Annotated in this window: 49 protein-coding genes, 1 tRNA gene and 6 pseudogenes (1 of these 56 running past the window's edge); 33 read left to right on the forward strand and 23 right to left on the reverse strand. The window is 57.0% G+C overall.

Going from position 1 to position 57,671, the window contains the following annotated elements; genetic code table 11:
- The 11 genes from GE543_RS09520 to GE543_RS09565 form a co-directional block, all read right to left on the reverse strand.
- Positions 1–737: STY4528 family pathogenicity island replication protein (locus tag GE543_RS09520; RefSeq protein WP_256664741.1), on the reverse strand; the 737-nt coding region annotated here is incomplete at its 3' end.
- Between the two features lie 5 nt (positions 738–742).
- Entirely contained in the window at positions 743–1,480 is a 738-nt protein-coding gene (locus GE543_RS09525) for a DUF2857 domain-containing protein (protein WP_003317582.1), read from the reverse strand.
- 36 nt (positions 1,481–1,516) lie between these two features.
- Entirely contained in the window at positions 1,517–3,268 is a 1,752-nt protein-coding gene (locus GE543_RS09530; RefSeq protein ID WP_003317583.1) for a ParB family protein, read from the reverse strand.
- A gap of 2 nt (positions 3,269–3,270) precedes the next feature.
- Positions 3,271–3,588, reverse strand: coding sequence for an Arc family DNA-binding protein (locus GE543_RS09535; RefSeq protein WP_003317584.1), 318 nt, complete (start codon positions 3,586–3,588; stop codon positions 3,271–3,273).
- A complete protein-coding gene (locus tag GE543_RS27370) occupies positions 3,524–3,769 on the reverse strand; it encodes a hypothetical protein (RefSeq protein ID WP_024661822.1) in 246 nt (81 codons plus the stop codon). The genes GE543_RS09535 and GE543_RS27370 overlap by 65 nt, the downstream gene beginning before the upstream one ends.
- Positions 3,766–4,173, reverse strand: a complete 408-nt coding sequence (locus GE543_RS09540; RefSeq protein WP_003424983.1) for a hypothetical protein — start codon at positions 4,171–4,173, stop codon at positions 3,766–3,768. Before GE543_RS09540 ends, GE543_RS27370 begins: the two co-directional genes overlap by 4 nt.
- 1 nt (position 4,174) lies before the next feature.
- Positions 4,175–4,516: a hypothetical protein gene (locus GE543_RS09545; RefSeq protein WP_153221298.1), complete on the reverse strand. Its 342-nt coding sequence runs from the start codon at positions 4,514–4,516 to the stop codon at positions 4,175–4,177.
- Positions 4,513–5,859 (reverse strand): replicative DNA helicase, encoded by a 1,347-nt coding sequence (gene dnaB, locus GE543_RS09550; RefSeq protein WP_153221299.1) that lies wholly within the window; start codon positions 5,857–5,859, stop codon positions 4,513–4,515. Before dnaB ends, GE543_RS09545 begins: the two co-directional genes overlap by 4 nt.
- Entirely contained in the window at positions 5,859–6,560 is a 702-nt protein-coding gene (locus GE543_RS09555) for a DUF2786 domain-containing protein (protein WP_153221300.1), read from the reverse strand. Before GE543_RS09555 ends, dnaB begins: the two co-directional genes overlap by 1 nt.
- Entirely contained in the window at positions 6,557–7,312 is a 756-nt protein-coding gene (locus tag GE543_RS09560; RefSeq protein ID WP_153221301.1) for a hypothetical protein, read from the reverse strand. Before GE543_RS09560 ends, GE543_RS09555 begins: the two co-directional genes overlap by 4 nt.
- Before the next feature lies 1 nt (position 7,313).
- Positions 7,314–8,174: a ParA family protein gene (locus GE543_RS09565; protein ID WP_153221302.1), complete on the reverse strand. Its 861-nt coding sequence runs from the start codon at positions 8,172–8,174 to the stop codon at positions 7,314–7,316.
- Positions 8,175–9,266: 1,092 nt separating this feature from the next.
- Between GE543_RS09565 and GE543_RS27810 the strand changes: the two are divergent.
- Both GE543_RS27810 and GE543_RS27815 read left to right on the forward strand, forming a co-directional pair.
- A pseudogene (locus tag GE543_RS27810) lies at positions 9,267–10,229 on the forward strand (methyl-accepting chemotaxis protein); the annotation flags it as partial.
- Between the two features lie 27 nt (positions 10,230–10,256).
- Positions 10,257–11,087: a methyl-accepting chemotaxis protein gene (locus GE543_RS27815; RefSeq protein WP_370737606.1), complete on the forward strand. Its 831-nt coding sequence runs from the start codon at positions 10,257–10,259 to the stop codon at positions 11,085–11,087.
- Positions 11,088–11,155: 68 nt separating this feature from the next.
- Here GE543_RS27815 and GE543_RS09575 read toward each other — a convergent pair whose 3' ends face one another.
- The gene (locus GE543_RS09575; RefSeq protein WP_153221303.1) at positions 11,156–11,839 is read right to left on the reverse strand and encodes a hypothetical protein; all 684 of its coding nucleotides are present in this window, start codon (positions 11,837–11,839) and stop codon (positions 11,156–11,158) included.
- Between the two features lie 93 nt (positions 11,840–11,932).
- On the opposite strand from GE543_RS09575, the gene GE543_RS09580 reads away from it, so the two are divergent.
- The 3 genes from GE543_RS09580 (at position 11,933) to GE543_RS09590 (ending at position 13,748) form a co-directional block, all read left to right on the forward strand.
- Positions 11,933–12,604, forward strand: a complete 672-nt coding sequence (locus tag GE543_RS09580) for a Crp/Fnr family transcriptional regulator (RefSeq protein ID WP_178118577.1) — start codon at positions 11,933–11,935, stop codon at positions 12,602–12,604.
- A gap of 241 nt (positions 12,605–12,845) precedes the next feature.
- Positions 12,846–13,112, forward strand: coding sequence for a cupin domain-containing protein (locus tag GE543_RS09585; RefSeq protein ID WP_032698102.1), 267 nt, complete (start codon positions 12,846–12,848; stop codon positions 13,110–13,112).
- Positions 13,113–13,166: 54 nt separating this feature from the next.
- Positions 13,167–13,748 (forward strand): DedA family protein, encoded by a 582-nt coding sequence (locus GE543_RS09590; RefSeq protein WP_153221305.1) that lies wholly within the window; start codon positions 13,167–13,169, stop codon positions 13,746–13,748.
- A gap of 63 nt (positions 13,749–13,811) precedes the next feature.
- Here GE543_RS09590 and GE543_RS09595 read toward each other — a convergent pair whose 3' ends face one another.
- A complete protein-coding gene (locus GE543_RS09595) occupies positions 13,812–14,666 on the reverse strand; it encodes an oxidoreductase (protein WP_153221306.1) in 855 nt (284 codons plus the stop codon).
- 324 nt (positions 14,667–14,990) lie between these two features.
- Here GE543_RS09595 and nadA point away from each other — a divergent pair, with 324 nt between their 5' ends.
- A complete protein-coding gene (nadA, locus tag GE543_RS09600) occupies positions 14,991–16,049 on the forward strand; it encodes a quinolinate synthase NadA (protein WP_046236775.1) in 1,059 nt (352 codons plus the stop codon).
- Between the two features lie 80 nt (positions 16,050–16,129).
- Here the strand turns inward: nadA and GE543_RS09605 are convergent, their stop codons facing one another.
- Positions 16,130–17,563, reverse strand: coding sequence for a M48 family metalloprotease (locus GE543_RS09605; RefSeq protein WP_003409438.1), 1,434 nt, complete (start codon positions 17,561–17,563; stop codon positions 16,130–16,132).
- A gap of 140 nt (positions 17,564–17,703) precedes the next feature.
- Between GE543_RS09605 and GE543_RS09610 the strand changes: the two genes are divergently transcribed.
- On the forward strand, positions 17,704–17,955 hold the full coding sequence (locus GE543_RS09610; protein WP_032658501.1) for a sulfurtransferase TusA family protein: 252 nt from the start codon (positions 17,704–17,706) through the stop codon (positions 17,953–17,955).
- Between the two features lie 35 nt (positions 17,956–17,990).
- Positions 17,991–19,061 (forward strand): AI-2E family transporter, encoded by a 1,071-nt coding sequence (locus GE543_RS09615; protein WP_003409439.1) that lies wholly within the window; start codon positions 17,991–17,993, stop codon positions 19,059–19,061.
- Positions 19,062–19,127: 66 nt separating this feature from the next.
- On the opposite strand, the gene GE543_RS09620 is transcribed toward GE543_RS09615, so the two are convergent.
- On the reverse strand, positions 19,128–19,601 hold the full coding sequence (locus GE543_RS09620) for a peroxiredoxin (protein ID WP_003317382.1): 474 nt from the start codon (positions 19,599–19,601) through the stop codon (positions 19,128–19,130).
- A gap of 9 nt (positions 19,602–19,610) precedes the next feature.
- Positions 19,611–20,174 carry a glycine cleavage system protein R gene (locus GE543_RS09625; RefSeq protein ID WP_153221307.1) on the reverse strand — a complete coding sequence of 188 codons (564 nt, stop codon included), beginning with the start codon at positions 20,172–20,174 and terminating at the stop codon, positions 19,611–19,613.
- Positions 20,175–20,499: 325 nt separating this feature from the next.
- Here GE543_RS09625 and dapA point away from each other — a divergent pair, with 325 nt between their 5' ends.
- From dapA to GE543_RS09650, 5 genes are all read left to right on the forward strand, one after another.
- On the forward strand, positions 20,500–21,378 hold the full coding sequence (gene dapA / locus GE543_RS09630) for a 4-hydroxy-tetrahydrodipicolinate synthase (protein ID WP_153221308.1): 879 nt from the start codon (positions 20,500–20,502) through the stop codon (positions 21,376–21,378).
- An 18-nt stretch (positions 21,379–21,396) separates the two neighbouring features.
- Positions 21,397–22,515, forward strand: a complete 1,119-nt coding sequence (gene bamC, locus GE543_RS09635; protein WP_153221309.1) for an outer membrane protein assembly factor BamC — start codon at positions 21,397–21,399, stop codon at positions 22,513–22,515.
- Entirely contained in the window at positions 22,516–23,274 is a 759-nt protein-coding gene (locus tag GE543_RS09640; protein ID WP_011267088.1) for an MBL fold metallo-hydrolase, read from the forward strand.
- Positions 23,275–23,302: 28 nt separating this feature from the next.
- Positions 23,303–24,013: a phosphoribosylaminoimidazolesuccinocarboxamide synthase gene (purC, locus tag GE543_RS09645; RefSeq protein WP_003430849.1), complete on the forward strand. Its 711-nt coding sequence runs from the start codon at positions 23,303–23,305 to the stop codon at positions 24,011–24,013.
- 91 nt (positions 24,014–24,104) lie between these two features.
- Positions 24,105–24,194 (forward strand) — tRNA-Ser (locus GE543_RS09650).
- Between the two features lie 100 nt (positions 24,195–24,294).
- Here the strand turns inward: GE543_RS09650 and GE543_RS09655 are convergent.
- Positions 24,295–24,477: a hypothetical protein gene (locus tag GE543_RS09655; RefSeq protein ID WP_153221310.1), complete on the reverse strand. Its 183-nt coding sequence runs from the start codon at positions 24,475–24,477 to the stop codon at positions 24,295–24,297.
- A 71-nt stretch (positions 24,478–24,548) separates the two neighbouring features.
- Positions 24,549–25,514 carry a DUF932 domain-containing protein gene (locus tag GE543_RS09660; RefSeq protein WP_153221311.1) on the reverse strand — a complete coding sequence of 322 codons (966 nt, stop codon included), beginning with the start codon at positions 25,512–25,514 and terminating at the stop codon, positions 24,549–24,551.
- A gap of 608 nt (positions 25,515–26,122) precedes the next feature.
- Between GE543_RS09660 and GE543_RS09665 the strand changes: the two genes are divergently transcribed.
- Positions 26,123–27,538, forward strand: coding sequence for a YfjI family protein (locus GE543_RS09665; protein ID WP_153221312.1), 1,416 nt, complete (start codon positions 26,123–26,125; stop codon positions 27,536–27,538).
- Between the two features lie 9 nt (positions 27,539–27,547).
- On the opposite strand, the gene GE543_RS09670 is transcribed toward GE543_RS09665, so the two are convergent.
- Entirely contained in the window at positions 27,548–28,687 is a 1,140-nt protein-coding gene (locus tag GE543_RS09670) for a hypothetical protein (protein WP_153221313.1), read from the reverse strand.
- Positions 28,688–29,017: 330 nt separating this feature from the next.
- Between GE543_RS09670 and GE543_RS09675 the strand changes: the two genes are divergently transcribed.
- The 5 genes and pseudogenes from GE543_RS09675 (at position 29,018) to GE543_RS09690 (ending at position 37,890) form a co-directional block, all read left to right on the forward strand.
- Positions 29,018–29,251 carry an AlpA family transcriptional regulator gene (locus tag GE543_RS09675; protein ID WP_153221314.1) on the forward strand — a complete coding sequence of 78 codons (234 nt, stop codon included), beginning with the start codon at positions 29,018–29,020 and terminating at the stop codon, positions 29,249–29,251.
- Positions 29,252–29,414: 163 nt separating this feature from the next.
- Entirely contained in the window at positions 29,415–30,074 is a 660-nt protein-coding gene (locus tag GE543_RS27820; protein ID WP_153221315.1) for an inovirus-type Gp2 protein, read from the forward strand.
- A 276-nt stretch (positions 30,075–30,350) separates the two neighbouring features.
- The gene (locus GE543_RS09685; protein WP_178118578.1) at positions 30,351–31,499 is read left to right on the forward strand and encodes an inovirus-type Gp2 protein; all 1,149 of its coding nucleotides are present in this window, start codon (positions 30,351–30,353) and stop codon (positions 31,497–31,499) included.
- A 73-nt stretch (positions 31,500–31,572) separates the two neighbouring features.
- Positions 31,573–31,833 (forward strand): annotated as a pseudogene (locus GE543_RS27375) (integrase); the annotation flags it as partial.
- A 474-nt stretch (positions 31,834–32,307) separates the two neighbouring features.
- Positions 32,308–37,890 (forward strand): DUF3320 domain-containing protein, encoded by a 5,583-nt coding sequence (locus GE543_RS09690; RefSeq protein WP_218571921.1) that lies wholly within the window; start codon positions 32,308–32,310, stop codon positions 37,888–37,890.
- A gap of 476 nt (positions 37,891–38,366) precedes the next feature.
- On the opposite strand, the pseudogene GE543_RS09695 reads toward GE543_RS09690, so the two are convergent.
- Positions 38,367–39,791: pseudogene (locus GE543_RS09695) on the reverse strand (IS1182 family transposase).
- Between the two features lie 254 nt (positions 39,792–40,045).
- Between GE543_RS09695 and GE543_RS27825 the strand changes: the two are divergent.
- A pseudogene (locus GE543_RS27825) lies at positions 40,046–40,192 on the forward strand (Arm DNA-binding domain-containing protein); the annotation flags it as partial.
- 3 nt (positions 40,193–40,195) lie between these two features.
- Positions 40,196–40,417: pseudogene (locus tag GE543_RS27830) on the forward strand (integrase); the annotation flags it as partial.
- On the opposite strand, the pseudogene istA reads toward GE543_RS27830, so the two are convergent.
- Together istA and GE543_RS09715 are read right to left on the reverse strand one after the other, a co-directional pair.
- A pseudogene (istA, locus tag GE543_RS09705) lies at positions 40,378–40,941 on the reverse strand (IS21 family transposase); the annotation flags it as partial. The pseudogenes GE543_RS27830 and istA sit on opposite strands and share 40 nt — an antisense overlap.
- Before the next feature lie 381 nt (positions 40,942–41,322).
- Positions 41,323–41,925, reverse strand: a complete 603-nt coding sequence (locus GE543_RS09715) for a TetR/AcrR family transcriptional regulator (protein WP_178118579.1) — start codon at positions 41,923–41,925, stop codon at positions 41,323–41,325.
- Positions 41,926–42,037: 112 nt separating this feature from the next.
- Here GE543_RS09715 and GE543_RS09720 point away from each other — a divergent pair, with 112 nt between their 5' ends.
- The 9 genes from GE543_RS09720 (at position 42,038) to GE543_RS09760 (ending at position 53,979) form a co-directional block, all read left to right on the forward strand.
- Positions 42,038–42,787, forward strand: coding sequence for an SDR family NAD(P)-dependent oxidoreductase (locus GE543_RS09720; protein WP_153221320.1), 750 nt, complete (start codon positions 42,038–42,040; stop codon positions 42,785–42,787).
- Positions 42,780–43,538 (forward strand): SDR family oxidoreductase, encoded by a 759-nt coding sequence (locus GE543_RS09725; RefSeq protein ID WP_153221321.1) that lies wholly within the window; start codon positions 42,780–42,782, stop codon positions 43,536–43,538. Before GE543_RS09720 ends, GE543_RS09725 begins: the two co-directional genes overlap by 8 nt.
- A gap of 155 nt (positions 43,539–43,693) precedes the next feature.
- The gene (locus tag GE543_RS09730; protein WP_153221322.1) at positions 43,694–45,769 is read left to right on the forward strand and encodes a hydantoinase/oxoprolinase family protein; all 2,076 of its coding nucleotides are present in this window, start codon (positions 43,694–43,696) and stop codon (positions 45,767–45,769) included.
- Between the two features lie 28 nt (positions 45,770–45,797).
- Positions 45,798–47,465, forward strand: a complete 1,668-nt coding sequence (locus GE543_RS09735; RefSeq protein WP_153221323.1) for a hydantoinase B/oxoprolinase family protein — start codon at positions 45,798–45,800, stop codon at positions 47,463–47,465.
- Positions 47,465–48,667 carry a pyridoxal phosphate-dependent aminotransferase gene (locus GE543_RS09740; RefSeq protein ID WP_153221324.1) on the forward strand — a complete coding sequence of 401 codons (1,203 nt, stop codon included), beginning with the start codon at positions 47,465–47,467 and terminating at the stop codon, positions 48,665–48,667. The genes GE543_RS09735 and GE543_RS09740 overlap by 1 nt, the downstream gene beginning before the upstream one ends.
- A 34-nt stretch (positions 48,668–48,701) precedes the next feature.
- Complete coding sequence (locus tag GE543_RS09745; protein ID WP_153221325.1) at positions 48,702–49,514, forward strand: NAD(P)-dependent oxidoreductase; 813 nt, start codon at positions 48,702–48,704, stop codon at positions 49,512–49,514.
- Between the two features lie 33 nt (positions 49,515–49,547).
- Positions 49,548–50,744 carry an FAD-binding oxidoreductase gene (locus GE543_RS09750; protein WP_153221326.1) on the forward strand — a complete coding sequence of 399 codons (1,197 nt, stop codon included), beginning with the start codon at positions 49,548–49,550 and terminating at the stop codon, positions 50,742–50,744.
- Positions 50,745–50,768: 24 nt separating this feature from the next.
- Positions 50,769–52,457 carry a thiamine pyrophosphate-binding protein gene (locus GE543_RS09755; RefSeq protein WP_153221327.1) on the forward strand — a complete coding sequence of 563 codons (1,689 nt, stop codon included), beginning with the start codon at positions 50,769–50,771 and terminating at the stop codon, positions 52,455–52,457.
- A gap of 70 nt (positions 52,458–52,527) precedes the next feature.
- Complete coding sequence (locus GE543_RS09760) at positions 52,528–53,979, forward strand: NAD-dependent succinate-semialdehyde dehydrogenase (RefSeq protein ID WP_153221328.1); 1,452 nt, start codon at positions 52,528–52,530, stop codon at positions 53,977–53,979.
- A gap of 18 nt (positions 53,980–53,997) precedes the next feature.
- On the opposite strand, the gene GE543_RS09765 is transcribed toward GE543_RS09760, so the two are convergent.
- On the reverse strand, positions 53,998–54,723 hold the full coding sequence (locus GE543_RS09765) for a FadR/GntR family transcriptional regulator (protein ID WP_058396134.1): 726 nt from the start codon (positions 54,721–54,723) through the stop codon (positions 53,998–54,000).
- 446 nt (positions 54,724–55,169) lie between these two features.
- Here GE543_RS09765 and GE543_RS09770 point away from each other — a divergent pair, with 446 nt between their 5' ends.
- From GE543_RS09770 to GE543_RS09780, 3 genes are all read left to right on the forward strand, one after another.
- Positions 55,170–56,318 carry a branched-chain amino acid ABC transporter substrate-binding protein gene (locus tag GE543_RS09770; protein WP_153221329.1) on the forward strand — a complete coding sequence of 383 codons (1,149 nt, stop codon included), beginning with the start codon at positions 55,170–55,172 and terminating at the stop codon, positions 56,316–56,318.
- 155 nt (positions 56,319–56,473) lie between these two features.
- Positions 56,474–57,400 carry a branched-chain amino acid ABC transporter permease gene (locus GE543_RS09775; protein ID WP_153221442.1) on the forward strand — a complete coding sequence of 309 codons (927 nt, stop codon included), beginning with the start codon at positions 56,474–56,476 and terminating at the stop codon, positions 57,398–57,400.
- Positions 57,401–57,411: 11 nt separating this feature from the next.
- Positions 57,412–57,671, forward strand: the 5' portion of a protein-coding gene (locus GE543_RS09780; protein ID WP_153221330.1) for an ABC transporter ATP-binding protein. Its footprint extends 1,018 nt past the window's final position; the window shows 260 of its 1,278 coding nt (coding positions 1–260); its start codon is at positions 57,412–57,414; its stop codon lies off the right edge, out of view.

Genomic DNA, 57,671 nt, shown 5'->3' on the forward strand with positions numbered 1-57,671 from the left:
TGAGTTCGGATTCCGAACTCAGGCTGGTTTTCTTCGCGATCCACGGCATTCGGTGCATCATGCCAACCCTGACTACGCCATCTACCCTCAATGACATCAAGTCGCGTGGGCAGCACACCTGTCGATTGATTAGGGTCGGCTGCGAATTCTTTGAATGCCAAATCTGCCACGGTCCTGACAGCTTTATTTGCATGCTCGAGGGAATGGCCTACAAGCAACAGGTAGTCGCGATCAAGCTCCATAGCCTCAACACACCCGACCGGTTCGTCATGCAGGATGTAGACGTTTCCCTGCATTCGACCGCTCAGAGAGTCTCTTACTCGGCGTCCAAGACTAAGCCAGCGCGTCAAGCGAAGCACTGTCAGAGCCTTCGCTACAGTCTCTCTGGATGCGAATTTTCCTGGGACGGAGCCAAGGTAGGGACGAAGTTGTTCATAAGTCGGAAAGGCTGTGATGCCATCTGCGTTAATAAGCAATCTGAAGACTTGCCAAGCATTGCGCTCAAGCGGTGAAAGTCGATCATCAAGCAGGAGGCTTCGCGGCACCGTCTCATGTGGATTTCCACTGAAAACGATACCGTCGAGTGTCTCCTCAGTATCTGAGCCAGCAACCGACTTTCTATTATCTGAGCCAGAGCTCTGCTGTTGGGCCAGCTTTAATTGCTGGAGCAGCAGATGATTTTGTAGAGCCCCGGCAGCGGCATTAATGGCTCCCCCCAGAGAAGGGCGCCGGTTCATCCTTATCACATCCGGTCGCCTTCTACCTTGCCCACGGGCTTGTTCGCCTGGCTTTGACCCGGCCGGCTCCGATTAGCGTTTGCTTTCGACTGTTGCCGAGACTCCCCCAGCATTACGAGGCTTGCCGATTTACGCTTCTTGCCAGTCGGGTATAGGTCCTGAGCCAGCCATCCTTGAATCTTGTTCCAGACGAGGCCCAGGGTGATCTGATCCGGAGGCACGATGTGGGGCTCTTCAGGAGGGACGTTTACCTCCTCCGTCAGCATCATCGCGATATCAAGTAATGCGACACCATCCGTATGATCCACGTTGTACTCTTCCATCAACTGCACAAACCTATGCCACAGAGGTGCGTCATCGGGAATGTCTCTGAATCGCCCAGGGCGTCCAGGAACACCTACCAGTACCCGTTGCAAGGAAACTTCTTGGGGGGACATGCCGAAGAACTCCTGCAGCATTGGGGTCGTCGCCCCCAAACGAAGCGCGCGCTGCACGATTCGGTTTTCCTGATCAGTGCGCTCCTTGTTCGCCAGCAGACGCTTCACCATGTCCGGATCAACTGCCACGCGGCACCAGATAACTGCAGAGTTCAGCAACACACTTTGTGATGAGGGATGCTGGAGCAGTGCCAGAATTTCTGGGTCCAGTCCCATATCAAGGCAACGCCTCACTTCACCGTTGCGCAAGTGATGCAGAATTTGCGCGACCATGGCTTCGTTGAGGGGGTTATGTTTTTTCGACATGACCAAACTCCTGTCTCACAACGTCGGAAAAAAACCTCATGGGGTCTGAACCACGCTGACGCTTCCCATCTCCAGCTCCACCAGCCGTCGGCCGAGGCGAATGAGTCGGAAAAGCTTCACGATGCAGGTATCGTCCAAGCGTCCCTGGAGAATTGCTTCACGGTCTTCGTATCTCGGGCTACCTAACAGCAACTGGGCCAGCGCTGCGGTGAACTGAAACTCGGACACATCCAGTGGTTGCTCGGGGGACTCTTTGATCAAGGCAATTGCGTATACGCCACTAATCGACTGGAGAAGGGTCAGTACGTTATTGGCCAGATCGCTGAGGTCTACATCCTCAGGAGGGTCTTGGCAGAGGAAGCCCAAACCACCTGGTACATCAATCACGCTGTCAGGATTGATGCCTGACAGGTGGGCGATTTCCCGGGCGAGCTGAGCGATTACCGGCCGCAATTCATCCGGCTGATCGAGGATACGTTCGATGTACCAGACGTCAGAGATAGGATGTAACCCACCCGCTTGGACGGGTATCGAAATCAGTGCATTTGTCTTGAAGTCGGGCAGATTTTCCCCATCGAGGGCTGCCAACTGCCGCTTTACATCCTGCACACGTTCAGTGGTGGATATCGGGCTAACGATATGCCCGGCAACCCTTGCTGCGCGCTCCTCCTCTGTGAGTTCAGGAGCCTGAGGCGGCTTGTCAGCTTCGTTTTTTGAGGACTTCGGTGAGACGTCCTGTTTGCCCTTGGTTTTGTCAGCCTCAGATGGGGGAGCCTGAATGCCTGGTTCCTGTTGCTGATCGATACCCGGAACGTCACCCTCAGGCGGAAGACCGTCAGGTCGAGGCTGTTGAGCTGGCGTCAAACTCACTGGCGTGTCGATCACAGATGAACGCCGTGCTTGGTTCTGATTTTCACTCAGTGTGAGCAGGAGCTGCTCGTAAGATAGCCCCGTTCCCGACTGCATGTGACTGATCAGCTCATCCTGAACCCGCTCGTATACAAACTCGCTTGCATCTCCATCGAACAGCGAAAGTACGTCCTGGAACAAACCTTCGAAGTCAGGGATGTGTTCTTTCCCCTCTGTATGCGTGAGCCAGGTCTGGCCAGCAGCCTTGCGTAGCGAAAGGAGACGCTCGATCTGAGGTTTTCCTAACCCTGAATAAAGCGCACTGGGTATTACTGGAAGAAGGCAGCGAACCGTATCCTGCATCTTGCTGATATGTGACTGGGAAACCGGATAGCCGTCGGCACTTAGCCTTCGAACCAGCTCCCTTTGAGATATGGACTCACCGGCTTCTTTCTCATAAATGGCGCGGGCACTTTCTATGCCCACAGCCCTTTCTATGAACATTAGAGAACCGCGAAGATCGTTCTCCGAAAGGTGACCTGTGAGAGCGATAATCTCCCCACGTGCTGAGTCCCAGGGCCGAAACAGAACATTGTGTCGATAGAAACGGTCTTCGCCGGTTTCGCTGTATAGCTCCCGGAGAATCTGCAGGCGTGTGTTGCCACCGTTGTTGATTGTGAATTTAATTTCGCCAGGTCGACGCGTAACTGTAGGGCGATGATCCAGGCCGCGCTGCCTGATGGAATCTTTGATCTCTTTGTACTTCGCATTGGTCACGGTGCGCGGGTTTTGCTCGAAAGCTTTCATCTCGTCCAGGGTGAGAACCATGGGCGTATCTACAATCGGATCCGGCAGCTGATCGACCGCGGGGCCAGATCGACTGAATGAGCCTTGTAACAACTTGCCCGAGATGTCATCTGCAGTCAGTTTGCTTGCCATGATTATTGGCCCGCCTCAGGAAGTTGGATGACGTTGCTGGTGGGTGTTCCGCCTTTGAGCAGCACATCGATCACAGCCGTAAGCCTCGCAATCTCCTGCTCGTGACGAAGCGTCGCTTCAATACGGCTTATGATTTCTGAGTTCATTGAGCGATGGTTTGCTTTTGCAGCCCCACGGACCCGGCCCCTCATTCCGGTAGGTAGGCGGATGACGAACTTCTCGTCTTTGTCGTCCTCACGAATATTCACAGCTTCGTTATTCAGCATGGCGATCTCCAATCTGGCTTTGGTTTTGTGCGCGGCGCAATTGAGCGCGAGCATTGAGGCCGGCCCTGTGGTCGCTGGGTGTGAAAGAAGTGAAGATGGGTGAACACCCACCTTTGGTGAACTTGATATGCCCACCATGAGTGCGATGCACTGCCCATCCCTGTGAGATGGCGAAGTCAGCCAAGTCCTGCAGGGACTTTTTCCTGCCTCGAAGAGACGTAGATGTATTGCTCATGACCGCGCCCTCGCTTTTGTAAAAGCAGCAGAGCGGAAGGGGATCTGATAGCGACGAGCTATGGCTTCACAACGCTTCCGCGTTTGATTGAGCGTCGCAGCGGCGGACGCCAGTGATGCCCCTGCTGTGCAGTGGGCTTTCAGCAGTCGCGCCAGCTCTGTGTCGGTCAGATCGTTTGTTTTTTTCCGCCCACGAGCGCTGGTATCCGCCTTCAACTGTGCGGTTTTTTCAGAGTTGATAATGAATGAGCTGTCATTCGAGCGCTGGCTCGCTTCAACCTGGTTGATAGCGCCCCCACGGCTTAAGTAATCAGCCATCGCCTTCTCGATATCGCTCCGTAGGCGCTCTTTTTCCCGGTCCGACTGGACCGGCAGATCTTCTTCAGTGGTGTGATATAGCTGCATGTCACTGGCCTCCCGATCCGCCGAGCTTGTCACCCGACTGGATCTCTAGGATTTCAACCTCGTGGTCGACAAAGGTGTCAGTGAGTTTTTTCATGAAGGCTTTTCTGGAAGTACCTGGGCTCATGCGGAACACGACGGTGTACTCCTTGCTGTCTGGTGCCTTACTGGAGGCCACAACGCTCCACTGTGGGTGCACCAGCTCCAGTTCTACGACTTCACCGCTATGGCACGAAGGGCACTCGGGCGCGCGTTTTCCTGTTGGCATGACCGCAGTGAAAGGGTGGTGGTGGCCGCACGTGCGGCACTCATGAGTTATGCAAAGAGGTTTATTGCGCGCGCTCATGATCGAGCTCCTTGCCATGCGGCGGCCGAGAGGTTTTCGAAACGAGTGTGTTGGGGGATGAAGGCCGTTCGGACGGTGCCTAGCGCGCCGTTTCGATGCTTGCTGAGAATGAGCTCGGCGATCCCTTTTTGCTCGCTGTCGGGGTTGTAAACTTCGTCCCGATACACGAACAGAATCAGGTCAGCGTCTTGCTCAAGCGCGCCCGACTCACGGAGGTCTGCATTGATAGGTCGCTTGTTCGGACGCCGCTCAAGTTCTCTGTTGAGCTGAGAGAGCGCCACGACAGGACAGTCGAACTCTTTGGCCAAAGCCTTGAGTGACCGAGATATCTCACTGATTTCATTGGTCCGATTTTCTTTACCTGGACATTTCATCATTTGCAGATAATCGAGCAATATCAGGGCTGGCTTACCGAAACGCCGTGCGCCTCTGCGAGCACGCGCACGGATTGCCGAAGGAGTGAGGTCAGCTTGATCATCAATTACAAGGCGGTTGCCATACGAGTTGATCTTTGCCACCGCCATCGCGAGCTTCGGCCAGTCCTCATCGTCCAATTGCCCGCGTATCAGCTTCTCCAGGTTCAGGTGTCCCAGGATCGAGATGAGCCTGTAAATAATCGCCTCTGCCGGCATCTCGAGGCTGTAGACCTGAACAGTGGACTGAGTATCTTTTTGAAGCGCAGCGTCTACTAAGTTGAGCGCCAAGCTGGTTTTGCCCATGGAGGGTCTGGCCGCAATGATGATCAGATCGGCTGGTTGTAGTCCGCCCGTCAACTCATCAAGATCGGAAAGCCCTGTGGGCAATCCAACCACCGACTCCCCAGCGTTGAAGCGAAGATCGATCTTGTCGACCACCTGCATAAGCATCTGGTTGACGTCCACAAAGTCGGAAGTCTGCCGTCCTTGCCCCAAGGCAAAAAGCTGCTGCTCGATGACGTCTTGAACCTCAGACGCATTCGCTTGAGGATCTGAAGCCTCCCGGGTACATGCATAGCCGTGTGAAATAATCCGGCGTAGATGAGCTCGGTTACTCACTGTTTCTGCATAAGCCTTGATGTTGGCCACAGAAGGGGTGTTTTTGGCGAGCTCACTGAGATAAGCCAAGCCCCCAGCAGCATCTATTGCTGCAATGGAGTCGGAAACCGTGACCACGTCAAATGGCCTGTTCGATTCAGCCAGCCCAGCAATGCTCTGGAATATCAGACGGTGCTCGGCCCGGTAGAAATCATCGGCTTTGATACGGTCTGCGATCAGGTCCCAAGACTCGTTATCAAGCATCAGTCCGCCAAGCACAGCTTGTTCGGCTTCCACGGAGTGGGGAGGTGCCATATGAGAAATTTCCATCAAGCCCTCCCGATTCTTGCCGGGGACGGAGAGTGCTGATCGACGCCTCTGTGCAATGCCGCTGTAGAACCTTGCATCCAGCCCTGATGTTGCGATCTCAGGTCGTGGCCCTTAACAGAGGTGGGCTCAAGATCTTTTTCGACCAAGGTAGGGTGGTGCAGGCTAAGGTAAGCGCTTATCGCTTGTTGAGTTTCAGCGTTTTGTCGCCCAGCGAACTTGTAAACGTTGCTGGCCACTGCATTGATCCATGCTTCGGCAAAAATCCGTCCACGTCTTCTTTTGGTGGTTGGATTGCAGCGTTTGAGCTGCGATACGTGCTGACGACGCGCCGAAACAAGCTGCAGATGAAGCGCGGAATAGGCATAGCACGCCAGATCGGGCGATACACCCAACCCGACAAACTTGAAATGCCGGTCTCCAGGTCGTGAGGGGAAAGCAAAACAATCGCAGTCGAAAGCGCTCGCGCACGTGCCTGCCAGGCTGTGCAGCCAACTCGCTGGCGCTCGCTTTGTGCCGGCAGATACTGACGCCTCACGTGCGAGGTGGGCGTCCACCTCAAGCTCTTCTAGCTGGTACTGCTCCATAAGCTTGCGGCCTTGCCGCAGGGCTGTCTCAGCTTCATTAGGAGAGGCACCCTCAGAACGTGCCAGTGCGAAGCATTTGATGACTTTGTCGATTATCCGTTGGCGGTCAATGCTCATGGCCGTACCTCCGGTACTGCCTCAACTGCCAGAGCCTCTTTCCAGAGTCTGAGGGTTTCATGTTCTTCAGCTGTGAGCGCGGCTTTGGCATTCGCATCACGGACTTTTGACTGCAGAGCGGCTAGCCGATCCTCGACCTCAGATCCATCGTCGTAAGAGATGTCATTAGTCAGTGCCTCAACGAGCCGGATACGAAGCGAGCCTAGGCAACTGAGTCGGTAAGCGGTCAGGCTTCCCCAACCTATCAGTCTGCTGAACGGCGTCAGTAAGGTGCTTCGGATCTCGCTATTAAGCTCGACTGCGGAGTAGAAACTGTCATATGCGCCGATGCGGTTGAATAACAGCGCCGTTTTCAGGAGCTCAAGTTTCTGGTCCAGGCTCTCAGTGGGCAGGGGATATGTAGCCGCAATCAGTAGTTTTGCTCTTGCGTTCCGAGCCTCCTGCCGACGGTTAGCCGCTTTCTCCTCGCGGACACGTTTTTCCTTGGCATGCTCGACATGAGAGTTCACTGATTCAAGGAGCTGCGCGGCCTGTGAGAGCAGTTCACGCTGTTCCACACTCAAGTAATCACCGAGTCGGCTAATCAAGCCGCTGCCCATCTTATGGCCGGAGCTTAGATTACGGAGCTCACGTGATGTGCTCGTAAGCTTCGTCTGAGCGGCACGCAATAGCGATGAGTTGTACTGCTCGTTGAGCTTGCGCATCAATTCTGGAGTAATGCCGGAAGCTTCCGTGAGATTTATCTTGCCCATCTCATCGATCCCCTTTGGCGAGGGCCTCTACGGCGGATTCAGTCATCGCCCCGAAACGGTCGGTCCACTGCGGAAAAAGCTCAATCACAAGCTCTCGAATGACCTGAAGCGCGCTCGGCGCGCGTCGATTGGAAGGTTTTTTGTATTCGAGCCGATGTGCCGACATGCCTGCTGTAGATCCCTCGCGGAAAATTACTGAAGCAGGAACTGTGCTGTTGAGGACATCGACTTCCATGTTGTCCGCGAAGGTCTTTCTGATGGCGTCATGAATCCCGCGAGCGTCAACGGTCTGGTCGAGGCAGTTGACTACAACCTTGATTGGAGGGACGTGCAGTCCAAGCCTCGAGTAAGGACGCAGTCCTTCAAGCATTTGCAACGTCCCACGGTTAAACTCGCGGGCGCTGAGCATGTTCGGTGGCAACGGGGATACAGCAAGATCTGACGCTAAAACCACCATCTCCAACATGACACTTCGTGCGCCCTGGGTGTCAATGAGAATCAGGTCGAATTGACCCTCGAAAGCTTTCAGCAGAGAAGCCAATCGCAGACGACCATCCGCTGCCTGAAGCAGGAGGTTGATCAACTGGTTGTTGGGGTCGTTCGACAAGATCAAGGACAGATTCGGGATGCTTGTCCTCGATATGATTCGTTCTGGATCAGTCAGGTTATGTGCGATGAGGTCGAATATGCCGCCGCTGACTTCCTGTGCCATTGGGTAATAGGAGGACAGTGAAGGCTGTACAGGGTCCATGTCGAGGAGGAGGACCCTCAAGCCGGCGTCGGCGCAGAAGCCGCCGATGTTGGCAGCGAGAGTGGTTTTACCGACACCACCTTTGGTGGAGACAAGCGAGGTTACGTACATGATTTAAAGCCTCTAATGGGGACATTAGAGACTGCGGTTTGGAATGCTGAGCGATCTCAAGCGGGGTCCTGCCTCAGCGTTTCGACCAATTGGCTTTTAACCAATTGGTCGTAGGTTCGAATCCCACACGACCCACCATTTCGAAAATCTGGAAGGCCCATGAAAATGCGGATTTCCAGGTTTTTTTTTGCGTTGCGGATTGTCATGTTCGGATAGCTACTCTGTGCTTCCGTCATGGGGTTGATGCAGCGATCTGTAAAGCGCCTGACAGGTCTTTCGAAGCGGAAGGCAGGTAAGGCCGTTCAAGCGTGAGACCCGTTAAGAAACGCAGCCACCTGTCGCGAAACATGCGCCGGCAAGCGGCGATGTCAATTGCCGTTTCTGATCCCTCCGATATCAAACTCAATGCCCGAGCTTTGGTGTCGTGGGCGCTGATAGTCTTGCCAAAGCCAACGGCGAGCGTGCCAAACGACAGCAGCGTTCATTACGTCTTTTCAAAATGAGTGCGCCAGCGATGGCAAATAATGCAAACGGTTTTTTTTTGATAATAAAGTTAATTGTCGCTGCCTCTCTGTGTAACTCATTATTATCATGAGCTGTAGCTTTCGGCACTGCAATGCATATGCCGAGGCGAATTTTATTCGTCCGTTCGTCGATATACGCTAAAAAAGTTATAGAAAATTAAAAGAGTGACGACATAATGGCTCATTGCCATGGATCGGCCTTTCAGCTTTAGCTCGAGATCCTCGATTATGAACAGGTTTATCCTGCCTCGGCACCGCTTTGTCCAGAATACACTTACAGTTCGAGTATTTACTCAAGTACTTCAATGGCCCTCCGGATGACGCCGCGGTGAGTTCAGATCTGTGACGTGACCCTTTTTATCGAGGGTTTCAGCAGGATTTACATTATCGATTCATCCTGATGCGTATTGGACCTTATGTTCAGATACCTGTCCGGCAGGCTTTTGTTTTCAAAAAAATCAATGAGTAAAGATATATGTCCAGCGCAACATCAGGTGTGTTAAGTAATATGACGGTTCGGGCGAAGCTACTGGTAGGTTTCGGACTGTTGATTTTGATGATTCTCTTAATGGCGTATACGGGAAAGGAAGCCACCGATACGTTGAAGCGTCGGGCTGAACTGTCTGGAGACATTGCTCAATTCAGTTCCATCGCGCGAGACATGCGTATCGAGCGGTTGGTTTATTTTTTAAAAGCGGATGATGCACAGGCTTCAAAGTGGTTGGAGGCACTCGAGCGAACGGAGCGCCAGTTGGTGAGTATCTCGCCACGTTTCAAAACAGCCAATAACATCGCGCTGCTCAAAGAAGCCCAGGCAACGATGCAGCTTTACCGTGGGTTCTATACTCGTTCAGTCGAGGCTACTCGAGAGCGTGAGCAGTTACGGACGCTGGCCGGCGCCTCCGGCGAAACGATTAACGGTTTATTGCTGAAGATCGCAGACGCTGCCAACGACGAGAGCGGGAACGCAGCGGATCGTCAGAAACTGCCGGCACTGTTTATCTCGGTCCAGAAGATGCGTACCGCGTTTCGCTCTTATACGGCATCCCCGAGTAAAAGCGGGGAAGACACTGTTCGTCAGGCGATAGCGCAGGTCGTGGCCAGTATCGACACGCTCAAAAATACCCGTTTGCCCAGTGCTGACGTTCAAGCGTTGGCGGCAGGAATGGCCACCTATAGCGGGCAACTGGAAACATTAGTCGCCGCTCAAGCCAAAGTTGATGAGGCTCAAGGCGGTATCACAACGTCGATCGCTACCATTCTTGGCATTACGGACAAGATGACCGCTATCCAGAACGAGCTTCGTGCCTCCGATGCAGAGAAAGCACAGGAGAAGATTTTGCTCTGGCTGGCCCTCTCTGCCCTGTTGGGTGTTCTTGCTGCCTGGTTGATCACCCGATCAATTGTTCATCCTCTCAAAGAGACTGTTGAAATCGTTGAAGTCGTTGCAGAGGGAGACTTTACGTACAGAACAGAAGTGACTCGAAACGATGAACTTGGCGCGTTGCAGGGCAGCATGTTGCGCATGACGTCCGGGCTTCGAAGCTTGATCGGGGAAATGAAAGACGGAATCGTGCAGGTAGCAAGCGCGGCAGAGCAGCTTTCAGCCGTAACGGAGCAGACCAGTGCGGGCGTGAACGCGCAGAAACTGGAGACTGAGCAGATTGCCACTGCGATGCAGCAGATGACAGCTACGACTCATGAGGTATCTCGTAATGCAGCTCAAGCCGTAAATACTGCGCAAATCGCCAGTCAGTTGGCCCAAAAAGGTGGGCAAGTCGTTGACAGGACTCGTTCCCAGATAGAGACCCTGGCGCGTGAGATGAACATGACCAGGACGGCGATGGCGGCGCTTAGAGGGAATACTCAGAGCATCGGTGGCGTACTGGATGTAATAAAGACGGTGGCTGATCAGACGAACCTTCTGGCGTTGAACGCGGCCATTGAAGCTGCGCGTGCCGGGGAGGCAGGACGTGGTTTCGCTGTCGTCGCGGACGAGGTAAGAGGCTTGGCCGTGCGCACCCGCACGTCGACAGACGAGATCGCGCTGCTTATAAACGAACTGCAAACCAGTACCGATCATATGGGCCAGGTTCTAGAGCAAAATCTGGCACTGACGGACAGCAGTGTCGAACTGTCCACGCAAGCCAGTGAGGTGCTGCAGAGTATTACCGCATCTGTTCATGAGATTGAGGTGATGAACGAACAGATCGCCGTTGCTACTGAGCAGCAAACTAACGTCGGTGAAGAAATAGGCAGGGGCGTCACAAATGTCAGGGACATTTCAGACCAAACGGCTTCCGCCAGTGAAGAGACAGCGACATCAAGCGTTGAATTGGCCAGAGTCAGCGCCAGGCTGCAGGAGATGACCAACCGATTTAAAGTCTAGCTTGAAGGTCTGGCCCAATGCGTTTGCAGCTTGGGTCAGGCCTCAAATTCAATGACCCAACGACCGCTTCATTGCCCCCGCTGTCCTCGTAAACGCTCACTTCTATTCAACAACCATGACATCAGCAGTCCTGGAATCAGGAAGCCTGACGAGACCAGAACCCCGTGAAGTATATGCGTCAGAGGTTCATCGAGAGTGGCAACAAACTTCATGGGCGAAGCGAACGGGGATAGCTGCAAGAACAAGACAAGCAGCACCACACAAGGCCAAGTCAAACTCACGCCACGTTGCCTACTTAGCCGCCATGCATAGGCTGCCAGCACGGCTGAAAAAGCGCCTTCGAGAATCCAGGAGGCAGTCCCCAGCTTGCCCCATAGGCCATAACCGTAATGCTCAACTGCGCGGGGATAAAGCGCCAGATCGCTGTTGTGCATCGGCCAGTCGGCGATGAAGTGAGAGAAAGCTGCCAACGCTGCCACAATGGCTACTGGTCGATGCTTTACGAAAAGCAGCCCCCAAAGCACTGACCAGAACACAGCGGCAAGCAATGAGTGATCCCAGTCGATAAAGGTCAGATCAAAGAACAGATACGGCCCGCTGTTTAAATTCGGGGTGACGGTGTTGAAGCCAAGAATGATGAATATCCCATCCAGCAGATCCAGGAAGCCGACTCCCATCATGATGGGTATCGCGGGGATCCTGGGATAGCGTGCCTTGATTGCCAGGCCTATGGCGAAGTGACCTACGTACATTCTACGTTCCTGATTCAGGTATGCCTGTCGTCTACAGGCCAGATGCGTCTGATACTATCCGAGCCTTCAAACCAAGATTGTCGGGTTTTGGCAATGTCTGAGTTGTCTGCTAAAGCTATTCCCTCATCCTTTTCCCTCCCCCCGGATGTGGACGCGATTTTGCTTGAGGCCTCGCGGGTCAGGACGTTGGTAAAGTCAGAGGCAGTCTTCCCTCAAGGCTCTGAACCACTGGGAATGTTTCGTCTGATTCAAGGCACTTTGCGAGTGAGTAGCCTGGGCGCTAATGGACGCCAACTCTTTCTTACTCAATTGGTGCCCGGAGATTGGTTCGGAGAAGTGCCACTTTTAGATGGCTTACCCAGGACGTATGACGTTCGAGCCGCGTCGCAAGCGCGTATTGCAGTTCTTCCGGCAAACGCATTCTGGCAAATCATTGAGCACCGACCGGATGTTCTGCTAGCCATTACTCGTTTGGTCTGTGGCAGATTTCGAATGGCGCTCGAATGGGCCGGGAACACGATCCTGAATCCTCTGCCTGTCAGATTGGCTAACCGACTCATTGCCTTGGTCAAACGTCCAGGTATCGAAGAAGCGGCCTACCTGAAGATAAGCCAGGAAAATATCGCCCAACAACTGGGTGTTTCTCGTCAGAGCGTCAACCGCCAGCTGAAAATGTGGGAAACCGAAGGCCTGTTGGTCGTTCGATACGGTGCCGTCACAATTCTCGATCTGCAAAAACTCAGCAATGCAGCACGAGGGGATTAGCCTGGCGGCAAAGACTAATTACCGGCGGGCTACCCCAGCGACGGGGCAGGTTGGGCTGATCTTAGGCACGCGTTCCAAGCGCTGGAAAACTTATTGAATGTTGCTCTCAAGGGGTGATCTATAGGGGCGGCGTTTTTGAATTGCGGGGCTGTCTTCATTGTTGTGATGGGTGGTTCAGGCACCGCCATTCCGGGTGCCAATTGGGTTCACCACCCCATCAAAAGATTCAGGAAAAGTGGAAATGGAAAAAGAGGCTTTTTTGCAAATGCTGGCTGCCGAAGGGTTTGGCACCGTTGTTGAAGTTGAGCGCGAAGCGTTTGGTACGCTCGATTCGCACGCCCATAACTTCGAGGCGATGGCGCTGGTTCTGCACGGTAGTTTGGTCATTCATAAATCCGATGGCGATTTCACCTACAACTCAGGAGATATTTTTCACCTGGAATGTAACCAACCCCATTCGGAAGTGTTTGGTGAACATGGCGTACGGTACCTAGTCGGAAGAAAGTGACGACGCTGGCATTTCAGCCTGGATTCAAGTGATGTCAGACGTACAGGAAAGACCATGTTCGAACATCTCGACCTAAACGCGCTGATCGCCGCCTACGGCTATTGGGTGATTTTCCTGGGCTGTTTGCTGGAAGGCGAAACAGTGTTGATCCTCGGCGGTATGGCGGCGCACCAAGGTACGCTGCAATTGCTGCAAGTGATCGGCTTGGCCACGTTGGGCGGTATGCTCGGCGATCAGTTGCTATTCTGGACCGGACGTTATTCCGGGGAGCGTCTGCTGCCCAAGCTCAAGCGTCACCAATCTGCCATCAAGCGGGTCGAGGGTCTTATCCAGCGTTACCCCACGACCTCGGTATTCGCTGTTCGCTTTCTCTACGGCATGCGCCTGGTGGGGCCAATGGTGATAGGTGCAAGTGGCCTGTCACCGTGGCGTTTCGCGCTGATCAATGTGCTGAGTGCGGCAGTCTGGGCGACCCTGTTCGTCTGCGCCGGCTATTGGGCGGGGGAAGCGTTACAGCATCTATTCGGCGACCTGAAGCCCTATCGACTGCCGATCTTCCTCGCGGTGGTAGCACTGGTGAGCCTTGCGGCGTTGGTCCGGTATGTGCGCCGCCGATCCAAGGCAACGCATGATTGAGGCGGTGGCGTCGGCATGCAAGGCTGTAGCGCGCCTGCGCACTGCCTTGCAGTGCTAAGCACCTCACTCTTTCGGAAAGTCCGCGCCGATGCTGATGTCACGAACCTGCTCGATCTGCTTCAAGCGTGCCTGACGATCAGCCACCACGGCGTCATATCCCCAGCTGCCTAATACAAGATGACGCGGCGCATCGGGTTTTTGGGTCAGGGCGATCATGGCCTCTGCGGCGCGTACGGGGTCCCCGGCCTGATTGCCGCTCGATTGCCTGGTCGACTCCAGACGCTTGGTGGCAGTGTCCTTGTAGTCGTCGATGCGCGATGGCGTCTGGCGCAATGAGCGTCCTGCCCAGTCGGTGCGAAACGGCCCCGGCTCTACGCACGTGACGGAAATCCCCAATGGCTTGACTTCCGCGAGCAGCGCGTCGGAAAAACCTTCGACGGCGTGCTTGGAGGCTGCGTAGTAGCCTGATCCCGGAAAGCCGATCAGGCCGGCAACCGAAGTGATATTGATGATGTGGCCGCTGCGTTGCGCGCGCATGATCGGCAGCAAGGCGCGGGTGATGGCGAACAGACCAAACACGTTGGCATCGAACTGGGCACGGATTTCAGCGTCTTCGCCTTCTTCGATCGAGCTCTGATAACCGTAACCTGCGTTGTTGACCAGCACGTCGATTCTGCCGAACTGTTGCTTTGCCGCAGCCACGGCGGCGTCTATCTGGTCTGCCTTGCCGACGTCGAGGTCGACAACCAGTACCTGGCCTTGCGTGCCCTCGGCCAGGTCTGCAACTCGAGATTTGTCCCTGGCCGTTGCCACGATGCGCCAGCCGCGAGCGATGACGAGTTTGGCCAGTTCGCGGCCGAAGCCGGTGGAGCAGCCGGTGATGAGCCACACCGGGGTATTGGTCGATTCGCTTGCCATGTCATTTTCTCCTTCACAAGGGGGGACTGATGTTTGTGACAGGGCATAACGGGTGTCGTTTCATTGAGGCGCCGGTTGGAATCACGCCTCGGCAAGCGGGTTTTCAGGAACGCTTCTCATCGCTGCCTGCTGAGCCAGAAACAGCTGTTAAATCAGTTTTTTGGCGCTAGAATCGGCGCGCCTTAAGAAGTCTGGCCGATATCCACCGGATATCAGCCATAAGCCTTCGTACAGATGGCGCAGCCTCTGTCAGGCTTTTTTTATTGCCTGTATTTCGGGTGTAAACTTGCCTTTCGCGCACTGGCGCTTTCAGGTCCCGTGAACATGACACAGATCTCCGAACGTTTCCTGGTGCAGGCGCATCTTGATGCCAAACAGCCCAGGACGTTGAGCCCGGCAGAGCAGGCGCGTTACCGTGCCGACATTGCTGAGGAACTCAAGAAGCAGGACGCCGTGCTGGTCGCTCACTATTACTGTGATCCGGTTATCCAGGCGCTGGCCGAGGAAACCGGTGGCTGCGTGGCCGACTCTCTTGAAATGGCGCGCTTCAGCAATAACCACGCGGCCAGCACTGTGCTGGTGGCGGGTGTACGTTTCATGGGCGAAACCGCGAAGATCCTCAATCCTGAAAAACGCGTGTTCATGCCGACGCTCGAAGCCACCTGCTCGCTCGATGTGGGGTGCCCGGTCGACGAGTTTTCCGCTTTTTGCGACCAGCACCCGGAACGTACGGTGGTGGTGTATGCCAACACCTCGGCAGCCGTCAAAGCCCGTGCGGACTGGGTGGTGACCTCTGGCTGCGCGCTGGAGATCGTCGAAAGCCTGATGGATAACGGTGAGAAAATCATCTGGGCGCCAGACAAGCACCTGGGCCGCTACATCCAGCGTGAGACCGGTGCCGACATGCTGCTGTGGGACGGTGCCTGCATCGTCCACGAAGAGTTCAAATCCAAGCAGCTCGAAGACATGAAAGCCCTGTATCCCGAGGCGGCGATTCTGGTTCACCCCGAGTCGCCGGAAGCGGTCATCGAGTTGGCTGACGTGGTCGGCTCCACCAGCCAGATGATTGCCGCAGCGCAACGCTTGCCCAACAAGACGTTCATCGTCGCCACTGACCGGGGCATCTTCTACAAGATGCAGCAGCTGTGCCCGGACAAGGTCTTCATCGAGGCGCCTACGGCCGGCAACGGCGCGGCGTGCCGGAGCTGTGCACATTGCCCGTGGATGGCGATGAATACGCTTGAGCGCACCTTGCAGTGCCTGCGCGAGGGCAGTAACGAGATAGTCGTCGACCCGGCGCTGATCCCCAATGCCGTGCGTCCATTGCAGCGCATGCTGGACTTCACCCAGGCAGCGCGCTTGCGACAGGCAGGCAACGCCTGACAGCGATGATGAAAGAGCCCGACTCAAGTGTCGGGCTTTTTCATTGCTGGTCGTATCGGGCGCCTTGCGACGCCGGACGATCAGTTCATCATGTCCTTGACCATCCGCTCCTGCTCGATCAGATCCTTTTGCCGCGCATCGATACGTGACGCCAGCTGAAAATTATTGGCCGCACGGCGTTTGGCGAAGTCCAGTTGCTGGATCGCCTGACGGAAATCACCGACCAGCGCAAAGTATTCAGCGCGCGCCTGATGCAGGCCGATGGTGTTGCCATTCAGGCCACGGGTTTCCGCCACGACGTACCAGATGTCCGGATCATCCGGGCGGGTCTTGAGCAGCGCTTCAAGGCTTTTCTCGGCTTCGGCGGTGCGGTTCTGCTTGAGCAGCACGTCGATACGCACGTCATTGAGCGGATAATTGCCGGGGTACAGCGTCAGCATGCGATCGACACGCTGCTGCGCATCGGCCAGCCGGTTATTGGTGATGTCCAGGTCGATCTGCGTCAGGTTATAGGTAATGTCGTTCGGCGCTTTTTCGAGCAGTGGCTTGAGGGTTTCCCTGGCCTCGTTCAGTTGTCCGCCCTTGATCTGCGCGATGGCCAGGCCATAGCGCGCCGGATCGGATTTCGGGTTTTCAACCAGTTGCGCACGGAAGCGCTTGGCGGCGATGCCTGGGGTTTCTTCGTAGATCAGTGCCACACGGGCGCGCATCAGTTGATACAGCAGGCTGTCTTCCTTGCCGCCCGGTTTGGCCTGCTCGGCACGGTTGCGTGTATCGGCGATCCGCGACTCGCTGACCGGGTGAGTCAGCAAAAACTCCGGAGGCCTGGCGTCGAATCGATATTGGCGCATGAGGCGTTCGAACATGGTCGGCATGTTGCGCGGGTCATAACCGGCCTTCTCCAGGTTGAGAATGCCGATGCGGTCGGCCTCCTGCTCGTTCTGGCGCGAAAAGCGCCGTTGTTCCTGGATCGCGGCAGCCTGTGAGCCGGCGATGGTGGCGATACCCGCATCACCGGCGCCTGCGGCTGCCATGACGATACCTGCCAGCATCGCGGCCATGACTGGCACCTGCATGCGTTGCTGCGCTTCTATGCCTCTGGCGAAGTGGCGCTGCGACAAGTGAGCCAGCTCGTGAGCCAGTACCGAAGCGTACTCGCCCTCGGTCTGCGCGTTGAGAAACAGGCCGCCGTTGACGCCGATGATGCCGCCGGGTGCGGCAAAGGCGTTGAGTTGCGGGCTGTTGATCAGGATGAATTCAAGCCGCCGGTCCTGAACCTGACTGGTCTCGGCAAGGCTGTAGACCGAAGTTTCGACGTAGTCCTTGAGTTGCGGGTCCGACAGCTGCGCCACCTGGCCGCGCAGCAACCCCAGCCACGCACGGCCCAGACGGTGCTCCTGTTCTGGGGAGACAATCGAGGAGCTGGCGTCACCAAGCGAGGGGAGGTCATCCGCCATGCCGTGTGTAGCGAACAGGCAGGCGAGGGTGAGCAGTGTAGGACGCAAAAAATTCATGCACGAAGCTCTGGTCAGAAGAACCTGTACTGTAGCTGGCTCGATGGCGTGCTGACCAGAGTGAGGTATTCTTGCCGCCTTGTTCGTACTGCCTTTTCGGACCTGCTTTGTAATCCGATGTGTCCGCCTGGAGATAAACGATGTCTGACGCTGTAGTGCGCCCCGAGGCCTGTGACGCTGAACTGGATGCCAGTGGTCTCAACTGTCCGCTGCCCCTGCTGAAGGCCAAGATGGAGCTCAACCGCCTGGCCAGCGGCGCGGTGCTGAAAGTGATTGCCACCGATGCCGGTTCGCAGCGCGATTTTCGAACTTTCGCCAGGCTTGCCGGGCACGAGTTGCTGCATGAAGAGTTCGATGCCGGCATTTATCGTTACTGGCTGCGCAAGGCCTGACCCACTGCAGCGTTTTTTTCCGAAAAGGATGTTTGATGTTCAATGTGCTTCGCAATTGGGTGCAACGCTACTTCTCTGACGAGGAGGCGGTGGTCCTGGCAGTTTTGCTGTTTCTGGCGTTCACCCTTGTCCTGACGCTGGGCGGCATGCTGGCGCCGGTCATAGCCGGTCTGGTGCTGGCGTTTCTGATGCACGGGCTGGTCAGTGCTCTGGAACGCCTGCGCATGCCTGAAATGGCCGCCGTCGGTCTGGTGTTTACCCTTTTCATCGGCGTATTGCTGGTGTTCCTGCTGGTATTGGTGCCACTGCTCTGGCACCAGTTGATCACCTTGTTCAACGAAGCCCCGGGCATGCTCGCCAAATGGCAGTCGGTGCTGTTGCTGCTGCCCGAGCGTTATCCGCATCTGGTGTCCGACGAGCAAGTGCTGCTGGCCATCGAGGTTGCCCGTGGTGAAGTGGGCAAGATCGGCCAGTTGGCGCTGACGTTCTCGATTTCCAGCCTGCCGTTGCTGGTCAACCTGATGATCTATCTGGTGCTGGTGCCGATTCTGGTGTTCTTCTTCCTCAAGGATCGGCACATGATCGGCCGCTGGGCGCGTGGCTATCTGCCCCGTGAGCGTGCCCTGATCAACCGGGTGGCGGATGAGATGAAGCGCCAGATTGCCAATTACATTCGCGGCAAAGTCATCGAGATATTCATCTGTGGTGGCGTGACCTACATCGCTTTCGCCGCGCTCGGGCTCAATTACGCGGCGCTGCTGGCAATGCTGGTCGGCATATCGGTGGTCGTGCCTTATGTCGGCGCAGTGGTGGTCACTGTGCCGGTGGCATTGATCGGTCTGTTCCAGTGGGGCTGGGGTGATCAGTTCATCTACCTGATGATCGCTCACGGCATCATTCAGGCGCTGGATGGCAACGTGCTGGTGCCGCTGCTGTTTTCCGAGGCCGTCAATCTGCACCCGGTCGCAATCATCTGCGCCGTGCTGCTGTTCGGGGGACTGTGGGGGTTCTGGGGGATTTTCTTTGCGATTCCGCTGGCCACGCTGTTCAAAGCCGTGCTCGACGCCTGGCCTCGCAATGAGCCTACGGTAGCTCCGCTGCTTTGACGCGATAGTCACAGCCGCAGCGCTGAATCGCTGCGGCACCTTGCGCGCCGCAGCGGGGCACGCGGATCAGCCTTTGTTCAGGGCTTCTGCCTGCGCCAATACTTCAGCCACATGGCCCGGCACTTTCACGCCGCGCCATTCCTGACGCAGTACGCCTTCCTTGTCGATCAGGAAGGTGCTGCGGTCGACGCCCAGGTATTCCTTGCCATAGAGCTTCTTGAGCTTGATGACGTCGAACAGCTGGCAGACCGCTTCGTCCTTGTCCGAAATCAGCTCGAACGGGAAAGACTGCTTGGCCTTGAAGTTTTCGTGGGTCTTCAGGCTGTCGCGCGAAACACCGAGCACAACCGTGTTGGCTGCCTGAAACTGCGCAATATGGTCACGAAAGTCCTGGCCCTGGGTGGTGCAGCCGGGCGTGTTGTCTTTCGGGTAAAAATAAATCACCACCTGCTGACCCTTTAGCGCAGACAGCTCGACAGTCTGTCCGCTGGTAGCGGGTGCCTGAAAATCGGGAACCGGATGATCTACTGTGACAGTCATGAGGACTCCTTACATTGGGGCTTGTGGGCGCCAGGGTTCGATCAGTGCGTCCAGATTCAACGCGTCGGCGAAATCGAGGAATTGATCGCGCAGCCAGCTGATCTGTGTCCCGGCAGGCAGTGTCACCGTGAACGTGGCGTTGAGCATGGTGCCGCCGGTCTGCGGAGCCTGATAGGTGTCGCAGATCAGGTTCTCCAGCTCGACGTTGTGGTCGATGAAGAACTGGCACAGCTCATTGATGATGTCCGGGCGGTACGCCGAGCTGACGTAGGCCACGTAGGGCAGGGCTTCCGGACGGTTCTCCAGAGTGGCGCTGCGCACGACGCTGGTCGTGAACGCATGCTTCTTGGAGAGACTCGCCAGGCCGGTTTCAAGGCGCGCCAGAGCGTCCCAGCTGCCCGACACCTGAAGAATCAGCGCACTGCACTCGCCGTGGCGGGTGAGGCGCGAGGTGACGACCGAGCAGCGGTTTTCATGGCTGGCGCGGCACAGGACGTTGGTCAGCTCCATGGGGTTTGCGCCAATGGCACTGATGACAAGGAATTGTTCGCGAACTGTGGGGGTGGACGACATGCAGCATTCCTAGACGATGAGCGGTCGGTACTTTTTCGGACTTGCGGGGCTGTTTCGACAATCGATGGCGCAAGATAACTTGCCGGGTCCCTCGGCGCCTGGCCTGTATGGATATACCATGACTGGGCTGGAGTGCGCTGGGGCGGGGCTTCTGGCGACAAATTCGACCGATTGAGCGAGGTGCGCAGGTGACCAGTACCGATCAAAGGACGAAGGGTAGCGAAAACCATCGCTCAGGGGAATGCTCAGAGCGCGGTACTTCGCTTGTACAAGGCTGATAGCGCCAGTACCATTACGGCTCTCTTTTTCCGGCAGGAGCGGTTGCATGATTGCGGGCAGTATGGTGGCACTGGTCACACCAATGGATGCACAAGGTCGTCTGGACTGGGACAGCCTGAGCAAACTGGTTGACTTCCACTTGCAAGAGGGCACCCACGCCATTGTTGCCGTAGGCACCACCGGTGAGTCGGCGACGCTGGATGTGAACGAACACATCGAAGTCATCCGCCGGGTGGTCACTCAGGTTGCAGGTCGCATTCCGGTTATCGCCGGTACAGGCGCCAATTCGACGCGTGAAGCCGTCGAACTGACCACCAACGCCAAAAATGCGGGTGCCGACGCGTGCCTGCTGGTGACGCCTTACTACAACAAGCCGACTCAGGAAGGCCTGTTCCAGCATTTCAGCCACATCGCCAATACTGTCGACATCCCGCAGATCCTCTACAACGTGCCGGGCCGTACGGCCTGCGACATGCTGCCAGAGACCGTTGCGCGTCTGTCGACGGTAAAAAACATCGTTGGTATCAAGGAAGCCACCGGCAACCTGCAACGCGCCAAGGACATCCTGGCCAGCGTCAGCAGCGATTTTCTGGTGTACTCCGGCGACGACGCTACAGCAGTCGAATTGATGCTGCTGGGCGGCAAGGGCAATATTTCCGTGACCGCCAACGTTGCACCGCGCGCCATGAGCGATCTGTGCGCAGCGGCCATGCGTGGCGATGCGCAAACGGCCCGGGCGATTCACGAAAAGCTCATGCCGCTCAACAACACCCTGTTCATCGAATCCAACCCTATCCCCGTGAAGTGGGCCTTGCATGAAATGGGTTTGATGCCAGACGGTATCCGTCTGCCGCTTACCTGGCTCAGCGAAGCCTGTCATGAACCGCTGCGTCAGGCCATGCGCCAGTCCGGCGTCCTGGTTTAATTGAGGAAGTATCACGCAATGAAGCGATTGGCCGGACTTTCCGCACTTGCTCTTATTATCTCCAGCACCAGCGGTTGCGGTTGGCTCTGGGGCGAAGATGGTTACTTCCGTGATCGCGGCAGTGATTACCTCCAGGCGACCCAGACCCCACCCATGCAGTTGCCCGCCGATGTTAGCGGCGTCAAGCGTCTGGATCCTTTGCTGCCGATCCCGCGTAACGTGGCTGACAGCACCCAGAAAGACGGCGAGTACATCGTGCCGCGTCCTCAGCCGCTGGGCACGACTTCCGAGTCGAGCGACTTCAGCCTGCAGAAGAGTGGTGATGCGCACTGGATCCTGGCTCAGCGTCAGCCAGCCGAAGTCTGGCCGGTGGCTCATCAGTATTTCGAAGACAACGGTTTCCGTATCGCTGAAGAGCGTCCACAGACGGGCGAATTCAGCTCTTCCTGGCAGCGCCTTGATGAGCTGTCCGCTTCGGTGGCCAAGCGTCTGAGCACTGCCGGCGTCGCCGCCGATGCAGAAACCCGCGTGCGGGTGCGTATCGAGCCGGGCGTGCAGCGCAATACCAGTGAAGTCTACGTGGTCAGCGTCGAGCGTCCTGCCGGCAGCACTGCCGACGTGGCCTTCCCGACGCGCACCACCAACCTGGGCCTTGATGCCGCACTGACCGACGACCTGCTGGCCAGCATGGGCCGCAACGCCGAGAAGGGCGGTTCGATTTCCCTGCTGGCGGCACGTGACTACGACACCCCAAGCCGTGTTGCCTTGAGCGAAGACGGCAGCGGCAACCCGGTCTTGAACCTCGGTGCCGATCTGGACCGCGCATGGTCGAGCGTTGGCCGTGCGCTGGATCAGGGCGACTGGCGTGTCGAGGACATCAACCGCAGCCTGGGTCTGTACTACATCAACCTGGCTGAAAAGGCCAAGACGCCTGAAAACGAGCCTGGTTTCTTCGGCCGCATGTTTGGCAGCAAGTCGACCAAGGAAGAGATCGATGCCCGCGCCGAACGCTATCAGGTCCGCCTGAGCAAGGTCGGTGACAACGTTCAAGTGACCGTCGAGAAGAACATCAACACCGTTGCACCTGCGGATATCGCACGTCGCGTGTTGAGCGTTATTCAAGACAACCTGGGTTAAGTGCGTTTCGCGGTTCTCGGCAGCGGCAGTCGTGGCAACGGCACGCTGGTCGCAAGCAACGATACGTACGTACTGGTCGATTGCGGTTTCTCCCTGCGGGAAACCGAGCGGCGCCTGGCTCGTCTGGGCGTCTCGGCAAGCCAGCTGAGCGCCATACTGGTGACCCACGAACATGCCGATCATGTGCATGGCGTGGGTTTGCTGTCGCGGCGCTACAATGTGCCGGTCTACCTCAGCAGCGGGACGTTGCGCGGAATGCGCAAACCGGTGGAAATTGCCGGCCTGCTGGCAGGCGGGGAGAGTCTTCAGATCGGCGCACTGGACATCGATGTGGTGTCGGTCGCTCACGATGCGCTTGAGCCGACGCAGTTCGTCTTCAGTGACGGCAAGCGCCGCTTTGGCCTGCTGACCGACCTTGGTTCTTACTGCTCCAACGTATTACAGCGTTATCAAGGCCTGGATGCCTTGATGATCGAGGCCAATCACTGTCGCGACATGCTTGCCCGAGGCCAGTATCCGGTCTTTCTCAAGCAGCGCGTTGGCTGTGAAACCGGTCATTTGAACAACCATCAGGCCGCCAGCCTGGTGAGCGAACTGGGATGGCAGGACCTTCAGCACCTGGTGCTGGCGCATCTCAGCAGCAAGAACAACCTGCCGCACCTGGCCCGGCAATGTTTCGTCGACACCCTCGGGTGCGACCCGGACTGGCTGCAACTGGCCGATCAAGATTCAGGGCTCGACTGGCGACATATCGCCTAGCCCAACTACTTAGCAAGCGGAGCCCATCATGGAAAAACGTGAAGAACTCTACCGCGGCAAAGCCAAATCGGTTTACAAGACCGACGACGCTGACCGCTTGATCCTGCTGTTCCGCAACGACACCTCGGCGTTCGACGGCAAGCGCATCGAACAGCTCGACCGTAAAGGCATGGTGAACAACAAGTTCAACGCCTTCATCATGCAGAAGCTCGAAGAAGCGGGTATTCCGACCCAGTTCGACAAGCTGCTGGGCGACAACGAGTGCCTGGTCAAGAAGCTCGACATGATCCCGGTCGAATGCGTTGTGCGTAACTACGCAGCTGGCAGCCTGGTCAAGCGTCTGGGCATCGAAGAGGGCACCAGGCTCAACCCGTACACCTTCGAACTGTTCCTCAAGGACGACGCCAAGGGCGACCCGTTCATCAACGAATCCCACGTTGTGGCGTTCGGCTGGGGCACTGCCGAGCAACTGGTTCGCATGAAAGAGCTGTCGATCAAGGTCAATGACGTGCTGACCAAGCTGTTCGACGACGCCGGCCTGCTGCTGGTCGACTTCAAACTCGAATTCGGCGTATTCCACGGTGAAATCGTCCTCGGCGACGAATTCAGCCCGGACGGCTGCCGCCTCTGGGACAAGGACACCCGCAAGAAAATGGACAAGGACCGCTTCCGCCAGGGTCTGGGCGACGTCATCGAAGCCTACGAAGAAGTCGCAAACCGTCTGGGCGTGCCGCTTTAAGCGGAAAAAACACGCAAGCGCTTGATAGCACGAAAAAAAACAGCAGAAGGGCTTCGCCTTCTGCGTTGATGCTGTTATGATGCGCGCCGTTGGAGAGATGCCAGAGTGGCCGAATGGGACGGATTCGAAATCCGTTGTACCTTCACCGGTACCTAGGGTTCGAATCCCTATCTCTCCGCCATTATGTGTCCTAAGAGCCCCGCAATGCGGGGCTTTTTGGTTTTTAGCGTCAGTTGTTCACCCATCTGTCCCCCCACTGCAGTTGTGCGCCTCTATTGGGACTAAGCGGCTGTATGACCGCTGTTCGGTTCACCGGCAGCCCTGGCGGCCAGGACCACCAATCCCAATGCTGCGGCAAGCAAGCTTACCGTAAGCAGGCTGAGCTCTGCAGCGACGATAACTTTCGCCGTGCTGAGTATCAGGGTTAATGCCGCAAGGGCGCAGCCCAGCGCTAGCTTCAACATTATGAACTCCTTTGTACCTAAAAAAGAAATATGGGATGCCCTCAGGGCATCCCATATATGCGCCTGAACGTTCAGGCAACGAGCTCAAGCGCAGCATCCAACGCACGCTGTTTGATCCCTGCGCCTGGGCCGAACCAGGCCGAGTCCAAGCGGTAGTCTACCGATCGGGCACGCATCTCATGATCCACGTACTCGGTGACGGCGTTCAGCAAGCCCCAGGCAGTACCTTTGGTTGATACCAGATCAGACCCTCGACCGCGCCCTGTGTAGAGCGCCATAGTCTTCTGGAAAGCATGGTTTACCGCAGGCTTGGTTCTGCTGCGTGAGGTGACTTCGGTGTGTAGGATCTGCCCGAAGTATGCTTGGGCTTCCTGAGGGGATACCTTGCGTTCCGCGAGTTGGCGCATGCGGTAAATGAAGTCGTCCCATTGCGAGAAGGCGATACCCAACTGCTTTTTCACCGTTTGCGGATCGAAGCGGGTGCTGTGAGGCACTTTGATCGCGCCGGTTGCACTCCCGAGCGACATAGCCAAGGTGTTGTTGCAAACGACGCGAATCGTGGTGGGCGTAGCTACAGTGGCTAGCGTGCCGTCGCAAGACGTTGCCAGCAGCAGATAGCCGCCCACCTCGTCCTTTCCTTTAAGCGCTGTCGACTGTCCAGTGCGGGCGAGGGCCCAGAACTTGCGGCCTCCTTTGAGCACACCAGCGGTCTCAAGCTCATAACCCGAGACCTCGGTAAGGTCTCGGTAGAATTCGAGGACTTCGGCTGGCTGAACCACCTGGTAACGATGCGACACGACGGACAACGGCTCCAGCGTGTCTGACCGATAAAGCACCTTTTGATCGGCGAAGGAGTGGATCTCGGACAGCGGGCCTTTAGTCGTGGATTTGAAATGGACAGGACTAGATTCAATCTGCCAGTTCATACCGGCTTGTTGCTGCCAGACCTCAAGAGGCTGATTCTGTGGTAGCTGGTTACCCAGACCATGCCAGGGTGTAGCACCGACATAAGCCATTTGTTGGATTTCATGTGCCATTTTAGTTATCCCCTATGGGTTTGGATTTGTATCTAGAGATAAGTTGGGGCATACGCTAAATAAAAGGCCGCAGCGAATGCATACATGAGTTGCACTGGTATCTGAAACGTTTTGATATTTGATTTTTAAAGCTAGGTCTAACGCATCAAAAAGCCTCGCGGCTAACTCTTCAAGAGTCGCTACTACTAATGGGTTCCGAGCAGTTCTCCGATTTTTTGAGACCTGATGGATGATCAGCCGGTTGACCGCCTTCGCTACGACTGCGATGCGGTATGCCGAATTAATTGAGAGAGTCTTATAGCTGCTGCAGGTGGGGCATTTGGCTGACATTTGACAGAGCTCAGCTGGGGATTCAACTAAGCTATATAGATCTAAAATTTTTTAGGATCGGAAGCGTCGAGCTGCTCCATGAGGGCTTATGCCTTGTCCGAGTAGCAGCTATTCCTGCTATTCGTAGCAAAATAGCTGCTTGTAGGAAGGTTGCGCACGTCAGTTTTCAGATGTAATTGGAGTGTGATTGGATGTAACCGTTACAAAATACCAAATGCCTTCGTCTCTGCTGTTAGGCTCCTCATGGCAAGCCAATAGCCCCGTCAGGAGATAGAATCATGAGCTATATTGTTAACTACTCTAATATGCCTGCGTCTGGCTCGCAATATCCCGCTTTATCTCAAGCTCATCCTGTATTTAATGGTGCGGTCGTTGAGGCTGCACAGAATCTTGGTTTGCCATTAGCGCTTACTTCAATTACCGCTCTAAGTGCGGTTGCTGCTAGCGTGCAAGCAATTGCCGGGTTAGAGATGCCAAACGGGGGTAGTTTACCTGTCTCTCTTAATGCTTTGATAACAGTTCCATCCGGAGGCGGGAAAAATAGAACTGTGAATCTATTCAAAAAGCCGTTCGAAGAATTCGAGGCATCCCAGCAAGAGTCCTACGCACTGGAGATGACAGTTTATAAGACAAAGCTAGAAGTATGGAATTATCAACGAAAGCAGTTACTAAGGAAGAGCGGAAATAGGACGGGGGGATATGGGCTTGTTGAAGCGCTGCTCGAGCATGACCAGCAAAAGCCGTCGGCTCCGAGGCTACATCGGATAATGTTCGAAGATACTACCCCTGAGGCGCTCTTGGCCTCTATGTCTGGTGGCGGGAAAAACGCATGGCTGGTTACTAGCGAAGGGGGGATCATCCTATCGCAACATGCGATGAAGAATATGCCTGCATTGAATCAAATTTGGAGCGGAGATCGCGTAACTGTCGACAGAAAAACTGGAGAGAGTTTCTCTTTAGTGGATGCCAGGTTGTCTGTGCTTATTATGAGTCAACCCGGTGTGTTTGAATCATTTATCGGTCGATATGGCGCATTGGCGCGAGAGTCTGGGTTTTTCGCCCGCTGCCTAGCATTATCAATACCCCAGAATATTTTAGGCCAATTCGAAGACTCTAGGGTGCTCGAATGGAGTCACCTAGCCATTTTTAATGAAAAAGTTAGTCGTTTTCTGAAAATGGGATTGTGTGGTGTATATCGTTCTTGTTTAAGGTTCTCCCCAGAAGCAAAAAGCTACTGGTTGTCTATCAAGAATGCGGTTAACTGGGAACTGAAACACGGCGGAAGGTTTAATGGCTTGCCTGATCTCGCTGCAAGAACTCCAGAGAACATCGCTAGGATTGCAGCATTGCTCCACTTTTTTGAGGAGAGAGCAGGCGATATTTCATATGAAACATTGGAATACTCCTGCCGTTTATGCTTTTGGCATGTTGACCAATTTATCTACATGTTCTCAGAGCGCTCTTCTGGGGAAAGGGATGCTGAGTTGTTATATAGGTGGTTTAGCACTAAATATCAGCAATACGGTGTTGTGGAGCATCTTAAAAATAACGTCCGTCAATCGGCTCCTAGTCCTTTGAGAAAAGATGGCCGATTCAACGCTGCATTTGAGGTTCTTGTTGATAGGCGGTACCTTGCGACTCACATCGGGGGTGGGAGACACGTGTGTGTGAAATTTTTTCCCAATGGTCTTTAAAATAATATTCTACTGAAGAACCGTCTTGATCCGGTTAATAGCGCGCGAAGGGAAACCTAACTCTATAAGAGCTAACTCGTGGTAGTATCCTTCGCTTTTTCTTTTTAGATTTGGCTCTTTAGCTTTTTCGGCTTTTTCGGCTTCTTTAGCCTCTGTAGTCTGTCGGATTTCGGCGGAAACTGATTGAGCTTGGTTCAACCTAATTAGTGCGTCTGAGGAAAAGCCTTCCTGCTTTGAAACTGGAATTGGACGCTGTGTTTCATTTAAATCAACGTGGCCCACCAAGACCCTTATTATCCAGTCTATCGCTTCACGTTTCCTAGGTAGGTTTTCATAAATTTTATCGAAGAGGGTTTTGTAGGTTGGATGTTCCCTCCAGTCTTTTTTCAGTGATTCTGATAACTCCTGGATGCTGGTTTGGTAGAGAGTGGCTAGCCTGTTTAGCATCTCTAAATTAGTTTCTTTTTCTTGACTCAATGGCGGCTTTTCAAGTTTTTCTAGCTCTGCTTTAAGTTCATAAACTTTATTCGGGGCTAGCAATAAGTCTAGATTCGTTATGGAAATTCTCTCGATTTCATCGTGACTTGGATTGGTTAGATGGGAAAATAAAAAATCAAAATAATAAATGTACGGTAGCTTGAAAAGTGGTTCAGATGATTTTAGTATGGTTTGAGATTTTTTTAATATGAAATATTTGGAATTGATGTTTTCAGAAAAGAGGTTCTTAAATTTTTCAATTCTGTTTTCTGTCGATGAGTTAGTGACCCCGGATGCCTGATAAGCGATCTGAAGGTTTGTCACGACAGCTCTGTGAGCTAGCTCTGCTGATATTGATTCGCCAGTACTAAGGACTGCGTCACTAAATTTGAACTGAGTTATTCTGCCTCCTAGTGCGATTTTGCATAGCGCAGAATGATCTATTACTAAGTGGCAGATTTTCGATTCGTAGCTAATGTGCTCTTCAACGTCGAAAAAAAAGTTTTCAGCCTCGTAAGAAAGCTTCAGGCACATTCCATGTGGAATCTCGATCATCGGCGGAATCTCGGCCCGTCGGAGCAGGTCCACCAGCTCGCCTACTGTGCGACCCAGTTCTTTTGCAGCATCTGTTAGGGAAAATGGCGCTCTCATTGCCTTCAGATGTTTGCTCACCCAACCACTCCTTGCATGCGCCTACGCTGACGTTAGACCTAAGGCTATCAAATAATCTAATAGAAATCATTAGAGCTAGCAGGTTCGGTTAACCACCTCGCTTCCTGGTAACGGATATCGCTTGGCCCGTCATGAGTGCTTGAGTTGGCACAGGGTTTAGTCTGCCCTCTGTCTAACCCTACGCTATACAGACGTTGTGGGTAAGCCTCCGTTACTGCTTCGGGAGAGCTACAGTGTAATTTCCATGTAATCGAGTGTAACCGTTACGATTTGGACATTTGTGCGAATCCTTCAGGCATACTTTCTCTCGTCAACAAAAGGATGCTTTGAATGAGTGAATTAAAGCCAGTCGACGCGATTGTTATTGTTTGTGTTTTGAGACTTTCGGAGGTCGTAAAGCGCACGGGTCTTTCGCGTGCTACGCTGTATAATTTGATGGATAAAAAGTCTAAGTACTATGATCCCAGTTTTCCTAAACGAATTAGCTTGACGGGTAGGCCTGGAGGGGCAGTTGGCTTTTTGGAGCATGAGATTAACGATTGGATCAGTTCTCGGACAGCATGAGCTGTGTTATAAGTTAATAAGAAGATCGACGCTTACGTAACTCGTTAGGCTTGTCTGCAAGGTTTGTTAAATTTTTGAAGTCCAAATTCTGCTATAGGGGTGGGTGTGTTCCTCTCAATCGCGCATATCACCCTGTCTTAGCGTAATACCTAGGCATTGGAATATGATTAATATTGAGCGCCCTATTGTGTTTCATGGTAATTCCAGATCTCTAGTTGTATTCAGTTTCTTTCAGGTAGTAAGTTGTGTGTTGCACTTCGCAGTGAAAGAGAATGTCAGGCTATTCATAGTTAGAGTGGACCTGCGGTTTCCTCAGAGAGCGCAGAGGGGCCAAATTTCAGATGGTGTCATAATGGGTAGGTTTATAAAGTCACTTAGGACTAAGATCCTAGCTCAAAGAAATAGAGTGAGAAAAAAATATGGCACCGCTCAATTCACGCGCGTTAGGTGCGTATGGGTAAGAGAGTTGGGTCCTAAAGGTAGTTTTTCCCACTATCACGCTATGCTCGTGTTTAATCGTGATGCTTATAGGGTGTTAGAGGATTTCCAGTCAAATGATGACAATCTTGCACGCTGCATCCAGAGGGCTTGGGCAAGCGCTCTTGGAGTCGACTTCGATAACCATCGATCTTTAGCCAGCTTCTCTAGAAACGGTCAGTATCAGATCATCAATGGCCACGGTCTGGATGAGGTGATGTGCGATATGATGCACTTGAACAATACCTTCTCTAAGGCCTGGGATGGTGCTCGAAATATTGGCTATAGCCTAGCACGTGAAGATTTACTAACGCACAGATGTAGCATCCAGTGTTTGCATGCCTAGTGAGCCTTTTTGGATAAGTTGTTAATCTGTGTGCGGCATGTGCAATGAGGGGCAGTTCTGACTAGTCTTTAAGTTTTATCTTGGATTGTTCGTTAGTCGTTTTGGATAAAAATAGAACGTTAATTTTTGGAGGGCTTTACTAGCTCTAGCCCTTAGAATACGCATGGTTGGGTAATCCTGACTTTGGGATCTTACTATGTACGGATAGTTTTTCATTGCGCGCTAATGAGTAACCACCCAACTCAAACAGGTAATCATCAGATTGCAGGAGGGATCATGTCTAAAAAAGTTCAGGAGAATAACCAGGCTCAGACATCGATCAAAGCGATGGCTGATGCCAGTGCCGATTTCCTAGCGAGGAATGCTTCTGAGGAAGACGGTGCCTTCTATAACGACTTCGAAGGTCTTATACGAATGAGGCTGGTCTTTAAGCTACTACCTCTAATGTCAGATCTGATGACCACCCGTCATCAGCTATTCGAGTTGTACCATACTCGCAACGGCATACCTGTTGTTAGAGGTAAATCGAAAGCTAAGCACTTTCTAGAGTGCTTAGCTGATACCCATGCTTCGATAGCAGAGTTATTCCCTCATTACGAGTTAAATCCCTACTTCGAAGTATTCTACAGCTCAGCCCAATCACATGGGCTGAGTGGTCTGTGCCTAACCATCGTAGATATGCGAGGGGAGGGTGCTCCTGTACGCGTACGGCAGCTCAACGACTGCGTAGCAGCCATCCGTGCCGTCACGCGTTCTGCTGAGTTCAAGGTATGCCTCAAGCGGTACCGTAGGCCGATCAAGCAGAACTTTGACTCCATCATGCAGTACGCAACTGACCTGTTCCGTAGGCATGCCAAGCTGTGCATCGTGCGTCTAGACCTTGCCTATGCACAGCACTTCAGGTCTGAGCGCAAAGTCTCTGACCAAGACACACACCTACACCGTGAGGCGCTGCTGGCAGCCCTCAACCAAGGCGTCTTTGGCCCCCTTGTAGGGTATGCCTGGAAGCTGGAGGTAGGTAAGCGCAAAGGCTCCCACTACCACTGCGTGTTCTTTTTCGATGGCTCTAAAGCGAGCCACGACGTCAACATCGCTCAGCGTATTGGGTTGTACTGGGACCATGACATCACTCAGGGCATGGGCACCCACTACAACTGCAACGCGCGCAAACAGTTTTACAAGAAATGCTTCCTTGGGGTTGTCCATCACACCGACGTCGAAGCCCGTAATGGCTTCGAGCGCTATGCCGAGTACATGACCAAACCGGATGAGTTCATGCGCCTGGCGTTGCCGGGTTACCGGTGCATTGGCAAGGGCCAGCTAGGCCCGTTACCAGCAGGCCATCGTAGCGGTAGGCCTCGCTCCGCGGAGAATGGCGTTAGCCAGTGGGTATCAGCCTCGTACTCACCTATTGATATTCGTTGAGCTTTCGATGTTAGTAGAGCGTAAGCGTCCGGCCATGTCAGATTGCCCCTTTAGCTAAAATCAGCTTCCGACCGTGCGCTACCTCTTGCGAGCGATGCGCCCAGCCCAAATACACGTGGTTGCGCAGCCCAGCGAACTCAAAAAAAGCATCAGCGGGAACACCTTCAACGCAGCTTGAAGCGAATGGATTACGAGTATCATCTGACTGGCCACGGCATCCGCGGAACCATTTCAACAGCACTGAAAGAGATCGGCTACCTCAAGACCTGGTTGGATACGCAGTTGTTCCCATGCGGATCCGAATAAGGTAGGTTCGGCCTATGACCCGGCCAAATAAGTTGAGGACGAAGAGGGCTAGGTCGATCAAGTCATCAAGCTCTGCCTGGAGGTGATAGCACCGAGTCACGACACAGCGAGGATGAGGAGAACCATAGTCACGCATAGGCGTCCCTGGTTTTGGCGGGTTGTGCGAAAAGGCCGGCAAGGGCACACCGAGGACAGAGCACAGAAGCCTATGGAAGGTGTGACAGGGGAAATGTACAAAATTGGTAAGGACATACCTATTGTGCCCTCTACATAAATTGATTGCTTGACATCAAAACGCCGCACTTGAAGTGCCTTCCAGTGGATTAATATGGATGCTATCTAGAACAGGCGCACGCAGTTTCGATGTTGGAAGGGGATTGCTGGTCGCAACTTGGCTCCTGCCCTTATCGGCAGCCGGCGTATGTCCGCCAGAGATGCGAAAATACACTGATCGCCCAATGAAGGGCCCGTTCGGCGGAGATGTTCCGCTAGAGACATGACAATGGACAGTAAGATAGAAGCAGCGACGCCCGACTCGCCCGCGGATGCGTCGATTTTCCAGAGCGCGCTTCCTAACGCCGAGAAGCTCGAGCACGCGCGCACACAGTTGCTTGACCTCTCAGCGCGAAATCGACTCCTTAATATGCCGCGATCGAGCCGTACCTCGGCAATTGCGGTCGTCGATGAGAAGCCATCCGAGGTCTATCGCCTCCTCGTTCGGGAGGGAAAAGCGTTTACATTCCTGGCCGGCAAGGCGGCAACTGATGAGTCCGATAATGATTCGGCAGCCGACGATGCAAAGCCGGCCAAAGACTCCGATGAAATCGACCAGCTTGCCCAACCCGACGACAGCGTCGACGAGAGGGGCGTGCTCACCCGTCACAGCGACACAAAACTCCAGACTCGCCTCACGGGCAAGGGTCTGCAAAAGCATCTGCTCGAGCTCTACCTGAACTCAAAGACACTCGAGGAAGAGCAGGGCGTCAACGTCCTCTTTGCCTCCCTTGGCGCCCTCAAGTGGATCGATCCGAACAATGCGGCCAACGTTCGCCATGCGCCCCTGATCTTAATTCCGGTCGAGTTGAACCGCGGAACGGCGGGCGAGAAATTCCGACTCAAGGCTCGCGCTGAAGATGTCGCATCCAACCTGTCGTTGGAAGCGTACCTGGACCGCATCCACAAGCTTCGTATGCCCGCCTTCGAAGCCAGCGACAGCTTCGACATCGATGCCTATTTTGCAGAGGTCGCGGCTGCGGTGGCGGACAAGCCCCAGTGGGAAGTGCTGCCTGACGAGATGACCGTCGGGTTCTTTTCGTTTGCCAAATTCCTGATGTACAGAGACCTCGACCCTGCCGTGTGGCCCAAGGGCAACACACTCGTCGATCGCGCACTCATTAAGGGCCTGCTCTCAGACGGCTTCCCAGGTGGAGAGGGAATGCTCGACGAGAGCGCCAACATTGATCCTGTCATCCCGCCGGCGGACATGCTCCACATCCTCGATTGCGACAGTTCGCAAGCCATTGCCATCCATGAGGTGCGTCGCGGTCGCGACATGGTCATCCAGGGCCCTCCTGGCACCGGCAAGAGCCAGACGATCGCCAATATCATTGCGTCGGCTATCAAGGACGGCAAAACGGTCCTGTTCGTGGCCGAAAAGATGGCTGCTCTGGAGGTGGTAAAACGGCGCCTTGACGAAAAGGGCGTGGGCGATGCGTGCCTGGAACTCCATAGCAACAAGGCCAATAAGCGCGCGGTACTCGATGAGCTACGACGCACCTGGGATCTCGGAGCCCCGAAGCCAGCTCCCACGGGAAGCCTGATTGCTCGCCTGACCGAAGCGCGGGACGAGTTGAACGGCCATGTGGCCCGGCTGCATGCCGTCGACCCAGCATCCAGTCTGTCTTCTTTCCAGGTCATGGGCCATCTCGCACGCCTGCGGCAAGCGGGGGTGATGCCCAATGATGTCGTTCTGGAGGGGATCGAAGCTTGGGGGGTGGATGGTTTCGAACGGCGTCATGCGCTTCTGAATGACTTGGTCACACGGATCGAGATCATCGGCAGACCCTACGACCACGCCTTTACCGGGGTGGGCATCGAAGCGATGCTGCCCACCGATCGTGAGCGTCTCGTCGCCCGTATCGAAACGCTGCGCGGCCAGCTCGAGGACTCCCGGCAGTACATGAATGCTACTGCCAGTCTGCTGGAAGCCCAGCCTCCGTCCAGGCTCGACGAACTGGCCGCTGTCAGCGCACTCGCCCGGCGCATCAGTTTGGCGCCTGTGCTTGATGCCGACGCCATGGCAGATGACGGTTGGTCGAACGCATCGGCGGTTGATACATTGCTGGCGTTGGGTCATCGCTATGCCGCCTTGCGCCAGTCGCTGTCGAGCGAAGTCAATGTCGAGGCGTGGGACGAGGACACTCACGAAGTGCAGCAGGCGCTCACCGAATGCCCTGGTGACTTCGATGCGGACGCTGTTCGCCGCCTCTGCGCCGTCCGCGACGCCATCCCGGCGCTATTGCAGGCGGGCCGCGGTCTCGCTCACGCACTGGGCCGCGAATGCACGCCGACCGCTGGGGAGTTTGCCCGCCTCGCCAAGATCGGCGAGCGGGTTGCAAATGCGCCACCGGCAAGCCCCGAAACGTTCGCTTCCGAGCTATGGGACGGCGGCGTAGAGCGGGCCGGGCAGATCGCCCAGACCGCTGCCGACCTCGAAGGGGTTCGTACGTCACTGGCAGGTCAGCTCCACGAGCTCGCCTGGGATATCGACGTAGGTCCGGCCCGCGCCGCGCTCGCGGCCAAGGGCACGAGCCTGTTCCGCTTCCTCAGTGGCGACTGGCGTGCAGCCAACAAGCTCATGCGCTCGGTCCTGGTTCAGCCCGCCCAACCTCTCCCGGTGACCCTGGCTTCTCTCGATACCCTGATCCGCGGTCAGGAAGCGCGGCGCGTGCTGCGCGATGAAGACAGGTTCGGCAAGGCTGCCTTCGCTGGAGACTGGCAAGGCGATCGCTCGGCCTCCGCGCCGCTGGTGGCTCTGGTTGAATGGATGCGGTCCCTGCGCGGGCTCGGGGCAGAACCCCGCCTCATCGCTTCCCGCGGTCCTGAGAAGGATGATGTCGCCCAGCGTTCGAAGCACGTAAGCCTTTTGCTCTCCCAGGTCGCTCCCGACCTGTCCGGCGTCCATACCGATTTTCTTGCGCAGGCAACGCAGGTGTTCGGTGACGCCACCGCGCCTGAACAACTCGACCTTGAGTCGTTGTTGCAGCTCGCCGTCCGCCACACGAACGCCTGGTCGACGGCCAGCCGCTTCCTGATTCAGCCCCCCACCAGCGCAGCATCAGCCTGTGCCATTTTTGAAAGGCTGGACGCGGGACGCAAGGAGCGCCAGGGCGTACGAGATGGGTATAGCCTCGGCCACGCGCTGTTCGGCTCCGCGTGGCGAGGGCTTGACAGTGATTGGGACGCCCTCTCGACAGCCGCTGGTTGGCTGAAAGTCAATGGAGACATCCGCGCGCTGGCCGGTCGAGTCAACGAGCGTGAGGCGCTCATTCCTCGCGCCGTGGCTCTTGACGAGCAGGCCGCGCATCTCGCCACGGCCTTCCACTCCATTGCAGATGAGCTTGCACTCGATCTGTCAGCCAGTGTCGGTGCGCCGCGGATCTATGAGGTGCATTTGGATTCCCTGGCAGCACGGCTATCACGCTGGGTTACCGAACAGGAAGAACTGCACCGGTGGCTGGCCTATCGCGATCGTGCTGCACAAGCCATTCGCGACGGTTGCGCGGATGTCGTCGCCAGACTTGCCGATGGACGGCTATCGACGACGAGCGCGGTCGCTGCGTTCGAGTTCGCTTATTTTGAAGGGCAATACCGTCGGGTGCTGAAGGCTGAACCGGCTCTGGGCCGCTTCGATGGCGTCGCCCACGGCCATATCGTCCGCGAGTTCGCCGACCTTGACCGCCAGCGCATCGCAGCGGCGGCAGGCGAAGTCGTTCAGGTTCACCACCAGAATGTTCCTCGAAGGGACAGTGGTTCGATTGGCCCACTCGGGGTGCTTCGGGGGGAAATTCAGAAGAAGAAGGGTCACATGGCCTTGCGAAAGCTGGTCGAACGCGCGGCCCCTGCGCTTACCGCCCTGAAGCCGGTCTTCATGATGAGCCCGTTGTCGGTCGCGCAGTTCCTGCCGCCGGGCGCACTGGAGTTCGACCTGCTCGTGATGGACGAAGCGAGCCAGATCCAGCCGGTCGACGCCCTGGGTGCGGTGGCTCGCGCCAAGCAGGTAGTTGTGGTCGGTGACCCTCGTCAGCTACCGCCAACCAGTTTCTTTGCCAAGCTCACCAGTGGCGATGAAGACATCGACGAGGATGAGCCAACGAAGGTCGGCGATGTTGAAAGCATCCTTGGCCTGTTTACCGCACGCGGCCTGCCCATGCGCATGCTCCGCTGGCATTACCGTAGCCGCCACCAGTCGCTCATTGCGGTCAGCAACCGCCAGTTCTATGAAAACAAGCTGTTCATCGTGCCCAGCCCCTGGACTCAGGAGGGTGGGCGGGGCCTGCGCTTCCACCCTGTTCGGGATGGCGTCTTCGGTTCACCGGTCAAGAGCGTCAACGGGCCAGAGGCCAAGGTAGTCGCTGAGGCCATCGTCCAGCACGCCCGACTGCACCCGAAGCTGTCCTTGGGTGTGGCAGCGTTCTCCGCATCGCAAAGCCGCGCAATCTTCGACGAGCTTGAAGTGCTGCGCCGTGGTTTGCCAGCGGAGGTGGAGGCCTTCTTCAACCGCCGCAACAGTGAGCCGTTCTTCATCAAGAACCTTGAAAACGTTCAGGGTGACGAGCGGGATGTCATCTTCATCTCGGTTGGCTATGGACCGACCGTACCGGGCGGCAAGGTACCCATGCGTTTCGGGCCTCTCAACAACGAGGGCGGCGAGCGCCGGCTCAACGTGCTGATCAGCCGTGCCAAGCAGCGATGCGAGGTGTTCTCCTCGATCACCGATGAGGACATCGATCCCGCATTTTCCGCCAGCCGCAAAGGGATCGAGGCGTTCCGCATCTTTCTCCGCTATGCCCGCACGGGGAAGCTCGACACGGCGGCCGTCACGGGACGGGACTTCGATTCCATCTTCGAAGAGCAGGTTGCAGCAGCGCTCGAGGCTCGGGGATACAGTGTCCAGCGTCAGGTGGGCCTGGCCGGGTTCTACATCGACCTTGCGGTGACTGATCCGGAGCGCCCAGGTCGCTTCCTCCTGGGCATCGAATGCGATGGCGCGTCGTACCACAGCGCTCAGTCCGCCCGGGACCGTGACCGCCTCCGCCAGCAGGTTCTGCTTGATCATGGCTGGAACCTCCACCGCATCTGGAGCACCGATTGGTTCCAGCGTCCCCAAGAACAGCTCGACCTTGTCTGCCGGCAGATCGATGCAGCGGGTGCTGCGTTCGACGAGCGCGTAGCCGAGGAAGTCCTTTCAGTTGAGCAGGCTATCGCTGCAGCCGCCATCGAACGGGAAGTGAGGGCTGAAGACGGTGATTTCACCTTCGAACCGTATGTCGAAGCGAGCCCACAGCGGCCAACACATCGTTCGGAAGAAATCCACGAAACTCCGACAGGCATTCTTACCGAGATAGCGGTTGATGTTGTGCGCATCGAAGGGCCCGTGCATACCGATGAGGTCGTGTCCCGTGTCCGTGACGCCTGGGGCGTCAAGCGAGCTGGAAGTCGCATTCAGGACGCCGTCGAAAGGGCAATCGATGTAGCTGTCCGCCAGAACTCCGTGGTTCGGGACGGCGCCTGGCTCGCCATCGCCAGCGCACCTGTTGTTCCACGCGATCGTTCGCAGGTATCTTCACTGGCGCTCCGCCGGGCGGAGTACCTACCGGAGGCAGAACTTGCAGAGGCCATCGTCATCGTCGTAGCGCGTAACTTTGGTGCGAATCGCGATCAGGTCATCGAACGCGTTGCGCGCGCCATGGGCATCCGAGCTATCTCGGCCTCGGTACGAGAACGTGTGGCGGCAGTGGTCGAGCAAGTCATCGCCGTTGGTCGTTTGGTCGATGAGGAAGGCCTCCTGAAGATTCGGGAGTAGCGATCTTCTTGGGCTTCCTGAGCGAGGCTAGCGTGTCGTAAGACATCTGCGATCGGTGGGACGTCCGGCAACGCGACGGAGATTGCTGGACAAACTGTTATTTAGCATGCCAATCTGAGCAGCAGCCTTTCGTATGCGTAACGTCTGATAAGCACATGTGCCTAGACGGTCGTAGCTACCGTCAGAATGGGCAACAGGAGTTTCCGTTGACAACCCGCTCCAACAAGCCCAGATTCAAGTCCATCCCTGTTTTGGGACCGAGAAAAACCCGTTATCTATCAACGGCTCAGGCACCCAATGCCAGTCTCTTTTCCCGCTCCAAATATAGATCTACAGACTTCCACTGGCATCTGTAGGTCGTTGAAAAGAGGAGCTTCGCAGATTGTGTGAAGACACACTGATGAAGGCCCAAGCAAACGCCCCGACTTGTTCGGGGCGTTTTGTTTTGTATTGGCAGCAGACGAAAAAATGTCCGCTCAGCCCATCAAAGCCATCAGATGGCGCACACCGAGCACTTTAATCGCTCGTTTCAGGTTATCGGCATTCACCGCCAAGGCCATTTCAGCTTTTGCCCCCTCCAGTTGTCGCAGCAAGAAACGGCCATTACCAAATAGCCATTGCTTGAGGTTGCCGAAGGGGTGCTCAACGATGGATCTTCGGTTGGTCATCATCTCACGATGTGCCTGCATTATATGCTACATACGCTCGAAAGCCTCTTTATAGGCATGTCGTGAGACATAACGGCGCTGGGCTCCAGTGCATTGCGTCTTCAGCGCGCAGTTGGCGCAGTCATCGACCTCAGCCTGATAGATACGATCACCTTTGTTGTGCTGTTTTAGCGTTAACTATTTGCCTGCCGGACACTGGAAACGATCGTGTCCGGCCTCATAGATAAAGTCTTTTCGCTCAAAGAGCTGCTCTTCCTGACTGCCAGGGTTTTTCGAACGATTGGGCGGTACATAGGCCGTAATCGAAGCATCCTCGCAGGCCTGAAACTGCTTGCCATTGGAGTAGCCGGCATCGGCAGTGACCTTCAGATCATCTTGCTGTAACTCTGCTTTGGCGGCCTTGGCCATCGGCCCCAGTTGCTTTCGGTCATCGCCATCTTGGGTGACCTCATGATGCAAAATCAGGCAATGCTCGGCGTCCACGACGGTTTGCACGTTGTAGGCCACACGTGGCCCTTTGGCCGTGCGCATCATTCGGGCATCGCTTTCATGGGTGTTGAACTGCTCGATGCCCATCGAACTCATCAGTGCCTGGCAACTCTGATTATCCCGTTGTCGAGCCTCAAGCTGCGCCAGGGCTGCTTTGATTGCGCTGCGATCAATTGAATCTGTGGTTTCAGCCTTGTCGGCCTCATCCAGCTCGGCCAGATACTGAGCGATGCGCTTATCCAGTTTTTCTTCCTGATGCTTGAGCTGCTTCAAATTCACATGACGCCGTGAGGATGCGACCGCCTGAAACTTGCTGCCGTCGATGGCTACCAACTCACCGGCGATCAAGCCTGCCGTGCGACAAAATCGAACGAAAGTACGGCAGGTCGCGATGAAGGCGGGTTTATTGTTCTTGCGAAAATCGGCGATGGTCTTGAAGTCGAGCTTGATCCGGTTGATCAGCCACATCACTTCGATGTTGCGCTGACACTCGGCTTCAAGACGTCGCGATGAGCGAATCCGCTGAAAATAGCCGTAGAGGTAGAGTTTTAGCTGATCGGCGGGATCATAAGCAGGGCGCCCCGTGCTTTTTGGAATCGCTTGATCGAAGCCCAGTTGCACCAGATCGAGCTTGGCAACGTACAGGTCAATGACGCGAACGAGGTGATACTCTGGGATGAACTCTTCCAGCGAGACCGGGAATAGGCTGGTCTGGCTGCGGGACTCACCTTGGATGTAGGCCATAACGAAAAATGCTCTGTATCTTTCGATACGGAGCATTTTCTTTGAGCGCTGCGCAGATTGCTAGGTTTTCACACAATCTGTTCTGCTCCTTTTTTCATACAGCAAACGCCGCGGACATCCACCAAAAGCCAGCGTTTTTGAGGCCAAAATTGAGGCCAGAGAATGTGGGTGGTGCCGGTTCCGGGTTGTTGCTGGGGTTGGATTGGGATAACCAGCAGCATCAAGCCTAAGTCTCATGACCTAGGAGTTTGATGATGGCACTCTCTGATCTGACCGTGCGGCAAGCCAAAGCCGCCGAGAAATCCTACAGCATCCCTGACACCGACGGCCTCGGCCTGGCGGTCGCCCCCACTGGCGGCAAATCGTGGCACCTGCGCTACTACCGGCTGGGCAAGCAAAAGCGCATCTCTTTGTCTGTCCAGGCGATCGAGATAGTGCGCTACCTTCTGGGCGTAATGCGGCCCGCCCAGAAGCATCTGCTGGCGCACCGCAGCGAACTCAAGAAGCGCATCAGTGAGAACACCCTCAACGCTGCCTTGAAACGATTGGGCTACGACGCCCAATTGACCGGTCATGGCATTCGGGGACGCGGCACGCCGTCCAATGCTCCAAACGAACGAGTATGGGCATTAAACAACATCTCGTGACCTTGGCTGGGATAGGCCACCAGCCAAAATGCACGGCTGGCACAGAGCTTCATGTGGTAGACCTGGATCCGCCTGAACGGCCCGCCAATCAGCAGACCTTCTACGCTCCAATCAAACTGGAAAGCCTCACCCAGCGCGAACGTCAACGGCACAAAGGCTGGCAAGGATTTTCCTTGCTCGCCGCGCCACGCGCGGATGAATGCGGTCAGATGGCTGTAACCGCCGCCGTAACCTTCGGCTTTGATCTGCTCGAAGAGAGCCTTCGCGGTTCTGCGGTTGTGTTTTGCCCGAAGCGAATCGGCCTTGAGTGCCTGTTCCAACGTTGCGTGGAAAGGGCTCAGCTTGTTGAAAGCTGCGCGTCTTTGATAGACGGGCTGTTTGGTTTCGGGGGCCCTGATCCACTTTCGGATGGTGTTCCTGGACAGCCCGGTATGCTTGGCTATCTGGTGAAGCGACAGCTTGTCGCGGAAATACATCCGCCGAATTTTTCCCATCATTTCCATGCTAATCACCTGATGTTCTCCTGCTCGGAAAGTGAGCAGAAGCAGTTGAACACCTGGGTCAGTTTTCAATCGGCAGAACAGCCTTTAATGGGTCACTTTTCGGTCAGCGGCAACACCCTGCTTGCCCAGCGCTGCATTCTTGGTCGGCCCAGGCTCAACCCTTTGACCCGAATGCCGTGCTTTACCAACTCCCCGGACAACGTCCGCGGCAACTATAGTAACTCCGCCTTGCCGGCTGCATAAGCGCTGCTCTGCGCCAGCCTGGCCTACTCGGCCGAAGTACCTCTGGACTAGCACGCTGGCGGCGGTTGGCCACTACCGGGGTGCCCCTACAAGGCCAGTAGCACCCATCGAGGTACAAGGGGGTAATCACCTCGTTGGTCATGGCCGCCGAGCGCAGGCAATCATGCCCTCGACAAGTAGGGTAAGAGCCCTGGTGCGCTCCTCCGATGATCCCTCTATGTCGCGCCATAGCAGCTGCCCGCAGAGCATCGCAATGACCGCATTGGCAATCTGCGCTGCCTGGTCATTGCGTATTGATACTGCGCACCCGGATTGCACTATTCGGGTCAGGATGGCGGTATAGGCATCTTTAAGCTCATTGACTTGCGCGCGCTGCTCGGCGGTCAAATGCATTAACTCGCGAGTCACTAGTTGCAGCCTGTGGTCGTGCTGCAGATTGAAAGCTACAAAGGTCCCGATAAACCTTTGCAGGTGCTCTCTATAAGTGTGAGCTCCGTGCAGCCGACGCTGCGTATCGGCCAACAGGGCACAGAGGGCTCCTTCGATCAGCTCGAAGAGTAACGACTGTTTACTCTCTACGTGGTTGTAGATCGACCCGGCATAGAGGCCGACATGCCCTGCCAACTCACGCAGCCCAGTGGCTTGATAACCACGACTGCCGAACAGCTCGAGAGCGGCATCGAGCAGGCGATCCCGCGGGGAAACAACCGCGCATGCAGGGGATGAGACGGGCGCAGGCATAGTGAATCTCCAGTGTTGCGGTAACGGCACATACCAGTGAGGAAAACCAAATTGCGTTGACCGAATGTAAGACAACAGGCATCTTACGTAAAGACTAATCGAGGGGTGTTTCATGGATTCGCAAACGGTTGTGATAGTCGGCGGCGCTTCAGGTCTGGGCCTGGAAACCGCCAAGTTGATGCAAGCACGTGGAGCCAGCAAGATCGGCATTATCGATCGTAACGAACAGCTGATGACTGCGGCCGCAGACACATTGCGAGCCAACGGTTGTGAAGTCGGCACTGCCGCGGGGGATATTTCGCGTCTGGACAGCGCCCATGGCGCTTTTGCCAGTATCGTCGCGAAACTGGGGCGGGTGCATTGCCTGGTCAACAGCGCGGCCATCTATCCACGCAAGGATATCTTCGACATCACTGACGAAGAGTGGGATCTGGAGAACGCCGTCAACATCAAGGGCACCTACCACATGATGGTCGCCGCTGTGCGTCACATGCAGCAGTATGTCGCGGCGCCAGCGGTGACCGGGCGTATCGTCAACGTCACATCGGTGGACGCGTTTAAGGCGCATCCGCAGAACGCTCACTACGCCGCCACCAAGGCTGCCGTGGTCAGCCTAACCAAATCCTTTGCCCAGGCCTGCGCCAAGGACCAGATCCTGGTGAACTCCGTTGCACCAGCCGGTTTCGCTACCGAGCGCGCCAAGCAACTGGGTTTTCTCGGCGAGCTGGCCGCGGCCAATCCTTTGGGGCGCGCCGCCGAGCCTGCGGAAATTGCAGAGTGGATCGTGATGATGGGCAGCAGTCGCAACAGCTATGCCACGGGTGAAAACGTCATCGTCAGCGGAGGTTATATCTATGCCTGAGGCCCCGAAGGTACCTGCGCAGTACCACTGTGCGATGGTCACCGGCGCTACCAGCGGCATCGGCAAGGCAGTGGTATTGGCGTTGCGCGATGCCGGTCTGCAGGTGATCGCCGTCGGCCGCAGCCCGACGGCGCTTGCCGAGCTCGCCAGTAAGCAGGGCGTCGAGGTCGTGCAGGCCGATGTCCGCGACACCGAAGCGTTCGCCGCTGTGTTGGCCCGTTACCCAGTGGATGTATTGGTCAACAACGCTGGGGTGTTGTCTACGCGCGCTGCTTTTCAGGAAATGGCCCCGTCTGAAATCGACAACATGTTCGACATCAACCTCAAGGCGCCGCTGCACCTGACCCGCCAGGTCGTGCCGAGAATGATTGCGCGCGGCTACGGGCACCTGTTCTTCATCGGCTCTAGTGCCGGTCGTGCGCCGCATCCGGGGGCAGCGGTGTACGGCGCATCCAAGGCAGGCATCAGTCTGTTCTGCGACGCCTTACGTTGCGACCTGCTCGGCAGTGGCGTACGGGTTACTGAAATTGCTCCGGGGCGGGTGCAAACGCAACTGTACAAGACGGCCATGGGCATGCAGGCCGCAGGTGCTGAACTATACGATGGCTATGAGTCGATCATGCCGGAAGACATCGCAACGTTGCTGTTGGCGGCTCTGAGCTTGCCACAGCAAGTGGATGTCTCGCGTCTCGAAGTGTTCCCGACCGCGCAGGCGGTGGGTGGCGGGCGAATGGTCAAGACCTGCGTTTGATGGGTGGCGGCCATGGACGGCCGGCAATGTCATGCGCAGGCATGATAAGAAACGTAGTGACATTGCTTGACTGCCTGTAAGACAACATATAACTTACATTTAAAATGGCCCGATCAAATCGGCCATGAGAACAGCAAAACCGAGGGGATACTGTGATGACTGCGACTTCATGCCGGGTCGGCGTGGACATAGGTGGGACCTTTACCGACATCGCCTTGGATGTCGATGGCGTGTTGCACTCGACCAAGATTCTGACCGATTATGAGCTGCCCGAGCGGGCGATTCTTGCCGGCGTCAACACGGTTATCGAAGCAGCAGGCCTGAACCTGGCCGATATCGACCAATTGATTCACGGCACTACGCTGGCCACCAACGCGCTGATCGAGCGTCGCGGTGCACGGACGGCGTTCATCACTACCGAGGGTTTTCGCGATACGCTGGAGATGCGCACCGAAAACCGCTTCGAACAATACGACATCAACATTACCCTGCCACCGCCGCTGATTGAGCGCGAGCATCGCTTCGCCCTGCGCGAGCGCCTGGATGTGCACGGTGAAGTGCTGATCGCCCCAACCCAGGCCGATATCGACGCATTGGTTGAGCAGGTGGCCGAGGGTGACTACCAAAGTATCGCCATTGGCCTGATCCACAGCTACGTAAATGGTGCGCACGAGCGCCAGCTGCGCGATGCGTTGCAACGCCGTCTGCCCGCCGTATCGATCTCGATTTCCAGCGAAGTCTCGCCGCAGATGCGCGAGTTCGAGCGTTTCAATACCGTGTGCGCCAATGCGTATGTCAAGCCGCTGATCAAGTCGTACCTCGATCGTCTGGTGGTGACGCTCAAGGCGGCGGGTGCCACCTGCCCGGTGTTCATGATCCACTCCGGTGGCGGCATCATTTCCGTGCAGAGTGCCGCCGAGTTCCCGGTGCGCCTAGTGGAGTCGGGGCCGGCCGGTGGCGCGATCTTCGCTGCGGACATTGCCCGCAAGTATCAGCTCGATTCGGTGGTGTCGTTCGACATGGGCGGCACCACTGCAAAGATCTGCTTGATCGAACAGCAAGTGCCCAAGACCGCCAAGACCTTCGAAGTAGCACGCACCTGGCGCTTCAAGAAGGGCAGTGGCATGCCGATCTCGATCCCGGTGGTCGAGATGGTGGAGATCGGCGCGGGTGGAGGCTCCATCGCCAGCCTCGACAGCATGCGCCAGATCAGGGTCGGCCCGCACAGCGCTGGTTCCGAGCCGGGCCCGGCGTGCTACGGTCGAGGTGGTCTGCAGCCGACCATTACCGATGCCAACCTGCTGCTGGGTCGACTCGACGCCGACAATTTTGCTGGAGGTGCCATGTGCCTCTCCACCGACAGTGCTGCCACCGCTCTGGTACAGGCCATTGGCGCACCGTTGAACATGGAAGCCGCCACGGCTGCCTACGGTGTGTGTGAAGTGGTCGACGAAAACATGGCCAATGCCGGCCGCGTGCACGCGGTCGAGAGCGGCAAGGAGATCGCCGAATACACCATGATCACCTTTGGTGGTGGCGGCCCGCTGCACGCCGCACGCCTGTGCGAAAAAATGGGTGTCACGCGCTTCCTGGTACCGGCCGGTGCCGGTGTCGGTTCGGCGATCGGCTTCTTGCGCGCACCGTTCGGCTATGAAGCGGTACGCAGCGCTTTCGTGCGTCTCTCGGAGTTCAATGCGCCGCAGGTCAATACGCTGATCGACGACATGAAAGCCGAGGCGATCGGCTTCCTGCGCCAAGGCATGCCCGAAGGCGAGCCTGAAATGGAATGCACGGCGTTCATGCGCTACGTCGGTCAGGGCTGGGAAATTCCCGTGAGCCTGCCGTTCAAGCCTTTCAGTACTGACGACACGGCGCAGTTCAAGACACTCTTCGAAGCGGCCTACACAATGTTCTTCGGGCGTCCGATCGAGGGGCCGGATGTCGAGATCGTCAGTTGGTCGGTCAAGACCAGCTCGCCCTTGCTGGCGGTGCAACCGGTGGAGCAGATCAGCGCTTCGCATCGCGCACACGAAGTGTCTCGCCGCCAGGTGTTCGATGTGGTCAGCGGCGGTTTCGTCGATGCCAGCATCTATCAGCGCGAGGAACTGCAGGTCGGCGCCCGCGTCGATGGCCCGGCGATCATCGCCGAACGCGAAACCTCGACTTTCGTGTCCTCTTCGTTCACCGCCACTGTTCAGCCCGATGGCTGCCTGCTGGTCGTTCGGCGCTAAGCGTCACTTGCATAGAAGGCGATTTGTCATGAGCGATACCTTGATCGATATTCAAATGCAGGTGATGTGGAATCGCCTGATTTCGGTGGTCGAAGAGCAGGCCCTGACCCTGATCCGTACCGCGTTCTCCACCAGCGTGCGCGAAGCCGGCGACCTTTCGGCCGGCGTATTCGACCGTGCCGGCAACATGCTTGCCCAAGCCGTTACCGGCACCCCCGGGCATGTCAACACCATGGCCGAGGCGGTGGTGCACTTCATCAACGACATCGGCGGGGACAATATCTTCGAAGGCGACGTATACGTCACCAACGACCCCTGGAAGGGCACCGGCCACCTGCACGACATCACCATCGTGACGCCGTCGTTCTACAAGGGCCAGTTGATCGGCTACTTCGCCAGCACCGCCCATGTGGTCGACATCGGCGGTCGCGGTTTCGGTCCCGATGCGCGTGAAGTGTACGAGGAGGGGCTATTCATCCCGATCATGAAGCTGTTCGAGCGCGGCAAGGTCAACCGTGACCTGATCAACATCCTGCGCAACAACGTACGCGAAAACGATCGGGTGGTCGGCGATTTTTACGCGCTCTCGGCCTGCAACGAGACCGGGCACAAGCGCCTGATGAGCATGCTCGAAGAGTTCAAACTCGATGATCTCGAGCATATCGGCGGGTTCATCCTCGAACACAGCCGTCGCGCTACCCTGGAGTGCTTCAAGACGCTGCCCCACGGCACCTACCAGAACAGCATGACCCTGGACGGCTATGACGTGCCGGTGACCCTGGCCGTAACCTTGACGGTCGGCCCTGACGGTATCACTACCGATTTCGTCGGTACCTCGGGCATGAGCCAGTTCGGCATCAACGTGCCGCTGGGTTACGCCAAAGCTTATGCCTGCTACGGCCTCAAGTGCATCGTCGCCCCGGAAATCCCCAACAACTCGGCATCGCTGGCACCGTTCGAGGTAGTCGCCCCCGAAGGCTGCATCCTCAATGCCAAGCACCCGGCGCCGGTGTCGGTACGCCACGTGCTCGGGCACTTCGTACCTGATCTTGTGCTGGGTGCATTGCATAAATGCCTGCCGGGCCAGGTGCCGGCCGAAGGCGCCAGTGCCCTGTGGAACCTGCACCTGAGCGTGCGTCCGCTGGAAGGCAATCCTGACGGACGCAACGCCGAGATGTTGATGTTCAACAGCGGCGGCATGGGCGCTCGAGCCGCCAAGGATGGGTTGAGCTCTACCGCGTTCCCGAGCGGCGTACACACCATGCCGGTAGAAGCTACCGAACACGCCGGGCCGGTGATCGTCTGGCGCAAGGAACTGCGTGATGGTTCCGGGGGCGCGGGGCAGCATCGTGGTGGCCTCGGTCAGGAAATCGAGGTGTCGGCAGCGGCAGGTTATTCGTTCCGGTTCAGTGCCATGTTCGACCGTATCACCTATCCGGCCCGTGGCTTGGAGGGCGGCAAGGAGGGTGCCCAGGGCTACGTCGGCCTGGATGACGGCACTGTGCTGCGCGGCAAGGGCCAGCAGTTCGTGCCGGCCGATCGTCGCCTGGTTTTGAGTTTGCCTGGGGGGGGCGGCTACGGCGCGCCGAGCCAGCGGCCGCGAGAGGACGTGGCGCGCGACCTGCGCTTTGGCTACATCAGCGAGCAGCAGGCGCGCGACGATTACGGCTATGACATTAAGCAAGGAGCCCAATAATGGAATTTCAAAGCAGTCGTGTGCGCACGGTCAAGAGCTCGCCGAGCATGGCGGTCTCGGTGCTGGCCAAGAAAATGCTCGCTCTGGGCGAGCCGGTGATCAACCTCAGCCTTGGCGAGCCGGACTTCAACGTCCCGGCTCACGTCATCGAGGCGGCGCATCAGGCCATGCTCGAGGGCAACAATCACTACACCGCCCCCAATGGCTACGAAGCCTTGCGGCGTGCGATCGTCGACAAATTCCAGCGCGAAAACGGCTTGCATTACGGCATGGACGAGATCTGCGTCGCTAACGGTGCCAAGCAGCTGCTGTTCAATGCCTTCCTGGCGACGCTCGAGCCTGGCGATGAGGTCATCACGCCGGCGCCGTACTGGGTTTCCTACACTGACATGGTGTTGCTCAACGGTGGCGTGCCCAAGGTCATCCCGTGTGGCGCCGAGTATGGTTTCAAGCTCGATGCCGAACGCCTCGAGGCCGCCATCACACCGCACACTCGCTGGCTGATGCTCAATTCGCCGAATAACCCCTGCGGCGCGATCTATACCCAGGCCGAGTTTGCCGCCTTGGGCGAAGTGCTGGAAAGACATCCGAGGGTGCTGGTTATTTCCGACGAGATCTACGAGCACATCATCCTCGGCAACCAGGCCTTCGTGCCATTCGTGACGGCGTGCCCACAGCTGCGCGAGCGTACCTTGCTCATCAACGGCGTGTCCAAGGCCTATGCCATGACTGGCTACCGCTTGGGCTATGCGGCAGGGCCCAAGGGCCTGATCGACGCCATGAACAAGACCCAGTCGCAGACCACCACCTGCCCATCGGCCATTTCGCAATTAGCCGCTGTGGCCGCGCTCAACGGTCCGCAGGATTTCGTCCGCGCTGCCAACCTCGAGTACCAGGCCCGCGGCGCAATGGTGGTCGAAGGCCTTGCGGCTATCGACGGCCTGGAGCTACAAATGCCGGAAGGGGCCTTCTATGCTTTCCCTCGCTGCGCGGCCTTTATCGGCAAGAGCACGCCCGACGGCCAACTGATCGCCAGCGACGCTGACTTGTCCAACTACCTGCTGCGGGTCGGCAAGGTCGCCACCGTACCAGGCTCGGCCTTTGGCCTGGAACCGTACATTCGTCTGTCCTTCGCCACCTCGCGCGAGCAGCTGCAACAAGCGCTCGAGCAACTGCGTGAAGCCTTCGGTGCGCTGCGCTGAGCCTGACGACCACTGAATCGAGGAAGCACCCTAGATGAGCAAGCCATTCAAACGTCTATTGATCACCGGCGGCGCCGGGCGCCTGGGCAAGGTCCTGCGCGCGCACCTGCAGCCGTTCGCCGATGTGATCCGCCTGACCGACATCGCCGACCTAGGCACTGCTGCCGCCCATGAGGAGCTGGTGCAGTGCGATCTGGGCAACTTTGCCGACGTACTACCGTTGTGCGAGGGCGTCGACGCCATCCTGCATGCGGGCGGCGTACCGCTGGAGAACACCTTCGCGGCGATCCTCAACGCCAACATCGTCGGCACCTACAACATCTACGAAGCCGCGCGTCAGCACGGTGTCAAACGGGTGATCTACACCAGCTCCAACCACGCCATAGGTTTCTATGATCGCACCGAAACCCTCGACGCCCACGTGCCGCACCGCCCCGACAGCCTCTACGGCCTGAGCAAATGCTTTGCCGAAGACCTGGGCCGTTACTACTGGGACAAGTTCGGCATCGAGTCGGTGAACATCCGTATCGGCTCTTCCTTCGAAGAGCCGCTCGACCGGCGCATGCTCGCGACTTGGCTGTCGTTCGACGACTTCGCCCAGCTCAGCGAGCGTGCGCTGCTGGCGCCGCGGGTGGCGCACATGATCGTCTACGGCATGTCGGCCAACCGTGAGTCGTTGTGGGATAACCGCGCCGCATCGTCCTTGGGGTACGTCGCCAAGGACAGCGCCGACGATTACCGCGCAAAGCTGGAGGCCAAGTTCCCGCCGCTGGATCACAACGAGCCGGCGGCGCGTTATCACGGCGGCAATTTCGCCGGCGCCGGGCATTTTGAAGATCCCAAATGACATTTTCACAGCGAATTTTCTGAGGTCCGCATCATGGCTTCGACAGCGACAAAGCAACATTACGATGTAGTGATCGTGGGCGGTGCCGTGAACGGTAGCGCCACAGCGTATTTTTTGGCCAACAACCCTGACTTCACCGGCTCGGTGTTGGTCGTCGAGCGCGACTGGACCTACGCCCAATCGGCCACGGCACTGTCCAGCAGTTCGATTCGCGTGCAGTTTTCCAACCCGATCAATATTCAGATTTCGCGCTTCGGCGCGCAATTCATTCGCGATTTTGCGCAGCTGATGGCGGTCGATGGTGAAGGCCCCGACCTAGCCTTCAAAGAGAACGGCTACTTGTTTCTCGCTGATTCGCAAGGCTTCGAGGTACTCAAGCGCTTGCACCAGACCCAACTGGACAACGGCGCCGAGGTCACCTTGATGGATACTGAGAAGCTAATCAAGCGCTTCCCCTGGGTCAACCCCGACAGCCTTGCCGGCGGTACCTATGGTGAAAAAGACGAGGGCTGGTTCGACAACTACGGAATCATGAACGGTTTTCGCAAAAAAGCGCGGTCGCTGGGCGCCGAGTACATCGAGAACGAGGTGGTGGAGGTGCTGCGCAAGGGGGATCTGGTCACTGGTGTAATCCTGGCCAGCGGCGAACGCATCACCTGTGACTATCTGGTCAACACCGCAGGCACCCGCGGCCCCAAGGTCGCGCAACTGGCCGGACTGCAGATCCCGGTGGAGCCGCGTCGACGTTCACTGTTCGTGTTCGCTTGCCATACCCCACTCGAGGGCGTAGTGCCGCTGACCATCGATCCCACCGGGGTGTTCTTTCGTCCGGAGGGTCACCTGTATCTGGGTGGCACCTATCCCAAGGTCGATCCGCAAGTGGATTTCGACGATTTCGACGTGATGCACGATGAGTTCGAAGAAGAGGTCTGGCCGATCCTAGCCGAGCGCGTGTCGGCGTTCGAGGCCATCAAAGTGGTCAACTCCTGGGCCGGGCATTACGACTTCTGCGTACTCGACCATAACGCCATCGTTGGTCCGCACAACGAAGTACGCAACTTCATGTTCTGCAATGGCTTCAGTGGCCATGGACTGCAACAGGCGCCGGCGATCGGCCGCGGTCTCAGCGAGCTGATTACCTATGGCGAGTTCCGCAGTCTTGACCTCAGTGCGCTGTCCTACCAGCGCGTGGTCGAGAACCGTCCCTTTCTGGAAGATTCGGTCATCTGACCGCGTGGCTTGATGGAGAACAATATGACTGACAACAAGGCTCCAACGCTGCGCACTGGTGGGCAGGTATTGGTCGATGCATTGCGCATCAATGGTGTCGAGCGCGCCTTTTGCGTGCCGGGCGAAAGCTACCTGGCTGTGCTCGACGCGCTGCATGATGTGAAGGATGACATCGAGCTGATCGTGTGCCGGCAAGAAGGCGGCGCTGCTTACATGGCCGAAGCCTATGGCAAGCTGACGGGCAAGCCGGGTATCTGTTTTGTCACTCGCGGTCCAGGCGCTACCAACGCCTCGGTCGGGGTGCACACTGCCTTTCAGGACTCGACGCCGATGATCCTGTTCATCGGCCAAGTCGCACGCGATCAGGTCGAGCGGGAGGCTTTCCAGGAGATTGACTACCGACGCATGTTCGGTCAGATGGCCAAGTGGGTGGTAGAGGTGGATGACGCCGCCCGCTTGCCTGAACTGCTCAGCCAGGCCTTCCATCGGGCTACCAATGGCCGGCCTGGACCGGTGGTAGTCGCGTTGCCGGAAGACATGCTGACCGATTGGGTCGATACCGCCGACGCCGGCCCCTCGCTGGCGATCGAGCCTGCTGCGCCGTCAGGCGCGTTGGCGCAACTGCAGATCCTGATCAGCCAGGCGCAGCGGCCATTGGTGGTGCTCGGCGGGGGCGGCTGGAGCAATCAGGCCGTTCATGACATCCGGCGCTTCATCGAGACCCAGCACCTACCTGTTGCGGCGTCGTTCCGTTGCCAGGACCTGTTCGACAACACCTTACCCCACTATGCGGGCGACCTCGGGCTGGCGGCCGGCCCCCAGCTCGTCGAGGCGGTCAAGCAATCCGACTTGCTGATCGTTATCGGTGCGCGCCTGGGCGAAATGACCACCGGCGGCTACGCCTTGGTAGATATCCCGGTGCCAAAGCAGAAGCTGGTTCATGTTCATCCGGGGATCGAAGAGCTGGGCCGGGTTTATCAACCGACCTTGGCCATCAACGCCGGCATGAAGACCTTCGCGGCGCAGGTCGCCGCGTTGCCGGCCGTCGGTGCTCGCGGACACGCGGATTGGGTCGAGCAGTTGAACCGCGGTTACCGCGCCAACTTCGAGTGTCCGCGTTCGCCCGGAGACGTGCAGATGAGCGAGGTGATCGCCTGGCTCAACGAGCAGCTGCCCCACGACAGCATCCTCACCTGCGGTGCGGGCAATTACACCGGCTGGGTACACCGCGGTTATCAGCACCGTACCTTCCGCACGCTGCTGGGCCCGACCAACGGCTCCATGGGCTACGGTGTGCCAGCGGCGGTGGCCGCCAAGATCACCTTCCCTGAGCGCACGGTGGTGGCGTTCGCGGGGGATGGCTGCTTTCTCATGAATGGGCAGGAGTTGGCGACTGCGGCCAACTACGACGCGCGATTGATCGTGATCGTGGTCAATAACGGCATGTACGGCACGATCCGTATGCACCAGGAACGCAGCTATCCGGGTCGGGTATCGGGTACCGAATTGCATAACCCCGATTTCGCGCTGCTGGCCACTGCTTACGGACTCCATGCCGAGACCGTGGTGGCTACCGAGCATTTCGCGTCGGCGTTCCAACGCTGTGTTGCGTCGAACAAGCCGGCGTTGATCGAGATCCAGGTCGACCCCGAGGCGCTGACACCGAAGATGACCCTCAGTCAAATTCGAGAAAAAGCCCTCGCCTCACGTTGATTTCACCTCGGGCGGGACGAGTGATCGTCCTGCCTTTTTTTTGCCTGAATTTTATCGAGAACCCCTGCATATGAAGCTTGCCGACCCCTTATTGTTGCGCGAACAGTGCTACCTGGACGGTGCGTGGTGCACCGCCGACAGCGGCTTGACCATCGATGTAATCAACCCCTCGACCGATGCGATCATCGGGCGCGTGCCGCGCATGGGTGCCACCGAGACCCAGCGCGCGATTGCCGCTGCCCAGGCTGCGCTGCCGGCATGGCGAGCGCTGACTGCCAAGGAGCGCGCTGCACGTCTGCTGGCCTGGCTTCGCCAGATCATGGCGCACCAGGAGGATCTGGCGCAGATAATGACCGCTGAGCAAGGCAAGTCGCTGGCCGAGTCGCGGGGGGAAATCGCTTTTGCGGCTGCGTATGTCGAGTGGTATGCGGAGGAGGGCAAACGTATCTATGGCGATGTGATTCCTTCGCCCCAGGCTGGGCGGCGGCTGATCGTTACCAAGGAGCCGATCGGTGTCTGCGCGGCCATCACACCGTGGAACTTTCCCGCGGCGATGATCACTCGCAAGGCCGCGCCGGCGTTGGCTGCAGGCTGTACCCTGGTGCTCAAGCCGGCGTCCCAGACTCCGTTCAGCGCACTGGCCTTGTGCGTTCTTGCCGAGCGCGCGGGTATCCCACGCGGCGTGCTGAGCGTGGTGACGGGCGACTCTGCTGCCATTGGCGGCGAGCTCACCGCCAGCCCGATCGTGCGCAAGCTGTCGTTTACCGGTTCGACGCCAATCGGCATCAAGCTGCTTGAGCAATGCGCTGCAACGGTAAAAAAAGTCGCCCTGGAGCTGGGCGGCAACGCTCCTTTTATCGTCTTCGACGATGCTGATCTGGAGGCTGCAGTCGAGGGCGCGCTGATTGCCAAGTTTCGTAATGCCGGGCAGACCTGCGTCTGCGCCAACCGTTTTTTCATCCAGGACGGGATCTACGAGCGCTTCGTGCGGCGCTTTGCCGAGCGCGTAGCGCAGTTGGTTGTGGGAGACGGTGCCGATGCGGACACCCAGGTCGGGCCGATGATCGATGCCAAGGCCGTGGCCGGGGTGGTAGCGCTGGTTGACCAGGCGCAGGCAGCGGGTGCCCGACTGATCATTGGTGGCAACCGGCATGCACGCGGTGGAGCTTTCTTCGAGCCAACCTTGCTGGCCGATGTGACCGCACAGATGCGCGTGGCTCAGGAGGAGATTTTCGGGCCAGTGGCGCCGATCTTCCGCTTCACCACCGAGCAAGAGGTGATCGCCCTCGCCAACGATACCGAATTTGGCCTTGCCTGCTATGTATACGCCCGCGACCTGTCACGCGTGTGGCGCGTGTCCGAGGCGCTGGAGTATGGGATGGTCGGAGTCAATGTCGGCGTCCTGGCCACTGAGGTGGCGCCGTTTGGCGGGGTCAAGTCTTCAGGTCTTGGGCGTGAAGGTTCGCGCTATGGCATCGAAGACTATGTCGAAATCAAATACGTGTGCCTGGGCATAAGCTGAGCGCGCGTCGAGCGCTGATCAGTCTCCACTCTGAACCAGGCGCTGGTAGCGCGAGAGGCTCTCTTCAAGGTGCTTGCGCAATGCGCTGCGGGCACCGCTGACATCGCCCATGGAGATCGCCGAGAGGATCGCGCCGTGCTCGCGGCCGATCTTCTTGATGTGCGCCATGCCGCTTTTACCGGTCGATTGGCCATGCTTGAGGTGCAGGTCGGAAATGATCTCCGGGCCGAGGGCTTCCAGCAGTTGCGTGAAATGCGGATTGTTGGTCGCACGGGCGATTGCCATGTGAAAGGCGAAGTCGGCCTGGGCTTCGGCTTCCAGGTCACTGCCGTCCAGCGCGTTGAAGCGGTCGAAAGCCTCGGTGATGTCCGCCATGCTCGTCGGGCTGCGGCGCTCAGCTGCGCGGGCCACGGATTCGGTTTCGACGCCCAGGCGCAATTCGAGCACATGGGCGGCGGCGCGTACGTCATCGACGGCGGTGCTCAGGGCATAGCCGATCCGCTTGACGTCCTGCTCGACCACGAACACCCCGACGCCTTGGCGGGCGATCAGGCGTCCGCCGAGGCGCAGTGAGGCGACGGCTTCACGAATGACCGGGCGGCTGACTCCAAATTCCTTGCATAGCTCTTGCTCGGACGGGAGCTTTTCGCCAGGGCGATAGGTACCGATGTCGATACGGTTGGACAGTTCACGGATAACCGTCTCGGCAAGATTGCCCCTGCGCGGACCTGTGGTCGCGTCCATTTTTTGTTGCTCCTGAACTGAGTTGTTCATCACGGAAGATCAATGGTTGAACAGCAGAGTGGGCCGAGTCAACAGGGTTGCAAGGCCTCTATCTCAAAGCGCCCGGTCGCCAAAGGCGTGGTTCGTCGCTTGTACCTATATGTTATCAAACAACTGACCTGTCATGGTGCGGGAAGTGCTTCTATGCGTCGAAAGCGCGTCGACTTTGTGCATTTCCATGGTCAGTCGTAGAGTTCATCTGGCATTTCATTCATCACGAGCGTACACCCATTGACAGTTGCCTGCTGACTGTTATCTTACAAGTTCCGCCGCGTCAGGTGGCAATTGCAGGCAACGAGCGGTCCCGAATAAACCTGTTGACCCGCAGAGGTTGGCAGGAGTGGAAAAGAAGACTGGCACGTCATCGTGCTCAATTCGTTTTATCCGATGATTTCTGGGAGGGGTATATGCGCAAACACAACCTGATCTGTACTGCACTGGCCGCGGCGCTTGCCGCTGCCTTGAATGTCGGTAGCGTCGCTGCGGCCGACACCCAACAGATCAAGATCGGCTTTGCCGGGCCGTTGACCGGCCCGTCCGGGCATCAAGGCCTGGACGTGGAGCACGGGGTCAGCATTGCCATCGAAGAAGCCAATCAGCAGCAATTGAAGATCGGCGACAAAGTGCTCGAGTTCAAATTGGTCTCCGAAGACGACGTCGCCGACCCGCGCACGGGTACCGCCGTGGCCCAGCGCCTGGTGGACGCCAAAGTTGCCGTGGTCATCGGTCACTACAACTCGGGCACCAGTATTCCCGCTTCGAAAATCTACGGCGATGCGGGCATCCCGCAGATCTCGCCCTCAGCGACCAATCCGGCGCTTACCAAGCAGGGCATCAAGTCGGTGTTCCGCGTGGTCAACGACGACGCGACTCTGGGCCGCTATGCCGGCAACTATCTGGTCAACAAGCTCGAAGCCAAGCGTATCGCCATCTTCGACGACCGTACCGCTTACGGCCAAGGGTTGGCCGATGAAGTTACCAAAGCGGTCAAGGCAGCTGGCGGCAATGTGGTCGTACGCGAGTACACCAATGACAAGGCCACCGACTTCAATGCCATTCTTACCACCGCCAAGGCCCAGCAGGCCGACGCGGTGTTCTTTGCGGCGCTTGACTACCAGGCCGCGCCGATGGCCAAGCAGATGAAGAACCTAGGGCTCAAGGCCCGGTTCATGAACATCGGTAACCTGCCCAATGACGAGTTCAAGAAGATGGCCGGCTTCGCTGCCGAAGGCACCTACGCCTGGAACTACGGCACCCCGCTGCAGGACATGCCCAAAGGGGCTGCGTTCGAGCAGAAGCTCAAGGCCAAGTATGGCGTAGGCGTGGTGCAGTCCTCGCCTGCCGCCTACGACGCTACGTGGGCAGCCATCACCGCCATCGTCAAGGGGCAATCGGCCGACCCTGCCGTGTACCTGCCGGTACTCAAGAGCAACAGCTATGAGGGCGTTACCGGCACCATTGCCTTTGACGAATTCGGCAACCTGAAAAACGCCGCCGCGACCATTTTCCAATTTGAAAACGGTGCTTGGAAAACGCTGTCCGTCGAACGCGACTGATCACCTTGCTTCGCCACAACGACAAGCGGGCCAGGATGGCCCGCGACTAGAACAAGAAGATTTTTTGCCCTGCCATGAATGTCACCGCGTCGCGGCCGCCCGCTAGCGCAGGTGGTCACCACGCAGCTTTGAGGATTCACCAAGTGGACGCCAATCTGAATATCCTTTTGCAACAGGTCCTCAATGGCCTGGTGCTCGGCAGCATCTATGCCCTGGTCGCGCTGGGCTATACCATGGTTTACGGCATCATCGGCCTGATCAACTTTGCCCATGGCGAGATCGTCATGGTCGGTTCGATGGTGACTATTTCGGTGCTCACGATGCTCGCCGGCTTCGGCTTCGCGCCTGGGGTGCTGACCCTGCTGTTCGCGATCATGATTGCCGCTGCGGTCTGTATGCTGATGGCCCAGGGCATGGAAAAGTTCGCCTACAGGCCATTGCGCAAAGCGCCACGCCTGACGCCGTTGATCCTCGCTATCGGCATCTCGATCTTCCTGCAGAACCTGGCCATGATGATCTGGGGCAGGGGCTACAAGACCTTTCCGGAAGTAGTCGAAACCACGCCGATCGACGTTTTCGGCGCGACCATCACCAATGTCCAGTTGAGCATCATGATCATCTCGGTGTGCATCATGTTCGGCCTCTGGTTGCTGGTCGACAAGACCCGCCTTGGCAAGGCCATGCGCGCCACCGCGCAAAATCAGGAAGTCGCCGGCCTGATGGGCATCAACATCAATCGCGTCATCTCCGCGACCTTTGTCATCGGTGCCGCGCTGGGGGCGATAGCGGGCGTCATGCGCGCGGTCAATTACGGACAAGCCGACGCCTACATGGGCCTGCTGCTGGGCCTCAAGGCGTTCTCGGCGGCGGTACTTGGCGGCATAGGCAACCTTTTCGGGGCCATGCTCGGCGGGCTGCTGCTGGGGCTGATCGAGTCTCTGGCGGCTGGCTATACCGGGCAACTTACCGGCGGTTTCCTGGGCGCCAACTACCAGGATATTTTCGCCTTCATGGTGCTGATCATGGTCTTGCTGTTCCGGCCTAACGGTTTGATGGGCGAGCGTCAGGCCGATCGCGCCTAGGAGGCACTGCAATGAAAACCAATTACGCACAATACGCCCTGTTGCTGCTGGCGTTCATCGCCTTGCCTTTCGTGGTCGACGCCATTCCGTTCCTGGGCGCCACCTGGGTACGCATCCTCGGTTTCGCGATGCTTTACGTGTTGCTGGCGCTGGGGCTCAATATCGTCATCGGCTATGCCGGGCTGCTGGACATGGGCTACATCGGCTTTTATGCGATAGGCGCCTACTTGTATGCGCTGCTATCCTCGCCGCACCTGCACATGGCCGGACT

This window comes from Pseudomonas sp. SZ57, from assembly GCF_009495975.1.
In the GTDB taxonomy this organism is placed as follows: domain Bacteria; phylum Pseudomonadota; class Gammaproteobacteria; order Pseudomonadales; family Pseudomonadaceae; genus Aquipseudomonas; species Aquipseudomonas syringae.

Excerpts from the sequence above, each read along its gene's own strand:
- GE543_RS09740 (WP_153221324.1), top strand. The coding sequence starts at position 47,465 with ATGGAATTTCAAAGCAGTCGTGTGCGCACGGTCAAGAGCTCGCCGAGC.
- GE543_RS09665 (WP_153221312.1), top strand. The coding sequence starts at position 26,123 with ATGAGCTATATTGTTAACTACTCTAATATGCCTGCGTCTGGCTCGCAA.
- GE543_RS09555 (WP_153221300.1), bottom strand. The coding sequence starts at position 6,560 with ATGAGCATTGACCGCCAACGGATAATCGACAAAGTCATCAAATGCTTC.
- GE543_RS09730 (WP_153221322.1), top strand. The coding sequence starts at position 43,694 with ATGACTGCGACTTCATGCCGGGTCGGCGTGGACATAGGTGGGACCTTT.
- GE543_RS09755 (WP_153221327.1), top strand. The coding sequence starts at position 50,769 with ATGACTGACAACAAGGCTCCAACGCTGCGCACTGGTGGGCAGGTATTG.
- GE543_RS09725 (WP_153221321.1), top strand. The coding sequence starts at position 42,780 with ATGCCTGAGGCCCCGAAGGTACCTGCGCAGTACCACTGTGCGATGGTC.
- bamC (WP_153221309.1), top strand. The coding sequence starts at position 21,397 with ATGAAGCGATTGGCCGGACTTTCCGCACTTGCTCTTATTATCTCCAGC.
- GE543_RS09685 (WP_178118578.1), top strand. The coding sequence starts at position 30,351 with ATGTCTAAAAAAGTTCAGGAGAATAACCAGGCTCAGACATCGATCAAA.
- GE543_RS09565 (WP_153221302.1), bottom strand. The coding sequence starts at position 8,174 with ATGTACGTAACCTCGCTTGTCTCCACCAAAGGTGGTGTCGGTAAAACC.
- GE543_RS09690 (WP_218571921.1), top strand. The coding sequence starts at position 32,308 with ATGGACAGTAAGATAGAAGCAGCGACGCCCGACTCGCCCGCGGATGCG.
- GE543_RS27815 (WP_370737606.1), top strand. The coding sequence starts at position 10,257 with ATGAAAGACGGAATCGTGCAGGTAGCAAGCGCGGCAGAGCAGCTTTCA.
- GE543_RS09525 (WP_003317582.1), bottom strand. The coding sequence starts at position 1,480 with ATGTCGAAAAAACATAACCCCCTCAACGAAGCCATGGTCGCGCAAATT.
- GE543_RS09720 (WP_153221320.1), top strand. The coding sequence starts at position 42,038 with ATGGATTCGCAAACGGTTGTGATAGTCGGCGGCGCTTCAGGTCTGGGC.
- GE543_RS09735 (WP_153221323.1), top strand. The coding sequence starts at position 45,798 with ATGAGCGATACCTTGATCGATATTCAAATGCAGGTGATGTGGAATCGC.
- GE543_RS09530 (WP_003317583.1), bottom strand. The coding sequence starts at position 3,268 with ATGGCAAGCAAACTGACTGCAGATGACATCTCGGGCAAGTTGTTACAA.
- GE543_RS09585 (WP_032698102.1), top strand. The coding sequence starts at position 12,846 with ATGGAAAAAGAGGCTTTTTTGCAAATGCTGGCTGCCGAAGGGTTTGGC.
- GE543_RS09675 (WP_153221314.1), top strand. The coding sequence starts at position 29,018 with ATGAGTGAATTAAAGCCAGTCGACGCGATTGTTATTGTTTGTGTTTTG.
- GE543_RS09625 (WP_153221307.1), bottom strand. The coding sequence starts at position 20,174 with ATGTCGTCCACCCCCACAGTTCGCGAACAATTCCTTGTCATCAGTGCC.
- dapA (WP_153221308.1), top strand. The coding sequence starts at position 20,500 with ATGATTGCGGGCAGTATGGTGGCACTGGTCACACCAATGGATGCACAA.
- GE543_RS27370 (WP_024661822.1), bottom strand. The coding sequence starts at position 3,769 with ATGAGCAATACATCTACGTCTCTTCGAGGCAGGAAAAAGTCCCTGCAG.
- GE543_RS09605 (WP_003409438.1), bottom strand. The coding sequence starts at position 17,563 with ATGAATTTTTTGCGTCCTACACTGCTCACCCTCGCCTGCCTGTTCGCT.
- GE543_RS27820 (WP_153221315.1), top strand. The coding sequence starts at position 29,415 with ATGATTAATATTGAGCGCCCTATTGTGTTTCATGGTAATTCCAGATCT.
- GE543_RS09655 (WP_153221310.1), bottom strand. The coding sequence starts at position 24,477 with ATGTTGAAGCTAGCGCTGGGCTGCGCCCTTGCGGCATTAACCCTGATA.
- dnaB (WP_153221299.1), bottom strand. The coding sequence starts at position 5,859 with ATGGAAATTTCTCATATGGCACCTCCCCACTCCGTGGAAGCCGAACAA.
- GE543_RS09560 (WP_153221301.1), bottom strand. The coding sequence starts at position 7,312 with ATGGGCAAGATAAATCTCACGGAAGCTTCCGGCATTACTCCAGAATTG.
- GE543_RS09580 (WP_178118577.1), top strand. The coding sequence starts at position 11,933 with ATGTCTGAGTTGTCTGCTAAAGCTATTCCCTCATCCTTTTCCCTCCCC.
- GE543_RS09610 (WP_032658501.1), top strand. The coding sequence starts at position 17,704 with ATGTCTGACGCTGTAGTGCGCCCCGAGGCCTGTGACGCTGAACTGGAT.
- GE543_RS09540 (WP_003424983.1), bottom strand. The coding sequence starts at position 4,173 with ATGCAGCTATATCACACCACTGAAGAAGATCTGCCGGTCCAGTCGGAC.
- GE543_RS09595 (WP_153221306.1), bottom strand. The coding sequence starts at position 14,666 with ATGGCAAGCGAATCGACCAATACCCCGGTGTGGCTCATCACCGGCTGC.
- GE543_RS09715 (WP_178118579.1), bottom strand. The coding sequence starts at position 41,925 with ATGCCTGCGCCCGTCTCATCCCCTGCATGCGCGGTTGTTTCCCCGCGG.
- GE543_RS09745 (WP_153221325.1), top strand. The coding sequence starts at position 48,702 with ATGAGCAAGCCATTCAAACGTCTATTGATCACCGGCGGCGCCGGGCGC.
- purC (WP_003430849.1), top strand. The coding sequence starts at position 23,303 with ATGGAAAAACGTGAAGAACTCTACCGCGGCAAAGCCAAATCGGTTTAC.
- GE543_RS09760 (WP_153221328.1), top strand. The coding sequence starts at position 52,528 with ATGAAGCTTGCCGACCCCTTATTGTTGCGCGAACAGTGCTACCTGGAC.
- GE543_RS09615 (WP_003409439.1), top strand. The coding sequence starts at position 17,991 with ATGTTCAATGTGCTTCGCAATTGGGTGCAACGCTACTTCTCTGACGAG.
- GE543_RS09770 (WP_153221329.1), top strand. The coding sequence starts at position 55,170 with ATGCGCAAACACAACCTGATCTGTACTGCACTGGCCGCGGCGCTTGCC.
- GE543_RS09750 (WP_153221326.1), top strand. The coding sequence starts at position 49,548 with ATGGCTTCGACAGCGACAAAGCAACATTACGATGTAGTGATCGTGGGC.
- GE543_RS09545 (WP_153221298.1), bottom strand. The coding sequence starts at position 4,516 with ATGAGCGCGCGCAATAAACCTCTTTGCATAACTCATGAGTGCCGCACG.
- GE543_RS09660 (WP_153221311.1), bottom strand. The coding sequence starts at position 25,514 with ATGGCACATGAAATCCAACAAATGGCTTATGTCGGTGCTACACCCTGG.
- GE543_RS09620 (WP_003317382.1), bottom strand. The coding sequence starts at position 19,601 with ATGACTGTCACAGTAGATCATCCGGTTCCCGATTTTCAGGCACCCGCT.
- GE543_RS09575 (WP_153221303.1), bottom strand. The coding sequence starts at position 11,839 with ATGTACGTAGGTCACTTCGCCATAGGCCTGGCAATCAAGGCACGCTAT.
- GE543_RS09535 (WP_003317584.1), bottom strand. The coding sequence starts at position 3,588 with ATGCTCGCGCTCAATTGCGCCGCGCACAAAACCAAAGCCAGATTGGAG.
- GE543_RS09765 (WP_058396134.1), bottom strand. The coding sequence starts at position 54,723 with ATGGACGCGACCACAGGTCCGCGCAGGGGCAATCTTGCCGAGACGGTT.
- nadA (WP_046236775.1), top strand. The coding sequence starts at position 14,991 with ATGACACAGATCTCCGAACGTTTCCTGGTGCAGGCGCATCTTGATGCC.
- GE543_RS09590 (WP_153221305.1), top strand. The coding sequence starts at position 13,167 with ATGTTCGAACATCTCGACCTAAACGCGCTGATCGCCGCCTACGGCTAT.